This window comes from Streptomyces sp. NPDC056738 (genome assembly GCF_042790435.1).
In the GTDB taxonomy this organism is placed as follows: domain Bacteria; phylum Actinomycetota; class Actinomycetes; order Streptomycetales; family Streptomycetaceae; genus Streptomyces.
The window spans coordinates 1-56920 of record NZ_JBHTZF010000027.1 but is presented as its reverse complement, the minus strand read 5'-3'; the positions used below and the strand labels follow the sequence as shown (position 1 = coordinate 56920).

Here is a 56920-nt window from a genome sequence, read left to right as displayed (position 1 = left end):
AGGCTGGCGGGCAGGTCATGGAGCCGTTGTCGCAGGTAGATGATCGGCACGCCAGCGGAGCGAGCCTGCGCGGTGAGGTGGGCGACCCTGCGCAGGCAAGTCTCGACGTCATGAGCTTCGCTCAACAAGGCACTCTGCATGTCGATGATGAGCAGTGCGGTGTCCGGCATCCCGCGAGCCTATCCGGCCCGGTCCGCACGTTGGACAGGCCAGTGCTGGCCTACGACCAGCGAGCCCGACGAGATCAGTAAGCGAAATCGCCTCGGCCCTGTCCCCGCGTCATGCTCGGAGCCAGAGTCGGATTGCTGCGGTGGTGACGGTGCCGTGGAAGACATTGCGCGCTTATCGAACCTGGTGGCCACGGCGCGGGAGTTCTTGAGCGCCAAAATGGTCCGTTCCACTTCGTTCCTGCGCTTGTAGATCGTCGTGTCGAAGCTGGCAGGCCGTCCGCCCTTGCTGCCGCGGCGTTGGCGGTTGGCTCGCTGGTTCTTCGGCTCAGGGATGGTGTGCTTGATCTGCCGTCTGCGCAGGTAGCGGCGGTTAAGGCGGGAGGAGTACGCCTTGTCGCCGCCGAGGTGGTCCGGGCGGGTGCGGGAGCGTCCGCCGCCCAGGCGGCCAACGCGGATGCGTTCCATGACGGGGATGAGCTGCGGGGCGTCGCCCCACTGGCCCGGAGTGATCAGCAGGGCCAGTGGGCGGCGGCCGCCCTCCCCGGCAAGGTGGATCTTGCTGGTGAAGCCGCCCCGGGAGCGCCCGAGTCCTTCGCCGGGACGGTGCTGCCGGGGCGTGCGTCTTTTCCCGGTATCCGAGGGGACCTCTTGCGTGCGCCAGCCGCGTGCTGATGGGCCCGGCAGGTGGTGGAGTCCACGGATGCCATCGACCAATCGATGCGGCTCTCGGCATCTGCGTCGGCCAGGACGGCCGCGAAGATCTTGTCCCACGTGCCGTCCGCCGACCAGCGTCTGTGCCGTTCGTACACGGTCTTCCACTTCCCGAACCGCACAGGCAGATCCCGCCAGGGCACCCCCGTCCGGTTCCGGTACAGGATCCCGTTGATGATCCTGGGTGCCTGGCCCAACGCCCACCGCGCTGCCCAGACTTGGGCAGATGCGGCCGCAACCGCACCCATTCCTCGTTCGTGAGATCTCCCCGCCTCATGGACATGCCGACGAGCCGGAATGCGAGAAGTCACATGATCCGCCGGACAGGCCCTAGTAGTGCTTCGTTAGGTTCGTGGTCTGGATCTGCTGGCGGTGAGGGGGCGGCCGCAGGTGGTGCAGGTGCCGGTCCAGCACCTCAGCAGGTCTTGGAGTGCGTCCAGGGTCTGGTAGAGGCTCGGGTCGTTTCCTCGGCTTTTGGGTCGAGCCTGCGGAGAGTGAGGAAGGCTTGGGCGGCGGTGACGAGGGTGACGTGGTGGTGCCAGCCGCGCCAGGTGCGGCCTTCGAAGTGGTCGAGTCCCAGGCCGTGCTTGAGCTCCCGGTAGTCGTGTTCGATCCGCCAGCGCATCTTCGCCCACCGCACCAGGTCGGCGGCCGGTGTGGCGGCGGGCAGGTTCGATATCCAGTAGTTGGTGGGTGCGTCCTGGCCGTTTGGCCATTCGACCAGGAGGGTCTGGACGGGCAGGACGCCGTCCCACCGGTTGCGGCCGCCGCCCACTTCTTGAGCTGCGGCCAGGGACTGCTTGCCCGCGGGCCGCACGGTCAGCACCGCGAACCGTGAGGTCATCGCGCCTTTGCTGCCCTGCCGCCAGGTCACCTCGGTAAATTGCTCCGCACCCGCCTCCGCCGCGAGGACGGAGACGGCTCGCGGTGGGGTGCGGTAACGGGGAAGGGTGGGCGGCCCGAGCCCGCCATAAGCGGGCTGGTGCGGCTCGACATCCTCCGGATGAGCGACTTCCTTCCCGTTCAGAGCCAGTACATAGGACAGTCCCCGCTCCTCGAGCCCGAGCCGGAACGGGGTGCTGACGCCGTAGCCGGCATCGGCGACCACGACCGGCGCCGTCAACTGCCACCGGGCGAGGGTGTCCAGAAGGCCGAGCGCAAGACGCCACTTCTCCTGGTGCACCACGCCGTCGGGGACTCCTGCCCTGCGGCAGCGGTCCGGCTCGTCCGTCCACTCCCGCGGCAGATACAACTGCCACTGAAGCGGGCACGAGGCGGTGTCGGTGGCGGCATGGACACTGACCGCGACCTGGCAGTTCGCCCGTTTGCCGACCGCTCCGCAGTACTGGCGGGCCACCCCGACCGACGCCTTGCCGCACTTGGGGAACGACACGTCGTCGACCACCCACACCTCGGGCCGGACAACTTGGGACAGCCGCTCGGCGATCCGCTGCCTGACCGGCAGCGGATCCCACGGCGACTGGTTCACGAACTGCTGCAGGGCCTGCATGTTCCCGTCCGGCAGCCGCTCGGCCATCGGCTGGATCGACTTGCGCCGGCCGTCCAGCATCAGGCCTCGCAAATAGGACTCACCTCTGGCCCTCTGGTCTTTACGCGGCACCGAGGCAAAGACATCCGCCACGAACATCGCCAACGCCGCCCGTAACCGGCTCACTTCATACGCATCCACACACCCCAACATGCTCTTGATCAGGGTCGATGGAAAGACCTAACGAAGCACTACTAGCTAGGGGCCCGCTGTGCAGCAGCGAAGTACGACCACCGCACCCGCGCCCGACCGTCGCCGGCCCCGAGCGAGCGTCTGACGTCCCCAAACCTCGGCGACCACCATGCCCATAGTTCGCATCGAGAGGGTTTGCGGCAGTCTTGGGTCATTGCCTATGGCCCCTGTGACCTGCGATGATCCAGTCCTGATCATGATCGCGAAAGAGTCCAGGCATGCAACCTTCGAGACCAGGCAGTCCCAGCACTGCGTCCACCGGAGAGTGAAGCGACCGCGTATTTCGTTGCTGGTCGCGCTCGGCATCGTTGCCGTCTCCGTTGCGGGGTGCGGCAGTTCCGACGATGAAGGACTGCCAGTGCGAGTGGTCAACGAGTCGGCCTGGGATGCCCACGTGTTCGGTTGTCCGCAGTGCGGAAGGCTCGGCCTTGTGGTCGTAGGAGATCCCGACCGAAAGCCGGGCGAGGGCGGCGGTGCCTACTTTGGGTGGACCGAGGGACGCGCGTGGCCTGTGACGTACAAGGTTGTTGTCCGCGGAGTGGAGTCGGTCTGCCCGTTCATCGACCCCGAGCCCGGTAAGGCGGAGGGCGCAGTGGGCACCCGTGACGTCATCTACGTGGTGGACGAGAGCGGGAAATGCGGCGTAGGCCCAGCGAGCATGGACGAGATCTGACATCAGCGGCTGACACCGACGAGCGCGAACAAGGCGGTCGGCACCAGATCCTGACGGACTCTCGGCCGAAGCGCCGGACTGGTCGAGCAGCGTCGACAGCTTCCTGTGATTGACCTGATAAAAGGATGAGGCAGCGAGGCCAAAACTGATCGCCGGGCGGAACTCTCAGTCGGTAAGTCCCTGCTTGTGCAGGGCGGCACGGGCCCGAAAGCGGATACGGCCGCAACGATCACGATCTTCATCCGAGGTCTCTGGACTGCAGCAACAATGCTCTGCCAGCCTGCGGAGGTCACTGGGAGCGAGCCAGAGGGCGACCCGCCCCATCTCGTGCTCTCGCTGCGGGTCAGTTGGATCAACAGCAGTCATGGCAGCAGAGGCTATCCGTGCCGCTAGCGTGCCCGTTCGCTCGGGGAGCCAAGGGGTGCGGCGCGCCGATCCACGAAGACCAGCCGGGCACGCCCCGAAGTCAGGGGTGGATCACCAGGCCATCTCACCGTGACGGTCGCGGAAGGTTCCCGTCGGTCCGTCCGACCCGATGGAGGCGAGTTCGACGATCGCGTCGGTCCCCTCGGTCACTGTCTGCGGGCCGCTGTGCCCGTTGAAGTCGGTCGCGGTGTAGCCCGGGTCGGCCGCGTTCACCTTCACGTCCGGCCAGGACTTCGCGTACTGCGTGGTCAGCATGGTCACGGCCGCCTTCGAGGCCGTGTAGAGCGGCGCGAGGTTCTTCGACTCGACGCGCTCTGCGTCGTGGGTGGCCGCGAACGATCCCATACCGCTGGACACATTGACGATGACTGGGCTCGCGGACTTGCGCAGCAGAGGCAGGAACGCGTGCGTCACCCGGATGATCCCGACGACATTGACCTCGAACACCTCACTGGCGTCAGCGGCTGTGATCTGGTCGGCGGGGCTGTGCGTCCCGAAGACGCCTGCGTTGTTGATCAGGACGTCGATGCCGCCCTCGCGAGCCTCGATATCGGCGGCGGCCGCAGCCACCGACGCGTCATCTGCCACATCGATCTGGACGAAACGGGCACCGAGTTCCTCGGCGGCCGCCCGGCCGCGCTCCGGATCACGCGCACCGATGAGGACGGTGTGGCCGGCCTCGATCAAGCGGCGGGCGGTCTCATACCCGAGGGACTTGTTGGCTCCGGTGATGAATGTTGTAGTCATGTGTCCACTCTCGGGCCGTGCCGAGAGGACAACCAGTGCTCTCCGTGACGGTAGGACAGCCAGTACCAGGCACGACGACGGTCCGGCAGACACAATGGCCGAGTGGACGAGACCCTGGGCACGGCACTGCACCGCTGGCGTGACCGCCTTTCGCCCGCCGACGTCGGACTGACCTTGCGGCCCGGACGACGCGCGGTGGGGCTGCGACGCGAGGAGCTGGCAGAACTCGCCGGGCTGTCGGTCGACTACGTGGTCCGCCTGGAACAGGGCCGCGCCACAAGCCCATCGGCGCAGGTCGTCGCGAGCCTGGTCAGGGCACTGCAACTGCAGCCCATGGAGCGCGATCACGCCTTCCGGCTGGCCGGCCTCCTGCCTCCCCAGGAGGGAACGGTCTCCACGCATGTTCCGGCCGGGGTCCAACGGATGCTGGCCCGCCTCGGGGAGTTCCCCGTGGGCGTGTTCAGCGCCGACTGGACCTTGCTGTACTGGACCCCCGCATGGTCTGTACTGATGGGCGACCCCAGCGCACGGACACACGACGAGCGCAACCTGGCACGAGCGGTCTTCGCCACGGGGCCCAGCCGGCTCGCGTCCTGGCCCGTGCTCCAAGACGACGATGCCCTGAAACCTGCCCTCGTCGCCGACCTGCGCACAGCTCTCATCGACTACCCCCGGGACCGGGGCCTGACCGACCTCGTTGAGGAACTGCGGTTCACCAGCGCGGAGTTCGCCCGTCTGTGGGACGAGGGCACGGTCGGCCCGCACGTCTCGGCCCGCAAGACCGTGGTACACCCCCAGGTGGGTGAGGTGATCTGCGACTGCGACGTGCTCACCGTCCCAGGCTGCGACATCCGACTCGTCGTCTACACGGTGGCCGCGGGTTCCGCCGATGCGGAAAAGCTGGAGTTCCTGCGGGTCACCCATGGCGTCCGCGCCGAGGGCTCCTCGCCTCCGGGGCCCGGTCTGTTCCCTACGTCGTAACGATCGGGCCGGCCGGATACGGGCGTACGGAAGACACGCCGAGGCCAAGGTGTACGAGCGGCCACACAGCAGGCTCGAATTCCTCCCGCGCGGCAGCCTCCCGCCGGTCGAGCTTCTCCAGCCACGACACCATAGCCGCCTCCAGAACACGACGATCCGCCGTCCGCGCACGCACGGCAACGGCGCACGGCATCACCTGCTCGCTGAGGAAGAGCCGCACCCAAGTAGCCGTTGCCCAGGGTGCACAGACTCCCGCAGGCGTTCCTCCGCGGGGTCGTAGCCCTCGCTCCCACAGCAGTCCCGGCACTCGGGCGGTTCCCCTTCCGGTGTCCCTCGTCGCGGTCGTCACCGTTCGGCCAGCAGGCCGGTGAGGACGCGGTCCGGGGTGAGGGGGAGTTCGCGGAACCGGATGCCGGTGGCGTGGTGGACGGCGTTGCCGAGGGCGGCGGCGGTCCCGACGATGCCGATCTCGCCGATGCCCTTGCTGCCCATGGGGTTGAGGTGCGGGTCGTCCTCCTCGATCCAGTCGGCCTCGATGCCGGGGACGTCGGCGTGGGCGGGCACGTGGTAGGAGGCGAGGTCGGCCTCGGTGAAGTCGCCGAACGGGCCGTCCATGGTGCTGCCCTCGGTCAGGGCCATGCCCAGGCCCATGATCATGCCGCCGACGAACTGGGAGCGCGCGGTGCGGGCGTTGAGGATCCGCCCGGCGGCGAAGACGCCGAGCATCCTGCGGGCCCGTACCTCGCCGGTGACGGTGTCGACGGCGACCTCGGCGAAGTGGGCGCCGAAGGCGTGCCGGGCGTACGGGGAGTCGGCGTCCGCCCGGCCGGCGGTGTCGGAACGGACCAGGAGACCCTCGGCGGGCAGCGGACCCGGATGCTCGGCGAGCCGGGCCGCCAGGGCGGCGCACGCCTCGTACACGGCCCAGCCCCATGAGGCGGTGCCGGAGGAGTCGCCGGCCAGCGACGCCGGGGGCAGGTCGCTGCGGCCCACCTCGGTGCGCACCCGGTCCAGGGACGTGCCGAGGGCGTCGGCGGCGACCTGGGCGAGGACGGTGCGCGCGCCGGTGCCGATGTCGGCCGCGTTCACCCTGATGAGGAAGGTGCCGTCGGGCAGGGCCTGGGCGGTGGCGGTTGAGGGCCGGATCAGGACCGGGTAGGTCGCCGCGGCCACTCCGGTGCCGATGAGCAGGGGGCCTTCGGTCCGGGAGCGCGGGCGCGGGTCGCGCCGGTCCCAGCCGAAGCGGCGGGCGCCCTCGCGCAGGCACTCGGCGAGGTGCCGGCTGCTGAACGGCTTGCCGCTGCCGGGTTCCCTCTCCGGCTCGTTGCGGATCCGCAGCTCGACGGGGTCCACACCGAGGGCCCCGGCGAGTTCGTCGACCGCCGACTCCAGGGCGTACATGCCGGGGGCCTCGCCGGGGGCGCGCATCCAGGACGGGCTGGGGACGTCCAGCGGCACCACCCGGTGGGAGCTGAGCAGGTGCTGTGCGGTGTACATGACGCGGGACGGCACCGCGGCCTGCTCCACGAATTCCCTGACGTGCGAGGTGTGCGTGGTGACCTCGTGCAGCACCGCGGTGAGGTGTCCGTCGGCGGTGGCGCCGAGGCGCAGCCGGTGCAGGGTGGGGGCCCGGTGGCCGACGACGGTGGGCATGTACCGGCGGGGGTAGGCCACCGTGACCGGCCGGCCGGTGTGCCGTGCGGCCATGGCGGCGAGGACGACGTCGGGGCGCGGGGTGCCCTTGGAGCCGAAGCCGCCGCCGACGTGCTCGGCCACCACGGTGACGTGCTCCTCGGGCAGGTCGAAGAGACCGGCGAGCACGGACTGGACGGTCGTGCTGCCCTGGCTGGAGGTGTACACGGTCAGCCGGTCGCCGTCCCAGTGCGCGGTGCTCGCGTGCGGTTCCATGGGGTGGTTGTGCAGGGGCGGCACCCGGTACTCGGTGTCCAGGCGGACGTCGGCGGCGGCGAAGGCGCCGTACGGGTCGCCGTGTTCGAGGCGGCCCGGCCGAGCGCCCCCTTGGGGCTCGTAGGCGTCCGGGTGGTCGGGGCGCAGTACGACGTCGTGGTGCTCGGTGGCGTAGCCGACGCGGACGGCCCGGGCGGCGGCGCGGGCCGCCTCCAGGGTCTCGGCGACAGCCAGGGCGACGCACCAGCCCCGGTGCGGCACGTGGCGGTTCTGCAGGACGGCGAGGGTGGCGTCGTCCGTCTCGCCGAGGCGCGGGGCGTCGCCGGGGGTCAGCACGGCGAGGACGCCGGGCAGCGCGAGCGCGGCCGAGGTGTCCACGCCGGTGACCCGGCCCCGGGCCACGGCCGCCGGCACGGGCCAGGCGTGGACGCGGCCGGGCACCGGGTACTCGGCGGCGTAACGGGCGGTACCGGTGACCTTCTCCCGCCCTTCCCGCCGCCCGGCGGGCGCCCCGAGGGCGGTGCCGGGGCGCGGGGTGGGGTGGGGGTCCTGCTCCAGGGCGCCGGTAGGGGGCTGCCGGCCCTCGCCGGATTCACCCGAGGCGGCGGAGGCGGCGCGGGTGAGGAGGTCGTCGTGCGGCAGAGCGGCGCCGGCCCGCGGATCGTCCCGGGCCGGTCCGGTGGCGGCCATCGGATCGTCGTGCGGCAGACCGGACCCGGGCAGCGGGCCGCCGTGCTCCAGTGGGTCGTTCGCCATCGGTTCTCCTGGGGTCGGGCGGGTCCGGAAGAAGTCAGGCCGTCGCGGGTGCGGGGGCGAGGCGGTTCAGGACGTCCAGGGCGAGGTTGCGGGCGAGGGGCACCTTGTAGGCGTTGTCGCGCAACGGCTCGGCGTGGTCCAGTTCCAGGGCCACGGCGCCCTCGAAGGCCTCGGGGGTCGCCGCCGCGCCCAGCAGCGCCGTCTCCGCGTGGTGGGCTCGCCAGGGCCGGGGGGCGAGGCCGCCGAAGGCGAGCCCCACCTGGTCCACGACGCCGTCCGCGACCCGCAGGACGACGGCCACGGAGGCCAGGGCGAAGGCGTACGAGGCTCGGTCGCGGGCCTTGCGGTAGGCGCAGGGCACACCGGCCCGGGCGGCCGGCAGCAGGACGCCGGTGATCAGCTCACCGGGGCGGATCTCGGTGTCCCGCTCCGGACGGACCCCGGGCAGCCGGTGGAAGTCGGCCACCGGGATGCTGCGCCCGCCCTCGGCGCCGTACAGCTCGACCCGGGCGTCGAGGGCCGCCAGGGCGACGGCCATGTCGGAGGGGTGGGTGGCGATGCAGTGCGGGGAGTGGCCCAGCACGGCGTGATCGCGGTGCACGCCGTCGCGGGCACCACAGCCGCTGCCCGGCTGCCGCTTGTTGCAGGGTTTGTCGAGGTCCTGGAAGTAGGGGCAGCGGGTGCGCTGGAGCAGGTTGCCGCCGGTCGTGGCGGCGTTGCGGAGCTGTCCGGAGGCGCCCGCGAGGAGCGCCTGGGACAGCACCGGGTAGCGGTCGCGGACCAGCGGGTGGGCGGCGAGATCGCTGTTGGGGACGGTGGCGCCTACGCGCAGCGCGCCGTCCGGCAGTTCCTCGACCGAGTCCAGCGGCAGCCGGCCGACGTCGATGAGGACGCCAGGGGTCTCCACGCCGAGTTTCATGAGGTCGACGAGGTTGGTGCCGCCGGCGAGGTAGTGGGCGCCAGGGTGGGCCGCGTAGGCCTCGACGGCCTCCTCGACGCCGGTGGGCCTGAGGTATCCGAAGCCTTTCACCCGATCACGTCCTCCACCGCCTCGACGATGCGCGGATAGGCGCCGCACCGGCACAGGTTGCCGCTGAGCCGCTCGCGGATCTCTGTCCCGTCCAGCGGCACGGGCCGGCCGGAGGGCTCCGCCGGGTCGGTGACGTGGGACGGGTGACCGGCAGCGGCCTCGGCGATCATGCCCACGGCGGAGCAGATCTGCCCGGGCGTGCAGTAGCCGCACTGGAAGGCGTCGCGTTCCAGGAAAGCCCGCTGGAGGGGGTGCGGTTCCTCGCCGTCGCCGCCGAGGCCCTCGATGGTGGTGACCTCGCTGCCGTCGAGGGTGACGGCGAGCAGCAGACAGCCGTTGACGCGGCGCCCGTCCACCAGGACGGTGCAGGCGCCGCACTGGCCGTGGTCGCAGCCCTTCTTGGACCCGGTGAGGCTCAGGTCCTCGCGGAGCAGGTCCAGCAGGACCCGCCGGTGGTCGACGAGCAGGGTATGGGGTTTGCCGTTGACCCGGAGGGTGATCTTCGAGTGCGGGTCGAGCGGCTTTTCGCTGGTCATGGCAAGGAGGGTCTTCCGGACGGGGTGGGGTGTCCGTGCGCACCGCGTATCCAGGCTGCGACGCCTCACGCGTCCCGGCCACTCCAGGGCACCCCCGCGGCCCCCGTCGCCGGGCCGGTCGGCCGGTCGGCGCCGGGGGAAGGGCTCGGCCGTCGTCCAGCAGCGACGCGGCGGACTCCGCCTCGTCCCCCGGCCCGATCTCCGTCTCCCGCGCCCGCCGCATCGCCGCCGCGTCCAGGTCGGCGCCGTGCTCGGTGACGAGGTTCAGGCGTCGGCCGTGACCCATGGCCTGGTAGACCGCCTCTGCCAGGACCTCGATGTAGCCACGGAGAATCCGGCCTAGATCGACGAGATCGTCGCCGTGGTCAGCGACGGCCTTGCCGCCCGCGGCCGGGGCATCCGCCGGATCGAGACGGGCGCGCTCTCTCTCCGGTCAGGCTGTTGCCAGAGCGGGGTAGCAGCAAGTAGCTACGACGGCGACCCGGTGACGCCGGGTCAACCAGATGCCGAGCCACGCGGGCCCCGTTGGGGCACGACCTCGCTGGCCCCGGTCCCGGTCCCGGTCAGAGGGGTGCCGGCTGGGACCGGTCGCCCGTGGGTTCCAGGCGGACGACGATGCCCTTGGAGGTGGGCTGGTTGCTCGTGTCGGCAACGCTGTCGAGCGGCACCAGGACGTTCGTCTCCGGGTAGTAGGCGGCGGCCGACCCCTTGGCCGCCGGGTAGGACACGACCTCGAAGTTCTCGGCCCGGCGCTCGGTGCCGTCCTCCCAGACGCTCACCAGGTCCACCCGGTTGCCCTGGGCGAGGCCGAGCGCAGACAGGTCGGCCGGGTTGACCAGGACGACGTGACGGCTGCCGTAGATGCCGCGGTAGCGGTCGTTGTTGGTGTACGGGACGGTGTTCCACTGGTCGTGCGAGCGCAGGGTCTGCAGCAGCAGGTGTCCCTCGGGGGCCAGGGGGACTACCGGCTCGTTACAGGTGAAGCGGGCCTTGCCGGTCTCGGTCCGGAACACGCCCTCGTTGACCGGGTTGGGTAGATGGAAGCCTCCCGGGCGGGTCACCCGGGCGTTGAAGTCGTGGAAGCCCGGCACGATCCGGGAGATGCTGTCGCGGATGGTGTTGTAGTCGCCCTCGAACTTCGCCCAGGGGATGTCCCCCGTGCCGTCGACGCTGAGCCGGGCGAGCCGGCACAGAATGGCGACCTCGCTGAGCAGCATGCGCGAGGCCGGTTCGATCCGTCCCCGGGAGGTGTGCACCTCGCTCATGGAGTCCTCGACGGTGACGAACTGCTCGCCGTCGGCCTGGACGTCACGCTCGGTGCGCCCCAGCGTCGGCAGGATCAGGGCGGTGTCGCCGCAGACGGTGTGCGAGCGGTTGAGCTTGGTGGAGATGTGGGCGGTCAGCCGGCACGTACGCATCGCCTTCTCGGTGACCTCGCTGTCGGGCGCTGCGCGCACGAAGTTCCCGGCCAGGGCGAGGAAGACCTTGACGCGGCCCTCCAGCATCGCCTTGATCGAGTTCACCGAGTCCAGGCCGTGCGGGCGCGGCGGGTCGAAGCCGAACTCCTCTCGCAGGGCGTCCAGGAAGCTGTCCGGCATCTGCTCCCAGATGCCCATGGTGCGGTCGCCCTGGACGTTGCTGTGGCCGCGCACCGGGCAGACGCCTGTGCCGGCACGTCCCAGGTTGCCGCGCAGCATCAGGAAGTTGACGATCTCCCGGATGGTGGGCACGCCGTGCTTGTGCTGGGTGATGCCCATCGCCCAGCACACGACGACGCGTTCGCTGGCGAGGACCTCGTCGCGGACCTTCTCGATCTCCTGGCGGGTCAGTCCCGTCGCCGCGCGCACGTCGTCCCAGTCGACGGTGCGGGCGTGCCGGGCGAACTCCTCGAAGCCGGAGGTGTGGGCGTCGATGAAGTCGTGGTCCAGGACGGTGCCGGGGCGCGCGTCCTCCGCCTCCAGCACCAGCCGGTTCAGTGCCTGGAACAGGGCGAGGTCCCCGCCGGGCTTGATGTGCAGGAAGCGGTCGGCGATCTGAGTGCCCCGCCCCACGACCCCGCGCGGCTTCTGCGGGTTCTTGAAGCGCCGCAACCCCGCTTCCGGCAGCGGGTTGACCGCCACGATGCGGCCACCGTTGCGCTTGGCCTCCTCCAGGGCGGAGAGCTGGCGCGGGTGGTTGCTGCCGGGGTTCTGCCCCACCAGGAAGATCAGGTCCGCGTGGTGGAGGTCGTCCAGGCTCACGGTGCCCTTGCCGACGCCGAGGGTCTCGCTCAGGGCGAAGCCACTGGACTCGTGGCACATGTTGCTGCAGTCGGGCAGGTTGTTGGTGCCCAGGGCGCGGGCGAAGAGCTGGAAGACGAAGGCGGCTTCGTTGCTGGCCCGGCCGGAGGTGTAGAAGACCGCCTCGTCGGGCGAGTCCAAGCCTTTGAGTTCCTGCGCGAGGACGCCCAGGGCATCGTTCCAGCCGATGGGCTCGTAGTGGTCCGATCCGGGCCGTTTGATCATCGGCTCGGTGAGCCGGCCCTGCTGGTTGAGCCACATGTCGGAACGGGCGGCCAGGTCCGACACGCTGTGCTCGCGGAAGAAGTCGGCGGTGATCCGGCGCGTGGTGGCCTCGTCGTTGATGTGCTTGGCGCCGTTCTCGCAATACTCGTTGCGGTGGCGCCGGCCCGGGGCGGGGTCCGCCCACGCGCAGCCGGGGCAGTCGATCCCGCCCACCTGGTTCATGGTGAGCAGGTCGACCCCGGTCTTGCGCGGGGAGGTCTGCTCCAGGGAGTACTCCAGCGCGTGCACGACGGCGGGGACCCCGGCCGCCCACTTCTTCGGCGGTGTCACGGAGAGGGAGCTCTCCGGCTCCTTACCGGGCGGGTTCTGCATCGCTTGGCCTTTCTCTTGCCGTGTCGGGCGGGCAGGTCAGCCGACGGGCCACTGGGCGACACGGCTCCTGGGTGGTTCCGGGGTGTCGTGCTGGACACGGCCGTTGCGGATGGTGCCGCGCCATGCGCCGCCCTCCTGGCCGAGCCCTTCGATGAAGTGCTTGAAGCTGACAAGTTCTCCGCGCACCAGTCGAGCGGCCAGCTCCGTGACCCTGGGGGAACGGGTGAGGACCTTCATGGCGCCGTGCGGCCGCAGGAGCATCCGGATGGTGATCGCGGTGCCCCCGGACTCCGTGGGCTGGAACTCGACCTCGCCCTCATGGGTGGGATGCTGCTCCAAGCCGCGCCAAGCCAGGTAGGCGTCGGGGTCCTGTTCCACGATTTCGACCGGGAAACGGAGGCGCACAGGGCCGTAGCCGATGGTCCACGCGGTGACGGCGGGCCTGAGCTGCTCGACGTCGCGCACCACGGCTGAGAAACGTGGGAACGTCTTGAACTGCGTCCACTGGTTGTAGGCCGTACGGACCGGCACCGCGACCTGGACCGTCTCCTCCACGTGCCGCTCGCGCAGCGGACGGCGGCGTGTGACGCCGTCGCCGCCGGTGCGCCCGTCGTCCTCTTCGTGCGCCATCATGGTCCTTCTTCCGGTGAGAAAGCCGGGCATCTGGACGGCCGGCCTCCCTTGTGGATCAGGGCACCACCTCCGGTTCCCCGATCCCGGGCTTCAAGTCATCCGACCGCGCCCCCGACCCCTGTGTACGGGCCCGAAGGCGCGTCCACCGGGCTTCTCCCGGCGCCTGGCGGCCACCTCCAGCTTCACCCCTGGCCCCGGCCACCCGCCACTCACCGCACCCCGGCAGGCGGCCTCCCTCGATTCCGTTTCCCGAGATCCTCGCCACGCGAACTCGGTTGCGAGTCCGCGTCTACCGTGAGGTCAGGGCCCGCCTGGCAGCCCGCAGGAAGGTCCTCCGGTCCTGAGGCCCGGATTTGGGTCGGGGCGGTATCCGGGCAGTCGCGCGGGACGAGGCTCCGCAAGGGCGTGGACGAGGTGGAGGCAGGCGAGGAGTGGCTTGCTCGGCCGCGCATCTGTCGGATGATCCTTTCTGGGCGGGTATGACACCTTCGTGCGGCCGTTGTGGTGGAGCAGGGCGAGCCTGATGGCACGGTGTGCTGATAGGTCTGTTCCGCAACGACGGTACGGTGTGCGGCAGTCGATCGCTTGTTCCGCGATCAGTGACCCACGAGGGGTTCCATGAGGCACCGCCGCCCGCGTCGTCGTCAGCAAGTGATCGCCAGAGCGGTCAGCACGGCCAGTGCGATCGCAGTCGCCCTGGGCGCCGGGATGACGCCGGCGATGGCCGCCGGGGCACCGCACGGCGGGCCCACGCTCAGCACGGCCACGCCCGACGCGACGGCTCCCTGGGCGCCCGAGAACGACGAGAAGACGGGCCACTACAGGACGCCCCTGAGCGCGACCGTCTCGCCCAGGACCGCGGGCACGTCGCCGCTCAAGCTCACCATTCCCGCGCCGACCGGGCGCCACAGCGTGGGCATGGTAGGACTGCACCTGGTCGACAACTCGCGTACGGACCCGTACGTTCCGGGCCGGAAGCGCGAGCTGATGGTGTCGCTCTTCTACCCGACCAACTCGCCCTCCGGGCACTACCAGGCCCCGTGGATGCCCTCGCTGTCCGGTGCCTCCTTCCTCGCCTCGCGCGGCCTGTCGCCGCAGAAGGTGACGCTGCCCCCGACCGCGGGCCACGTCCTCGCCCCGGTGGACACCTCGCTCGGCAAGCTGCCCGTCCTGCTGTACTCGTCCGGGCTGCACTCGGACCGCGCGATGGGCACCGCGCTCGTGCAGGACCTCGCCAGCCGTGGCTACCTCGTCGTCACCGTCGATCACACCCACGACGCCAACGAGGTGCAGTTCCCGGCGAACCGGGTCGAGCACAACGCCATGCCGGCGGGCTCACACTCCTCGGACACGCTCAAGGTGCGCGCGGCCGACATGAAGTTCGTCATCGACAAGCTGAACACGCTCAGCACCGGCGGCAACCCCGACTACGGTCACGCCACCCTCCCCGCCGGACTGACGAAGCATGTGGACATGTCCCGTATCGGCATGTTCGGCTGGTCGCTGGGCGGCGGGGCCGTCGCCACCTCCATGCAGCTCGACAAGCGCATCGCAGCCGGTGCCAACCTGGACGGACAGTTCTTCGGCACGGCGCAGAGCAAGGACCTGAACCGTCCCTTCATGCTGTTCAGTTCCGGTACCCACAACCGGAACACCGACGGCTCGTGGCGCACCATGTGGTCGCACCTCAAGGGCTACCGGGTCGACATCCAGCTCCACGGCGCGGCGCACCTGTCGTTCAGCGACAACGAGTGGATGGTGCACCAGGAGGCAGGTCTGCTCGGGCTCTCCCAGAGCCAGCTCCAGCAGCAGTACGGAACGATCGACCCGAACCGCGCGATCGCGATCCAGCGCACGTACCTCGCCGCGTTCTTCGACCAGGAACTTCTCAAGAAGCACAACACCCTGCTCGACGGGCCCAGCACGAAGTACCCGGAGATTTCCTTCGTCCGCTGACCGAGCGCTCCCATGGCGGGCCCGTCGCCTGGGGCCGCCCTTCGTGTGACATCTCGTGCGCGCGAAACGGTGCTGTCATGTTGCCCAGGGCTGGGCTGACGCAAGGAGTTGGGGATCCCGGCCGATTCGGTCCGCGAGGGGAGTCGCCGGTGCGTCCGGTCGCTCGTACGGGCTGATCGTCGAGCCCCGCCGGGCCGACGGTCCGCCAGCGACCCCGCCGTTCGGTGCTGTTGACGATGTCCGGTTTGCCCGATAGTGCCGCACCCGTTACGCCGTCCGCATCACCCTGTGGAGGCCTTTTCAGGGCCATCCCGGCCCAGGCGAACAGTTGCACGAGAAATCGACTTGATCGCCTGGGGTGCGGCGTCGAGGAGATCCTCGATTCACTCGCGTGCTTGTGTCGACGGATCCTCGGCGCGGGACATTAGAGTGACAGTTCGACCTATCGAACTTTTGCGTTAGGCGCCCGTCGAGAGAGGATCGCTGTCCTGCCCACCGAGTCCCGGGTGCCGCGCCGACACCGAGTCCGCCGCCGCGCCGACATGCCGCTGCTGGGCGGTGTTCGCCCGCCGATCGTCCTGCTCCTGGTGTTGCTGCTCCTGGTCGCCGCCGTGACCGTCGGCGGCCTCGGTGCCGTCCACTCCGACCGTGTGCCGGCGGCTGTGCTCAACTCGGAGCAGCAGATCGCTTCGGACACCGCGCTGTCGGTGCGTACCGCGATCGATGCCGAGGCGAGCACCGTACGTCGTACGGCTGACGCCTACCCGGCGACGAGCGCGTCGACACCTACCGCCACGCTCAAGGCGCTGACCGCCGCCGGCACGGCGGATCTCGGCAGTGCTCTCCTCGACGCGCACACCGGCAAACTGCTGGCGTCCGGTGGCGCTCCGGTGGCGCTGGCCGAGGCGGAGGCCGCCAGGAAGGCGTCGGAGCAGGGAACGATCGCGCCCCGGCTGGTGACCTCGGACGCGACGCGGCTGCTGTACTTCGCCAGGATCACGCTGCCCGCCCAGCAGGTGGACGCCGACCAGGATCAGAACCAGGTCCCGACCGGGGCCCAGCGGCAGTGGCTGCTGGTGGTCTCCGAGGCGCTCCCCACCGTCACGACGTTCGGCGACGGGCGCATCGCCAAGGTGCTGAACGCCCATGGCAAGGCGCTCGTCACCACGTCCCGCGGCGCGACTTCACCGACCCCGGCCGACAGCGCTCTGCCCGCCTCGGCGTCCCGCGCGGTGAGCGCGTCGGGGCGCGACACCGACGCTTCCGGAAGCCTGGTGGGGGCGGCCACGAGTTCCCGGCCCACGGTGGCGGGCTGGGCCCAGGTCGCCTCGGCGACCGGGCCGGGTGACACCGACGACCTCGGCCTGGTGGTGCTCACCTCCCGGGCCGTGCCCGCCACGATCGCCGCCACCGACTACTCGGGCATCGCGATCGAGGCCGCCGCCGCACTCGCCGTCATCGCGGCGCTGCTCGGGCTGGCGCTGAACTTCCTCGTGCAGCGACCGCTGTTGCGGCTGTACCTGTCCGCCGGCCGCCTGGCCCGCGGCGCGACGGAGGACGGTTCGGCCGAAAAGGCCGAGCTGGGCCGGCCCGTCCCGGTTCACGGCATCGGAGAACTCGCCCGGATCGGAAGGGCGCTGGAGTCGCTGCGCCGGCAACTGCTGGGGGAGAGCGGCCCGCAGGAGTTCCCGGCCGGCCGCGGACCCGGCTACCGGGCGCTGGCCGCGTTCAGTCTGGTGCTGGTGGCCTGCTGGGCGCTGCCGATGATCTTCGTGCTGAACCGGGCGGACGCGGGCTCGGTTCCGGCGCCGGTCATCGCCAACCAGCAGGCGCGCGCCGAGCTCGCCGCGAACCGTGTCCGGCAGTCGCTCGACCAGTCGTACGTCGAGCTGAACGACGTGGCCGCGAGCCTGCCGGGCAAGAGCCGGGCCGCCCAGAGAGGGGAGCTGCGACACGCCCTGTCCCAGCACGGGCAGTACCGTTCCCTCTACCTCCTGGACCGCTCCGGCGCCATCACCCTGCGGGTCGGGGACACCCCGCTGCGCACCCTCGTTCACGTGCCGCGCGGCGGCGGGGTCACCACCGTCAACACCTCGGGCCGGATACCCGCTATCGCCTCCTACGCGCAGGTCCGGCCGGTCAAAGGCCAGGGCGCGGCGGACGGAGTGGTCCTCTTCGGCGAGATCGATGTGACCACGCTCAACTCCACCCTCGCCAGGCCCCAGCTGGGCACCGTCTGGGTGACAGACGCCGACTGCAAGGTGCTGGCGGCGAGCGAGGGCTACCGCGCCTTCCAGGACCTGCCCGAGGCCGGCCTGACCCGCCTCGCCCGCGCCGCCCAGAGTGCCCCCGGCACCGCGGGCACCGCCACCTCGAGGGTGCTCTCCACGTCCACCGGCCCCTCGGTCGACGCCGCCGCGCCGCTGGCGCAGAACGGCCCGACGGCCCACCTCGGCTGGCGCGTGGTGACCGCGGAGCCCGCGGCGGCGCTCCGGCTCCCGGCGACACAGGCCCAGCAGCGCACGATGCTCGTCGGAATCCTGGCTCTCGCCTTCGGTGCGGCCTGCCTGGGCTGGCTGCACGTCGTGGTGATCCGGCCGCTGCGAGCGGTCGCCGCGCTCATCGAGAAGCTCGCGGGCGGTGACCGCCGTACCGTGCTGCACCCGGTGAACCACGACGAGATCGGCTCGGTCACCCGCAGCCTGGAGCTGATACGCCAGGCCCTCGCGGACCGCAGTCGGGCAGCCAGAGCCGAACCGGTCGACGCCCCCTTCGGGTTGTGGCGCGAGAACACACTGCAGCGGTAGGAGTAAGGATTCAGCGTGCTTTTCCTCTATGTCATCGTCCTGCTGTGCTGCGCCGCGCTGTGGATCGCCGGAATCGTGGAGCAGCGGCGGCACTTCGACTCGCTGAACCAGATACCCACGCGGGTCCTGGTCAACGGGATCCGCGGCAAAAGTTCGATCACCCGGCTGTGCGCGGGCGCGCTGCGCGGCGGCGGCCTGATCACGGTGGCCAAGACCACCGGTACCGCGGCCCGGTTCATCCACCCGGATGCCACCGAGGAGCCGATCTACCGCAAGTTCGGGCTGTCCAACATCGTCGAGCAGATCGGCATCGTACGGCGGGCGGCGACCTACCGGCCGCACGCGCTGGTGATCGAGTGCATGGCGGTGATGCCCGCGCTGCAGGAGATCAACCAGGAGAAGCTGATCCGCTCCACCATCGGCGTCCTGTGCAACGTCCGTGAGGACCATCTGGAGGAGATGGGGCCGACGTTGGACGACGTGGCCCGCTCGCTCTCCCGCTCCATGCCGGTCGGCGGAGTGTGCGTGACGGCGGAGAAGGACCGTCTGCACATCCTCCAGGAGGAGGCCGACAAGCGGAACTGCCGTCTGGTCTCGGTCGATCCGGAGTCGGTGAGCGACGCCGAACTGCGCGGCTTCAGCTGGTTCACCTTCAAGGAGAACGTGGCGATCGCGCTCGCGGTCGCCGAACTGCTCGGTGTGGAGCGGCAGACGGCGTTGCAGGGCATGTGGGACGCACCCCCCGACCCGGGTGTGCTGTCTGTGGAGCGCTACATCACGCCCGAGGGCAAGCGGCTCCGCTTCGCCAACATCTTCGCCGCCAACGACCCCGAGTCGACGCTGATGAACGTCAAGCAGCTGCAGGACCTGGGCGCGATCCGGCAGCCGCTCAACGTCATCATCAACTGCCGCCCGGACCGGGTGGAGCGCAACGGCCAGATGGGCACGATCATCCCCGACCTCGCCCCGCAGACCGTCTTCCTGATCGGCCACCCGACCAAGAGCGCCCGCGACGCCATTCCGGCCGGCTTCACCGGACAGGTGGTGGATCTCGGCGGGGACCGCCGCGACCCCCAGGAGCTGACCACGGCGATCCTCGCGGAACTCGGCCCCGCCTCCTCACTGGTCGCGATCGGCAACATCCACGGCCAGGGCGAGCTGTTCCTGGAATGCCTCGCCGAACTGCCGCTGGACGAGTCCGAGGACGAGCTCGCCTCCGTGCCCGCGGGCGACGGCCTGGACCAGGAGACCATGCAGATCGCCCTTCCCCGCCAGCAGATGGCACTGTCCCGGCCGCCCACCCCCGAGCCGTACAGCTGGGTGGCACCGCTGGAGACACCGACATACACACTCCACATCCCGGGGCAGCGCGAACTCGCCCGCCGGTTCGCCGCCCGCAACGACCGGCCCGACGCCGAGCGAACACAAGACGACCAGCACCACTCCTACGATCCGCACCAGTCCCCGAGGAACCGTTAGTGATCCCCGCCAATCTCACCGCACAGACCGCCGCGCTCGGGATCGCCCTCGGGCTGGTCTTCTCGCTCATCTGTTACCTGACCACCAACCTCTCGCCCGGGGGAATGATCACCCCGGGCTGGATCGCCCTGACGCTCATCACCGACGTCAAGCTGGCGGCGCTCATGGTCGGCGTCTCGGCGCTGACCTACTTCATGACCAGGCTGCTCCAGCGCACAGTGATCCTCTACGGCAAGCGGCTGTTCGCCGCCGTGGTGCTGTGCGCGGTGCTCATGCAGACCACGGTGATGCTCGCCCTCAGCCACGAGTACCCGCTGCTCTACACGTCCCAGACGCTCGGCTTCATCGTCCCGGGACTTGTCTCCTACCAGATGGTCCGCCAGCCGCTGGGGGCCACGCTCATCTCGACCACGGCGGTGACGCTGGCCACCTACGTGGTCCTGGTCGTCGGACTGCTGCTCGGCGCCCTGCCCACCATCTGACCTGACCACCCCCGCACCCCACACCCACAAGGAGTACCGGCCATGCACGCTGAACCCGTCGGCAGGCGCAACCGCCCGACCCGCCGTGCCGTGCTCGGGACGGTCGCGGGTGTGGCGGCCGCAGGGGTGGCGGGCGGTTACGTCTGGAACCGCCACCGCAAGGACAGTGACGACGCAGGCGGCGGCAGCGGCGCGAGCAGCCGGCCCGGGAGCCGCAGCTACGAGCGGCTGTCCGACCCCGGCCGCACCGTCGTCCGCGGCGCCGACGGCGACACGCTCGCCACCTTCACCGACGGTGCCCGCACCGCCGTACTTGCCGGGCCCAGCCGCACCTTCAGCGAGCCGCGGACCACCGACGCCACCGTGACCACCAACGCCTGGGTGCGGGTCCTGCCGCACGCCTGGCAGGAGGGCATGGAGAAGTCCGCCTGGTTCAAGGCATGGTTCACCAAGACGCTCACCGATCAAGGACCGGACGTCTTCGCGGCCGCGTTCCAGTACAGCAGCGCCGGCGCCCCCGACAAGCACAACAGCGCCGGCGTGCGCTACGCGGGCACCGCCCACTTCGGCCCGCGCAACCAGGCGGTCGACAGCCCCCTGGACTTCGCCTACCACGACGAGCAGTCCGACTTCTACGACTACCTGGGCATTCCCTGGACCTTCTCGGACGGCACGCGCGCGCAGCCCGAGCAGGCCCGCTACGGCGACGTCGACTGCTCCGGCTTCCAGCGCCTGGTGTGGGGCTACCGCATGGGCCTGCCCCTGCACAACACCAACACGAAGGGCGCAGGCCTGCCGCGCCGGGCCTTCGCCATCGCCGCCTACGGACCCGGCCGCATGGTGATCCCGCACACCAACACCCAGCCCACCGAACTCGACGTTCTGCAGCCCGGGGACCTGGTCTTCTTCGCCATCATCAAGAACCGGCCGAACTTCATCGACCACTGCGGCATGTACATGGGCCTCGACGACCAGGGCCGGCACCGCTTCTACTCCAGTCGCTCCGCCGCCAACGGCCCGACCCTGGGCGACCTGTCCGGCCACTCGCTGCTGGACGGCACCGACTTCTACGCCCGCGGGTTCAGGGCGGCCCGCCGCCTGTGAACACACCGCCCCACCAGCCCGCTGATCCAAGGACCCCTGCCATGGCCACCATCCCCGCCGCCCCGCCCACCGGCGCGCGCCGAAGCCGACGGGCGAAGCCCTCTCGCCCCGGCCGACCGGAAGCCCTCCAGAGCTGGGAGCGCGGCGCGCTCGCCGCGGTGCTGGTCACCGCCGTGGGGCTGTACTCCTGGGGCATCGGGCACGCCGCCCTCCACCCCTTCTACGGCGCGGCGACACGCTCGATGGCCAGCAGCTGGCGCGCCTTCTTCTACGGCGGGCTCGACACCAGCGGTTCGATCACCATCGACAAGCTCCCCGGCGCGTTCTGGCCCGAGGCCGTTTCCGTCTGGCTCTTCGGCCCGCACACCTGGGCGGCCGCGCTGCCCCAGGTCGTCGAGGGTGTGCTCACGGTGTGGCTGCTGCACCGGATCGTACGGGCCTGGGCCGGGCCGCTCGCGGCACTGACCGCCGCGCTGGTCCTCACACTCACCCCGGTCACCGTGGTCCTCACCCGGGCCACCATCCCGGACACCGCGCTCACTCTGCTGCTGGTGACGGCCGCCGGAGCGCTGCAGAAAGCCGTGCGCACCGAGCGGCTGCTGCCGCTGATCACCTGCGGAGTCTGGGTCGGGCTCGCCTTCCAGGCCAAGATGCTGCAGGCGTGGCTGGTGCTTCCGGTCTTCGCCCTGGTCTATCAACTGGTGGCGCCCGGAACGCCGTTGAACCGGGCCCTGCGGTCGCTGGCGGCCGGCGCCATCGCCCTGGCGGTCTCCTGCTCCTGGGTGCTGCTCGCCTGGGCCACACCGGCCGCCGACCGCCCCTACCTCGACGGAACGTCCAACAACAGCGCGTTCGCCATGGTCTTCGGCTACAACGGCCTGAGCCGCTTCAGCAGCGATCCCACGGCCTTCGGCGCCGTCGCGGGAACCGCCGCCAGCCGCACGCACGGCAACACCGGCCTGACCATGCTGATCAACCACAACGTCGGTCCCCAGGTCGCCTGGTTCCTGCCGCTCGCTATCGCCGCCGCCGTCCTGGGCATCCTCTGGCGCTCCGGTCAGCCGCGGACCGATCCGCTGCGCGCCGGATTCGTGCTCTGGGGCGGCTGGCTGGCCGTGCACGCGCTGGTGTTCAGCGTGTCCAACGGCAACCACGCCTACTACACCGCCGTCATCGCCCCGGCACTCGCCGCGCTGGCCGGCGGCGGCCTCGAACTCTTCCGCTCGGAGTACGAGGCGGGTGGTCAGCGGCGTGTGGCGCTGCCGGCCGCCATCGCGCTGACGACGCTGTGGGCCCTGGTCCTCGACTGGCCCACCCGCTTCCTGCCCTGGCTGCTGCCGATCGCCGCGATGCTCGCGCTGTGCGGCGCGGCGGGCCTGTGGATCCGAGGGCCCCGCACCTCCCCGCGCCTGGTCCACAGCGCCCTCGCCGCCGGAATCGCGGCCATGCTGGTCGTCCCGGCCGGCTGGTCCTTCGCCTGCCTCGACCCGATGTACGCGGGCGCCTCCACCTCACCCACGGCCGGCCCAGTCGGCCTCGGGTACGAAGCCGCCCTCCGCAACCACCGGCCCGTGCCCAGGGTGGGGCTCGACGAGCCGGGCGCCCGCGACACCGCCATCCTCCGGTACGTCACCGCACACCGACACGGCGAGAAATACCTGCTCGCCACCCAGGCCGCCTACGCCGCCGAGCCTCTGCTCCGCGCGAAGTCCGAGCCCACGCTCGTCATGGGCGGCTTCACCGGCCTCACCCCCTACCCGAGCACCCGGCAACTCGGCACGCTCGTCACCACCCACCAACTGCGCTATGCACTGCTCACCACCAAGCGCCCCACCACTGCGGCCACCACCTGGGTGAAGTCCCACTGCACCCGGGTCCGGCCCACCGCGTACGGTCGTCGTACCGGCGGAACCCTCTCCCTCTACGACTGCAACCCGAAGCGGTGAAGGGATGGGCTTTTAAGTCCTGGTCAGTGGCTGTGCCTGGCAGCCGCGCTGCCGCCCTGCTTCGGCATATCGAAGTCAACCGCCCATCGCCGCTTCCTGATCCGGTCGAGAGCCGGCGTCCGGGGCCGCCTGCATGAGGCCGTGCTGCACCTGCCGGCCCACCCGCTCCACCAGCCGCGTATCGACCAGAGCTGCCCCCACGGCCACGACCTCCCCGAACACCACCGCGTCCCGCAGCGGCAGCCGCCACTGCGCCTGCCCCCAGCCCGGCACACCCCCGCACCGCCGCCGCGCCGCCGGGCGTGTCCTGGGCTTGCAGTACCTCCACGCCCCAGCCCCCATCGGCCAGGAGGTTGGCTGCGACCAAACCGTTGGGGCCCGCTCCGATCACTACGGCGCCGAGATGAGCGAGTCGGTAAGTGGTGTGGGCCGAACCGACGGGGTCAGAACTTCAGAGCACCGCTGTCATCAATCTCCGCATTCATATTGGTCTGCATCATCTGCAGTGCCGCCTCGGCCAGGTCGGGGTGAATGTGCGCGACGGCGTCCCTGGCGACGGTCACCTGCAGGTGACGGATGTGGGCGTCGAGAGCGGAGTAGAGAACACACTGCTCTGTGACCTGTCCGCACAAGACCACGCGATTCACGCCCAGTTGGTTCAGCAGGTAGGCCAGTGGCGTCTCATAGAAGATCGAGTGCCGTGCCTTGACGACGAACAGGGACTCCTCGTCGGGGCGGATAGGCTCGATCAGATCGGACCGGGGCCCGGACAGTGCCGTCTCGAGGATCTCGCCGTGGTGCGAGCGCCACTGCCCGAAGTTGTCGTTGACGTAGATGACTGGTACTCGATGTTTCCGGGTCCGCTCCAGGAGATTCGCTATCCGGGGGACGGCTTTCTCCACCGATGGGAGTAGCAGGTTGGCATCGGGGTGATCGTATGTAGTGATCATGTCGATCACGACGACCGCGCTCTGCTGGTCCATGCGTCCATGCTGCCGCTGTCTCGCCCTCCCCGCATGCGCGAGTTGCCGAGGGCACCGAGCTGGTCTGGGAGCACGCGGCCTGGATGGTCGACGGGTACGGCGAGCCGAGCATGATTACGCCGAGGGGGCGGTGATAGGGCTCAGTCGGAGGTGCGGGGCGAGGTCTGGGAGAGGAGATCAGCCTGGGCGGCGCGGACCTTGGGCGGAAGCCTCGGGGCCGGCGCCGAGCATGCGGCGGGTGGTCACGGCGGTCATCGTACGGGCGACCTGGGCCTGGTTTCGGCCCGGTGCCTCGATCTCAGTATCCCAGGGCGCAGCCACGCAGGCGGGCATGCCCGCGACGTTCACCGCGATGCAGAGCGGGACGGTGGCGGTGAGGGCCGCAGGCGGTGTCGCAATGGTGGTGGGGATCTTCCTCGGCTGGGCCATCGCCAAGGACTGACAATCCTCCCGACCACCGGGAGCTGCCGAGTATGTACCGCCCCCCCGCCCCGGCCTCTTGGTCGGGCAGGGGGCGGCTTGCTGTGAGGCGGCCGTGGCCCGGCATCTGTGGCAGTTTCCCCCTCGCCTGGTGCCGGTCTTTCCCCGGCAGAGCGGGGAAAGACCGTGGGAGTCCGAGGATCACCCGGCCTCGTGGCAGCCATCGCCCGGCACCGGGTCAACACCCCCCAGATGGACTCTGGCGAGCCCGACGCCTACTGGCGGGCCGCCGCCCTGCTGGAACAACTGGTCCTGCTGCGCCCGCTGCCAGCCCGCAACGCGTACTTCGCGTACGGCGTCGCGGTGGCCTACATCCGGGCCTCGGGGCAGGAAGTCGACGACTCCTTCGAACCATGGCGAGACCTGATCACCGACATCCGCGCCCTACGACTCACCGTCTACGACATCGCCGACCGGCTGCGCTCCTGGCACAGCCCCGCGTGAACCGTAGGGGTCCCTGAAAACGGTTCCGGCCGCGATGGGATTCGCCCCTGGCCTGTCAGTGCTGCCTCCTACAGTGCTTCCATCTCGGACAACGAACGGCCGCCGAACCACAGGTTCGTGGAGGTCGTGCATCCCGTCGGCACTCACCTCGACTCCTCCCGCGCCTCCACCAACGCGATGCGCGGCACCGTGCGCGACGACCGGGGCAACTCGCTCATCGGCCAAGCCGAACCGTTCGACGCCTCCGACCGGTACGCCGACGGCTATGCACGTCCCCGCTGCCCTGCCTACCAGCGACCCAACCTGCGCCGACATCCGCTGAACTCGCCTTGTTTGGGCATAGCCGCTCCCGCAGCGCGACGTCCTTGTCCCGGGGGTGATTCGGGCCGGGGCTGTCATGCCCGGCTGGTCCAGTCCACCGTGCGCCCGTTCCTGGCCCGGGCGAGGCTGGCCATATGACCACGTTGCCGATCATCGTGTACCCGCCGGACGAGCAGGGTGGCCGGCGGGTGCGGCTCGATGGGGAGATCCTTGGGCTCGCGTACAGCTTGCAGGACATCGCGGAGTTCCTGCGGCGGGCCGGCCTGGACGATCCGGATCCGGCATGGGTGGAAGCGACGGCACTGATCGACTGGCGCGGGGGCGGACCAGACGTCTGGGAGTTCTGACCGGTCAGTCGCCACATGGACCCTGTGGGGGTCGCTTGCTACCGACCACCCCTAGACGCCCCTGAACGGCTGAACCCCTCCATGCGTGAGCATGCCCGTATCTCCTTCGCGGGCTTATTCGGTGCCTGGGTGCGCCTGGCCGACGGACAAGAACGCAGCGTGCGCCCCGTCGGAGCGCCGTGGGGGAGCGACCAGGGGACCTGGTCGTGGCGTTCCGTGGCGAGGGAACAAGCCCCGACCTGATCATGCTGCCGACAGCCGTGCCCGGTGAGAGAGACGCTGGGGCTGTCATGCCGTGGCGAGTATGACGGTGGCGATGATGCGTTTGCCGGGCGGCGTCGCCTCGATGCTGATGCTTTGGGCGAGGGCGGTGACAATCTCCAGGCCGTGTTGTCCGATCCGCCCGGGGTTGGGGGCTTTCACGGAGGGAGGCAGGTGGTTGCTGTCCCACAGTTCTATGCGCAGGGTGTTGCCGGTGACGTGCAGTTGCAGGAGGGCTGGGCCGGGCGCGTATTTGCGGGCGTTGGTGACCAGTTCGCTCACGATCAGCTGGACGATCTCTACGGTGGAGTCTGTCACCGCGATGCCGTGTGCGTCGCGCACCGTGGAGAGGAAGGACACGGCGAGGTGGCGGGCCTGCGCGATAGGGGAGCCGTCCACGTCCACGGACAGGTAGGCCTTCATTGACGAAGGCGCCTCCACTTGTTTGCCTGTGATGTCCGTAGATGATTGATCCATCTCTGCCCGCTTCCACGTTCTCGCCGTGTACCCCGCCCGGTAGCGCCCACGCACCGTCCGGGACGTTACCTGGGGCACAGCCACCGAGCCGCATTGTCCGTAGGATGCGGTTCTTGAGGGGTCTTCACCTCGAAGGCGATGACCCGGCACGACGAGACTTGTTGAAGGGCACGTGGCAGACATTCACCATAGGGCCGGACCGCCTGCGCGCCTGTCGATCACGCAGACCACCGTTGACGGGATCCATGTCCTGGCCGTGGCCGGCGAACTCGATGCCGACACCACCGGCACATTGCGCCAGGCACTGCGAATGGAGGAGGGCAGTACCCCGGCGCTGACGGTACTGGACCTGGGCGCGGTCACCTTCATGGACTCCAGCGCTATCAACGTCCTGGTCGCCGCGAACCGTGACGCCACCGCGGCGGGCGGCCAGCTCCGGATGGCGGCCCTGAGCGAACCGGTCCAACGGGTCGTCGAAATCGTCGGCCTCGACACGATCATCGCCTGCTATACGACCCTCGCCCAGGCCCTCGCGACCTGATCGGGCCTACGGCCGGGCAAGTTTAGCGACAGCGCTGCTGAGTCGGCCGCCGGACGGCCCGCCCATGATGCCGGTTCTGTCTCCCGCGGGCAGATCTCCACCTGTAGAACGTGACCTTCCTGTACGGGATGGCTCGCTCACGCGCCGTACCATTGCCCCAGCCGTCGCAGACGACGCTGCCGACGCTTCTCGTACAGCCCCGTGAGCCCGAAGATCCCGCCGAGCAGAAGGCTGCCGATCGGCGCGATGACGTAGTCCGACGGCTGCACCTCTGGGAGCAACAGGAATTGACATCCTCCCGGGCCTAAAGGCCCGGGATTCCAATCCGCTCCCACTGCGGCGACGCGGTGGGCAGCTCCGGGCGGGTTCCTGCTTCGCTGCGCGGTGCGGGCACGGGTGCCCGTCTTACCTGCGCTCCACAGGCTGATGCCGCCAGTCCGGCGGCCTTGGCGACGTTGACCGCCGCGTTGATGTCCCGGTCCAGGACGGCCCCGCACGCCCCGCAGGTCCACACACGGACGTGCGCAACGTCTGCGAGGACTTCGGAGCGGAGCTGAAGGAGTTCAACGGCGAGGCCGACCACGTCCACCTGCTCGTGCACTACCCGCCGAAGGTCGCGCTCGCCGGCCTGGTCAACAGCCTCAAGGGCGTCTCGTCCCGCCGCCTGCGCGCGGAGTTCCCCGGCCGGGTCAACCGGGCGATCATGCACGGCCGGTTCTGGTCGCCCTCGTACTTCGCGGGCTCATGCGGCGGTGCGCCGCTCCAGGTGGTCAAGGACTACATCGCGCAGCAAAAGCGCCCGGACTAAGCGCGGTCGGCCGTGGGCCCCGGGTAGACAGTGCGGACCCGTGCCCACAGCTGAGGTCAGAACAGCCCTGAGATGCGATTCACCCCCGGCCTGAACTTGTTCTTTATCTAATTCGGGCGGAGGTCAGGCTCAGGGGGCCCAGGGCAGTCGTACCGCCTCGATATCGCTGTCATTCAGGAGAGCCTCGATGAGCGGTGCGGGGCCTGCCACCTTGGTGGCCCACAGGTCGTAGTCGGTGCAGACGACCCACGAGTGGTCCTCGACCCAGAGGTTGGACGGGCTGAAGTCGACCTCGGGGTTGTCATACAAGATTCCGGCGTCGCTGAGTCGGCCGGCTTGGACATGCAGGTTCTCGAAGTCGGTGGCGCCGAGCATCAACGGGCTGTAGTACGCCAGGCAGCGGGTGTCTGTGCCCTCCGGGCTGTGCTCGGTAAGGGTCTATACAGAGGAGCTGGCAAAGGCGATCGAGTCGATCCGGTCCCAGGCCGTGCTGCCGGCAGGTCGGAGCCGCCCACCGCCCCGTGCGATTCCAGTAGCGAGATCAGCGGTCAACGACACGCTGCCATGCACGACTCGACGCACCGCCCGGCCCGCAAGCCTACGAGTGAGCTCTCGAGGGTGAGCCTTTGATGGCGCGTCGTCGCGAGGTTTAGAGGCCCGCCGCAGGCAGGTCTCGCAGCTGGCCACGCCGGCCCACTTGGCGGGAGTCCTCAGCCGCGCGGTCGGGGAACTCCCGCCTTTGCTGCTCCCCCTCCTGGCCCGTCGGCCGGCTCTGCCGACGCCCACGCGGTGAGTCGACCAGCGGATCGGTACGGCACGGCGCGCCAGCAGGGTTTCCGTCTTTACGAGAACGACAAGAGGGCCCAAGCGCCAGCTAATCCGGAACAGATGACGAGGGTCCAAGCCAGGCAGCGCGTACGAAGCTGTCGGTACCGGTGTTCGTATTCGGCACGAAGCGAAACACATCGGGCAGCGAGTCGTTCGACATCCTTGCGTGCCGAGGAAAGCCTCTCCCTGGTGTAGTGCTGCGCAATCTCTTCGCGTTGTGCTGTAGTGAGCCAGTCCATGGCCTGTACAAAGTTCTGTGCACGCCGCTCTGCGTCCGAGATCTCGGCCTCCCAGAGTAGATAGCCCTCCAAAGCGTTAGCCATTTCGCTTTCGGGTGGGGGAGAGGACGGCCCGCTCACGAGAAGTCTCGCTCGATCATGTATGGGCCTCCGAGGAGGAGGCGAGCTCAGCGATGGCAATGTCGGGGTGGTGCAGGTCGAACGCCGGGGATTCACTGCGGATCCGCGGCAGGGTGAGGAAGTTGTGCCGCGGCGGCGGGCAGGACGTCGCCCATTCGAGCGAACGGCCATAGCCCCACGGGTCGTCGACCTCGACCTTCTTGCCGTACTTGGCCGTCTTCCACACGTTGTAGAGGAACGGCAGGATCGACAGGCCGAGCAGGAACGAGCTGATCGTCGAGACCGTGTTCAGCGCGGTGAAGCCGTCGGCGGCGAGGTAGTCCGCGTAACGGCGCGGCATGCCCTCGGCACCCAGCCAGTGCTGCACCAGGAACGTGCCGTGGAAGCCCACGAACAGCGTCCAGAAGGTGATCTTGCCCAGACGCTCGTCGAGCATCTTGCCGGTGAATTTGGGCCACCAGAAGTGGAAGCCGGAGAACATCGCGAACACCACGGTGCCGAAGACGACGTAGTGGAAGTGCGCCACCACGAAGTAGGAGTCGGAGACGTGGAAGTCCATCGGCGGCGAGGCCAGGATGACGCCGGTCAGACCACCGAAAAGGAACGTCACCAAGAAGCCTGCAGTCCACAGCATAGGCGTTTCGAAGGACAGTGCGCCCTTCCACATCGTTCCGATCCAGTTGAAGAACTTCACGCCGGTCGGTACGGCGATGAGGAACGTCATGAAGGAGAAGAACGGGAGGAGGACGCCACCGGTGACGTACATGTGGTGCGCCCACACGGTCACGGAGAGACCCGAGATCGCGATGGTCGCGCCGATCAGGCCCATGTAACCGAACATCGGCTTGCGCGAGAACACCGGGATGACCTCGGAGACGATGCCGAAGAACGGCAGGGCGATGATGTACACCTCTGGATGGCCGAAGAACCAGAAGAGGTGTTGCCAGAGCAAGGCTCCGCCGTTTGTCGCGTCGAAGACGTGCGCACCGAATTTACGGTCCGCCTCCAGGGCGAACAGCGCCGCCGCGAGGACGGGGAAGGCCAGCAGCACCAGAACCGCGGTGAGCAGGACGTTCCAGGTGAAGATCGGCATACGGAACATCGTCATGCCGGGAGCGCGCATGCAGATGATCGTGGTGATGAAGTTGACCGCGCCGAGGATGGTGCCGAAGCCGGAGAAGGCCAGACCCATGATCCACATGTCGGCGCCGACGCCAGGCGAGCGGACCGCGTCCGACAGCGGGCTGTAGGCGAACCAGCCGAAATCGGCCGCGCCCTGCGGGGTAAGGAAGCCGCCGACCGCGATCGTCGAGCCGAAGAGGTACAGCCAGTAGGCGAACATGTTCAGCCGCGGGAACGCCACGTCGGGCGCGCCGATCTGCAGCGGCATGATCCAGTTCGTGAAACCGGCGAACAGGGGCGTCGCGAACATCAGCAGCATCACTGTGCCGTGCATGGTAAATGCTTGGTTGTACTGTTCGTTGGAGATGAACTGGATACCTGGCCGTGCCAGTTCGGCGCGCATGATCAATGCCATGATGCCGCCGATGAGAAAGAACCCGAACGACGTAGTCAGATAAAGTGTGCCGATCGTCTTGTGGTCAGTGGTGGTGAGCCACTTGACCACGACGCTGCCGGGCCGTTTGCGGCGCACCGGAATTTCATTTGCGTATTCTTCGGGTGCGTTGACGCCGTGGGGCTCGTTAATAGTACTCAAGCCGTTTGCTCCATGCCGGCGAAACAGGATATTGATCTCCATGGTCGCCTGCGGCGCAGGATGAAGCATCCTCGATACCCGTGAATCCTCTGATCGCGTGAAAAAATCCCCCAAACGGCGCATACTCGGGGCGCCCTCGCAAGATTAGGGGTAGAGGGCTGCGCTTCGACTATCGGCTCCATCCTCGGTGACCGTGATCAAGGATCCGTCGGGCCGGTACTTCGGGAGTTTCGTCGTCCAGGTCGAGCCCGAGCCGCTCGCGCCCGTAACAGCCGAGGCCGGCATCGACCTCGGCCTGACCCTCCCCCAGACTTCGTCCGGGGGGACCCCCATCGCCGTTCTCTCCGACGGCAAGGTGATCGACAACCCCCGCTTCCTGCGGCGTGCCGAGCGGAGACTGAGGAAGGCGCAGCAGGCGTTGAGCCGCAAGGCGAAGGGGTCGAGGAACCGGGCCAAGGCACGGCTGAAGGTCGCCCGTGCGCACGCCCGGGTGGCCGACGCGCGCAGAAACTGGTGTCACCAGAACGCTTCGAGGCTGGTCCGCGACAACCAAGCGGTCTACCTCGAAGACCTGGCGGTCTCCGGCCTGGCCCGCACCCGCCTCGCCAAGTCTGTGCACGATGCTGCGTGGGGCATGTTCCGCCGCGTGCTGGAGGACAAGGCGGCCCGGGCCGGCCGTCACGTCGGCGTCGTCTCCCGCTGGCTGCCCTCCTCCCAGACGTGCTCGGTGTGCTGGGTCGTGGACGGGAAGAAGCCGCTGCACGTACGCACCTGGCGGTGCAGCGGCTGCGGTACCGAACATGACCGTGACCTCAACGCGTCGCGAGTGATCCTCGCCGCCGGGCAGGCGGAGAGGCTAAACGCCCCCGGAGGGCCGGTCAGCCCTGGAGTGGAAACCCCACGCCAGGCACCGCCCGTTGAACGGGGAACCCACCCGAAGGCCCAGCCAGTCACCACCGGCAGCCAGGCGAGAATCCCCGCCTTTAGGGCGGGGAGGATGTCAATGGCCACGCTCCCTGTAGAAGTCGGCGTGGCCCCTGGTCTGGCTGGGCGTGGAGGGCGGCCTGGGACTTCCGGGGGGTGGAGTCGGTCCAGGCCGCCCGCCGCCGCCATCATGGTCAGCGGACCGGGAAGCTCACCACCTCGGCGGGGCACAGGAATGAAAGCCCCGCGCACCCTGCCCGGCGATGCCCGCAGGTCCCGGCTCGAGCGGGGTGGCAGATTCCCCCCCGCGAGGTCGGTGTTCACGTGGGACTGAGAGCCCACGGCACCCGTGGCACTTTGATGGCTGACGTGTGCTCACGTCTCACGCGAAGTTGAGCAAGTACCCCTGCCCCCATGAGTACTTGTACTCACGTCGCGGCGGCGGGCGACCCGGAGACTGTGCCCATGAGACGAAACCCCGCCCCGACCAGCACGTTCACCCGCACCCCGCACGGCCTGCGCCCCCTGCTCGCCATGGCGGCCCTCACCGCGCTGACCCTCACAGCCTGCGGCACCGAGAAGACAGACGCCGGCGCACCGCAGGGCAGCTCCGCCGACACCGTCGGGGCCCGCTCCAGCGCCGCCTTTGCGAAGATGCTGAGCGAGATCGCGCAGCAGTGCCCGCCGAGCGCTGCGCCCGAGGCGCCGCCGACCGGTCCGACGAGGGTGTTGCCGTCCGGGCAGACACCACCGGATGACGCGATCGAGCCCGCCGCCCCCACGGCGGGGCCGGAGGTAGAGCTGAACGCTCGCGACTGGTGCGCGGGCAGCCTCCATGAAGAGCGCATCACGCAGGCGCTGTGGGATGTGGAGAATCCCACCCCGGACAAGGTCAGGGCGATCCTGAACGGCCTCGGTTATGTCGACGAGCGTATCCACGGCCTCAAGCGGTTCGGCACGGCTACGCGATTCTTCCTCGATCTGCGCGACCAGGGCGGACGGCTCTGCCTGTCCGGCTCGGCGGCCGGCGAGGAGACCGTCGTGGACATGTGCGTAGCACCCGCGACCGGCCCCTTCACGGCCCCAGAGCAGCACGTGTAAGGCAGCGCGCCGGCCGCGGGCGGGCGACGGCCGACGCGCATGGTGTCACGACGCGGCCTGCACGGGTCGGCACGGCCCGCTGCGATTCAAAGGACCACCACGGAAACCTGAAGGCTGACGTGATGTCGCGTCAGCCCATTCAGGCGGCAGCAAGCGAGTCGGACTTCTGTCGAGCACACAGACGTGGATGCTTCTGAGTGGTGGATCGGTCGCGAGGCTACTTCTGGGGGGTACGGGTAGCGCGATCAGGTGCTGACAGAGGAAGGCGCCATGTGACTCCAGATAAGGCAGTCGTGCCACACGTCGTCCTCTGGATCCTCACGCACCCACGAGCGGCAATGACGGTGCAGCCGCTTCTCCAGGCGATAACCAGCTCGAGACGCGAGTCGCTGCGAGCCGACGTTTTCCGGATCGATCTCGAGCCACAGACGCGGCACACCGACGTCCTGGTGGGCCCACTCCGTGAGCACCTGAATAGCGCGCAGGGCGATCCCGCGCCGACGATGCTCGGGCCGCACCCAGTACGCCAGCTCGAAACCCTGCTCCTCGTCCATCATGAGCCCGAGCGCCGCCAAGAGATGTCCGTCATCGACGACCCCGTAGGACACTTGTCGCTCGCTGGCAGGATCCCAATCGCGCAACGCGCCTTGCGCCTGCGCCAACGAGTACGGTCCCGCCGGATGCGGCCCCCACAGGGCACTGTTGGTCTCCCTAGCCGTTGCTTCGACCAGCAGGGGGGCATCGTCCGGGGTCAAGGTGCGCAGCCGTCGCCCATCAAGGTGTAGGTCCGCAGTCAGATTCACCGTTGGAGTATGCCCGACGACCGTTAGGACAGCCCTTGTCAAGATCGCGTGCGGCGGCTGACACCAGCGGCTGACACCAACAAGCGCGAACGACCGCGGTCGGCGCCGGACCTCAGTGGACGATCGACCTACGCCAGGGGCCGTTGGCTGACGTTGGCAGACCCCCGTGATCGATCTGATAAGGAAGCGGACCAAGTGCAAAGCGGGGCGCGGGAATCAACGATTGTTGAGTGGCGTGGGGCAGGTCTGGACGTCCAGAACCATGGTGTCCGAGTTGCCGCTACGCCCGACCCGGGTGAAGCCGAGGGCAGCGTAGAGGTGCACGGCGGGGTTGCCGTCCTCGACGCTCAGGCTGAGCCGAGCGACTGGGGCCGGTCCTGCGGCGGCGGCCCGGATCAGCGCCTCCATCAAAGCCCGGCCGTGCCCGCGGCGGCGGTGTTCGGGCAACAGGCCGAGGGTCAGCTCGGGAACGTCCGCAGCGACGAAACCGTACCCGGGTTCACTCTCGGGGAGGTGCCGCGCCCAGACCGCACCGATCGGTTCGCCGGCGTCGGTCTCTGCAACAACCCCGAAGTCGTCCCTGCGCTGCCAGCCGACGAGGTAGCGCGCGGCGTGCGGCTCAGCGGCGAGCTGCTCGGCAGTGAACCGCTGATCGCCGTTCCAGTTGTATGCCTCGAGCAGGATGCGCCAGAGGAAGTCGGCGTCACCGGCGACGGCGGGGCGGAAAGACATCTACGTCCTTCGGGTCTGGAGCGGTGTGGGCCGACCGACGGTAGGTCGCCATCCCACCGCTCAGCAAGGAGTTTTGTCGCAGGGGCACCTGTCCCACCGGTCGACCCTCACAGAGTTACCGGGAACCTCCGGGCCGACACCCCAGTCGACGATCACCCGCTACTGGTCTTCACCCGAGGAGTGAAGGTCCCCTCACTGCCCAGCAGGACCCAGGAATGCCCTATCGCCCCAGGTCAAAGAACTCCTGGACATGTTGGCCACCCTCAGCTGGCTCATGAAAGCCCGGGGCTAGTGGATCGTGAAACGAGCGGTTGATCCCAACGGCCACCAGCGTCCCGGTGGCCCGTCAGACCGCCGACTATGACGCGAAGCTCACGCCCGGAATCTGGCAGCGAAGCAAGCCGTACAGCAGCGCGGTACCGCAGCCCCAGCGACTGCCACCGCCCATTGGCGTCCCTCAGAGTCCTCGGAGCGACCGGAATGACCGTCGCTGACCGAACTGGCTAGAGCTACGGATCAGAAGGCTTCTGACATCCACGGCTGACATCAACGACGCCGGACGGGGGCGTACACCAGCATCCCTGCCGGGCCGTCGCACCCCTCGACGACGGCTTCCGGAGTGGGCTCAGATCGAACTCCTAAAGCGGGGCTTTCTGGAACCCTCGTCCACAGACTGGCCGACAGGTGTCCACTCGGTCTCGCCACGCCCCCAGCCCGAAGGCCCAGGCACCGAGCGACCGTGATAACCACACAGCCACATCAGACCGGGCGCTCACCCCAGGCCCGGCAGGCTCCGAAGCTCGTTGACCTTCAAGATTCGTGCGAGCAGCACGAACACCAGGAGCATCGTGAGACCGCCCGCAGCGAGGCCAAGAGTGGGTGCCCAGGTGGTCGAGGTGACGGTGCTGGAGCATGAGCGCGCCACGAGCCATCCCAGCGCTCCCGCCGCGAGCGCAGAAGCCGTCAGCTTGCTGTAGGTGCGGCACAGGTTTTTGCCGTCTAGCCGACCGTCGAGTCGTCGTCGCAACAGCATCGCAGTGATAAGCAGGCCGATGGCGTACGAGGCGGCGTAGGCGCCCGCCAGGCCGGTGACGGCCCATCGCGGGGGCGTCAGCAGATGGCAGACGGTGGCCAGGGCAATGTTCGCCGTACTGATCCACACGGCCATCCAGAACGGGGTCCGGGTGTCCTCGAAGGCATAGAAGCCGCGCAGCAGCATGTACTGCGCAGAGAAGGGGATCAGGCCGAGTCCGAAAGCCTGGAGCATCTGGCCCAGCGGCACGATGGACGCTGAATCGGCTGCCCCGTGAGCGAAGTTAGCCTGCGCCAATTGCGGGCCGAGGGCCACGAAGAAGAAGGCGGCGGGAACGATAACGACGCCGCTGATCCGCAGGGCCCGGGAGAGGTCATCGCGCATGTCATCCAGACGGTGTTCGGCGACGGCCCGGCTCATCCGCGGCAGCAGGGCGGTGACCAGCGAGACAGTGATGACCGACTGCGGCAGCGACCAGATGGTCTGCGCATAGGTGTAGGCGGAAAACCCCACGCCGCCATTGGGCAGTGCTGCGTCTGCGGCGGAGGCATAGCGGGTCACCACCGTACTGGCCACGAGGTTGGTCAGGACGAACAGCAGCGTCCAGCGGGCCGCGCTGATGCTCTTGCCCAGGCCCGTGCCGCGCCAGTCGAACCGCGGGCGGAACCGAAAGCCGGCGGCCCTGGCGAAAGGGATCAGAGCAAGAGCCTGGATCGCCAGAGCGCCGGTGGTGCCCGCGCCCAGCAGCGTGACCTGAGTCTGGGTGATGTCCTGGACGGAATCCGGGACGGTCATCATGCCGAGGTATACGCCGAACATGGAGATCAGAACGACGTTGTTGAGGACCGGGGTCCACATCATCGCGCCGAACTTGTTCCGGGCGTTGAGCACTTGGCCCAGGATGCTGAACAGCCCGTAGAAGAAGATCTGCGGGAGTAGGAACCGCGCGAAGACCACCGTCAGCTGAAACGCTTCGTGGTTGGCCGGTGAGTCGCTCTGATAGAGGCTGATGATCTGCGGAGCCGCCCAAACGGCCAGCAGCGTGCCGACTCCCAGCACGGACATCGTAAGGGTGACCAGGCGCTGCTCGAAGGCCCGTCCGGCATCCGGCTGCTCCATTCTGGCCCTCACCAGCTGCGGTACCAGTACCGAGTTCAGCGCACCTCCGATGAGCAGGAAGTACAGGCTCGCCGGCACCACGTTGGCCTGGTTGTAGGTTGTAGCGAGCAGTCCCGTCCCGAGTGCCCCGGCCTGTAGGACTGTTCTCAGCAGGCCCGTTGCCCGGGACACCACCGTCCCCGCTGCCATCAGCATGGACGAGTGCATCAGCCCGCCCTCTGCCACGCCAGACTTCGTAGCGGCGTGCCGCCCACGCTTCTGTCTCTGCGGTAGCTGTGTTCTCGCCGCGCCCTGCGTCCCCTCCACCATGCACCTAATCTACGGCGTAGAGATCATCATCATGGGCACTGCCCCCGGAGTCTTCGGTCGGCCCACAGCCAAGTCCCCAGCCGATGCATTGCGGCAAATGAAAACTCCGGGCCGTGGGTGTTTGCGGCACCCTTCTTGCATCGGTTGACACCCCACAGGGTGTCGTTGCCGATCGCGTAGCAGCCGTGGAAGTACCGCACCCCGTGGGTGCGGTGGTAGGTCGCGGGATGCCGTTCAGGGCGACCAACAGGCGCCCAGCACGACCCGCCCATGGGCCGGATGCCGAGCGGCCCGAACTCGTCGAACGCAAACACCCGGTCCGGGGAACCGCTCCAGGACCTCCTCGATACGGTCGAGCTCGGCGTCCCGGTCGGGGTCCGGCGACTCTTTCCAGGTCTTGGTGCGCTGGAATGTGACGCCGCGGCGGGCCAGCAGGCACCGTACCGCCTCGCGGCCGATCCGGATCACGCGGCCGTGAACTTTCCGCAGGTAGGCGGCTAGTTTGCGGATCGACCAGCGCGTGAAGGGGTGGCCGATCTTGGTCGGGTGGGGCGGCGCCCTCGGCGTAAGCCGACGGTCTGGACGGCATCCCCTTCACCCGCGGCAGGGTGATACGCACGGGCATCCCCTCAGGACCCGGAAACGGGGCTGAACGCAGCAGGATCTCGCGGCCTCGGTGACGTAAAGGGCCGTAGGCTCCGACGACCCTCCCCGTCGAAGGCCACCGGCACTGCGAACCGTCCCTTGACGGCCGCACCTCCAACCACAGCCTCGACGTCGGCCGACCCTGACGGCATGTACACCACTTCATGTTGAAATACCAAGACATTTCAGCAGCTCTCCCCGGTAAGTACTGAACTAACGGAAAGGAAGGCTGTCTTGGAGTGTTGTGCGGGGCGCGCGCTCAGGCGGCTGGCGGGGCGTCCCCGCTGGCAAAAGATGAGGGGCTTGTGGGCCGTGGCGTCCTTGTGTCCTGCGTCTTGTGTCCGGCGGCGGTGGGCTGGCGCCCGCCCGTTGTGATCTTGGTCATGCGCACGCAGAATCTTCATTCTTTGTGCAACGATCTGCGCTGTGTCGCCGCCTGGATCACCTGGGCCGGCAGACTTCGCGATCATCTGGGCCGCCTGTGTGGTGTCGACGAACCGTCAGACCAACCTCCTGCCTGGCCCCTTTCTCCACCTGGAAAAACGCATGCGCATTCGTGCCACCGTGGCCGCCGTCTCCGGTGCCCTGGCTCTCTCCTCCCTCGCTGTTCCCGGCGCGCAGGCTGACGGTTCCGCCGGCCGTCGTGCGGATATCGCCACCGTCCGCGAGGCCGTCCACCCCGCGTCGGGCAAGACGGCGTTCACCGGTTCCACGGGCGACGCCGAAGAGCCCTACAAGCTCGACCTGACCTTCTCCAACGTGAAGGTCAACAACGGCAAGCCGATCGTCGTCGGCACCACCCACTGGGTCTCCGTCCCGGTCACCTTCAGCGTCAAGCACGCCGCGTCCGTGGACATCACCGCAGACGACTTCCTGCTGGATCTCGAGCTCTACCACGGAGACTTCTACGAGACGGTGGACTACCTGTACGGCGACGACGCTCCTTCCTGCACCGTGACCTCGTCGACCGCCGCCACCTGCAAGGCCACCATCGACGTCTACCCGCAGTACGGCGACCTGCGCAACGACGAGGCGGGGACCTGGAGGGCCGCAGGCGTCGCGATCGCGCTGAAGGGCATCGACCCGGTGGACAAGAACGCCGACTGGAGCAAGGTCGGCTACACCGACCAGGGCGCGCTCGCCACCACCAAGCTCCAGCGCTACTCCAAGCTGACGGCCAACGCCGCCCCGGAGCCGGTCACGAAGGGCACGCCCGTCACCGTCACCGGTCTGCTGTCGCGCGCCAACTGGGACACCGGCACGTACACGGGCTACACCGCCCAGCCGGTCCAGCTCCAGTTCCGCAAGAAGACCAGCAACACGTACACCACCCTCAAGACGGGCACGTCGTACTCGAAGGGCCTCCTGAAGACGACCACGACGGCCACCGTCGACGGCTACTTCCGCTACAGCTTCGCCGGCACCTCGACCACCCCGGCCGTCAACGCCGCGGGCGACTACGTCGACGTGAAGTAGCGGGCACGATCCACGGCGGCCGGAACAAGCACGAGGGTCCTCCGGAGCAGCCCTTCCAGCACTACCTCGACCAGCGCGAGATACCCCGGCTGAAGTCCTGGCGAACCCTGGGAACCTGACCGGCCTCTCCAAGATCCCCGCCAAAGTCAAGCTAGCCGGAGTGCCGGTCGTCTGAGGTTCGTGGTGGTGCTCGAGCGCGGTACGGGCCGCGCGGACTCGGCGGCGGTGAACCGGCTCCAGCAGGCGTGCGGGACAATTGTCGGGGCGAGTTCGAACGTCTGTGTCCGCAGTCAGAGTTGCGGTCCTTGCCGGGCCGTAGACACCTGGAACCTCACGTCGAAGTCTTCAGGTGTCCACGATCAACGGGAAGCTTCAGTGCGGGGCTCAGCCGGCGGGCAGGACATGGCGGAGTGACTTGTCCAGATCCTTTGCCAGTTCGCTGTCGCTCGGCGGGTCGTTGGTGAAGAGCTTGCCGAGCTCGGTGGCGAAGGTCTGGGTGAACGCTCCGTAGAGCGGGGTGCGCGGTCGGGACACGGAGTCGGTGAGTGCCGGGAGAAGGATGTCAGGGGCGTACCGGGGCCGTCCGCGGGTGTCGCGTGGCATCCGGTCGGTGCTCTCGCCCGCCAGCGAGGGGGATGCGGTGGCGCTCGCGGCCGCGGAGGGCGTCTCGGAGCGGCAGGTGACGTCGTCGTTCAGGTAGGCAGACGTGCGTGTGGCGGCGAACCCCGCGTCGAGCAGACACCGTTCGCTCTCTGCGCCGGTCAGGAACCCGATCAGGTCACGCGCCCCGGGCTGCTGCCCGGACGACCGGGTCAGCGCGAGGTTCTGCCCGCCGAGTACCGCCTTGCCGGGCAGCGGCGCCACGCCCAGCTGCGTGCCGTCCAGGGACTGATGCAGGGTGCGGTAGGCGTACGGCCAGTGGCGCAGGAACGCCGTCCGGCCGTTCGTGAAGTCGGTGAGCGACTCGTCCTCGTCGGAGTGGAGGGCGTCCTTGAGGAGGTACGGACCTTGGGTGCGGCCGCGTAGTTCGGCGAGGCCGTTCTCCAGGCCCTGCACCGAGGCGGTGTAGCGGCCCTGGTCGTCGGTGAGGGTGACGGCGTCCTGGGCGGACGCGAATGCTTCCATACCGTTGACCGTGCGGCCCTCGTACGCGCCGAACTGTGCGGTCCAGCCCTTCTCGTAGCCTCTCGGCCTGTCGTTGCCGCTCGACTCGTCGAGCGTGTCGATCAGCTCCTTCAGCTTCGCCCAGTCCAGGCCCTTGCTCAGGTCGGTGTTCTGGACTCCCGCCTTCTTCAGGTAGTCGGTGCGGTAGTAGAGCAGCCCGACATCGCTGTTGAACGGGATCGCGTAGACCTCGTCGTTCCACCGGGCGGTGGCGGCCACCGACGGGATGACGTCCGCGTCCACCATGCCCGTGGGCAGCGGGCGGATCAGCCCCGCCTCGGCGAACTCCGGTACCCATGTGACGTCGAGGTTGATGACGTCGTACTGCGCGCTGTCGGACTGCAGCGCCCCGAGGAGCTGGCTGCGCTGTTGGTCCGCCGAGCCCGGAAGTTCCACGAGGCGGGCGTGGCGGCCCGTGCGCAGCCGGTCCTGTCGCGCGTTCCACGTATCGATGAGCTGTTGGCGGACGCCGCCCTTGCCCGTGACGTCCCGCCCGCTGGCCACGACGATGTCCCCGGAGCTGTCGGGAACGGCCGTGGTACCGGACGACGCGGGGGTGCTGTCGCCGGTGCAGGCGGTGCACGCCGTGAGCAGCACGGCCAGTACCCACCGCAGGGCCGGTGTCCGCGATCGCATCACTCGTCCCCCGTTCCGGTTCGGGCAACCTCGTCCCGCAGGCCCGCTATGAGGTCGCCCTTGGTGTCCAGGCAGCGTCCGCCGCTCGCTTCGGAGATGCGCGCGTCCGGCTTGCCTCGGTCGCAACCGCCGCTGTCCAGGGCTGCCATGAGCACCGGAATCCCCGTTCTCTTCACCGAGTCGGAGAGAACATCCAGTCCCTTGCCGGTGAAATGATTGTTGTCCTCGTCGTCGGTGATGTACACGATCAGCTGAGGGTGCTCGTCGTCCTTGCCCCGCCCGGCCATGAACTTCAGGGCGGCCCTCAGCGCGCCGTCCGGGTCGGATTCGGCGTCGCGGACCGCTGCCTTCTTGTCGATCGTCTTCTCGGCGTCCGCCCGCCGGTGGCGGCCGAAGGGCAGCAGCACGCCCGACGTTCGGCCGTCGCCTGAGGTCACGGACCAGACGCCGTACTCGTCCTGGTCGCCGAGGCCTGCGAGCGACTGTTTGAGGATGCCGGGGGCACCTCCCGGCCCCTCCCAGAGATCACCCATCGAACCGGAGCTGTCGAGCAGGAACAGAACCTGGCCGGGGCCGTTGGCGTTCCGGTAGTTCCGCAGGGCTGAGGCCATCGTGTGGGCATCGGAGGGGCCGGGCAGCCGTCCGGGGTGGGCGAGGGTCCCGGTGTCCGTTTCGGGCGTGGCAAGGAAGTCATGAGCGCCTGAAACCCTGCGGAAGCCGTCTTCGCCGAAGATGTCCAGACCGCCGGCGGGCTTCCCGGTCGTGCCGCCGCCTCGAGTGAGCCAGACCTGGAAGCGATGGACGGCCTCGTCGCGAGCCGCCCGGTCGCGGTCGGCGTCCTGCCAGCGCACCCGGACGAAGGTGGGGTCGAGGGCCGGCACGTCCGTGGGGTACTCGGCCATCCGCCGGCTGCGCGTCGTCCGGTCGCAGTCGACACCGCTGACCATCAGGAACTCGGGGACGAGAGCGGCGGTGCGGCTGTCGGTCCTGCTGTCGTCCGGCAGCGTGCACAGCAGATCGGAGCCCGTGAGCGAGGGCGGTCCCGACTGCGCCACGCTTGCTTCGGCTTCACTCACCCCGCCCGTACCGGTGCCGTAGAGGCCGATGGTCGCCAGCAGCGCGGAATCGGTGTACTCGGGGTCCGGGCGCCGCACGTCGGCGCCTTTTTGCTGTCGGGTGAGAAGCTCCCTGAGTGTGGTGAGCGGATGTCCCGTCCGGTCGACCACCGAGGCCTCGGCGATGTTCTGCGGCACGGACAGCACCATCGGGGAGTAGGCGAACGGGCTGCCAGGTTCCAGCGCCAGGTACTTGCGGGGCGGCTCCACCGGTTGTGCCCGGGCCACGCTCCCGGAGGAGGCCGGGATCCAGATGTCCGGCTGCGGGCCGATGTCGCGCTGGGGGTCGAGGTCGTCGCTGACAGGGCGCTGCCAGGGGTCGGACTGGTCGTGGAAGCCCGCCACGGCCTGTGCCGATCCCGCGCTGTACACCGTGATGCCGCTGCGCCGGCAGCCAAAGGGTGTGGTGTTCGGTGTGGACGTCAGGTAAGCGTCCGCGGCCTTGCGCACGGTGGATTCGATGTCAGGATCGGTGAGCAGCCGCAGTTCGAGGGGCGGGCCGCAGGGCGACTGGTCGGAGCCGGTGCCGGCCAGGGCCAGGTAGCCGCCGATGCCCGCGGCTGTGACGAGGGCCGCGGCGACCGCCGCGTGGCCGGGCCTGCACCGCAGCCACATCAGCACCCGGGCGGCGGCCGCCGGCACGGCCAGGGCCCAGGAACGAAGCCGGGTGAACAGGTTGTGCCACCAGGGCAGTCCACCGGTGCCTCCGCTCACCTCCGCCGGTTGGTCTGGTTGCCGAGGCCGCCCGGGCTGTGGCGAACCGGACCACTGATCCCGGTCGCCGCCGGACTCCGCAGACCTGTCGGCTGCCGTCTTCGAGGCATCCCGGGGCGGTGTCACGCGAGCCGGCGCAGGCTGCGGGACCGTAGCCGAGGGAGGGGTCGGTTCCCCGCGGGAGGGGCCGGCGAGGAGGAGGTCGGTGTCGCCCCAACGCTGCGGCTCCCACGGCTCGTTGCGCAGGGTCCGGTGGTGGGTGCGCATGTGCGCTTTGAGAGCCTCCGACAGATCGTGGAACGAGAAGTCGGTGTCCCGCTTGTCGATGCCCTCTTCCAGCAGCTGCGCAAACCGGGCCGTGAACGGCGTGGGCGTCCTGTCGTTGCCCGTGTCGATCCGGTTGTTCGCCTGCACGCTCATCAGCACGGAGAAGCGACGCCGGTCGGCGAGCGCCTCGCACACCTGGGCGGCGTTGCCCGCGTTGCAGCAGTCGAGGACGATGACCACGTGCCGGGCCCGGCTGGTGGCGAGCACGGTCAGCACGCTGGAAAAGGGGTCGGCGCCCGGGAAGACGGCTCGGCTGCCCGGTACGACGCGCGCGTTTCGCATCTGCAGCCAAAGTTCGTCGCCCGCGCTGGGCACGGCCCCGTGACCCGCGAAATAGAAGAGGAGCAGTCCTTCGGCCTCGTCGGCGGCAGTGCGCAGCGACTCGCTGAACGAGTCCAGGTACGGCGACCGGGAGACGACGATCTCTCCCTTGCGGAAGACGCCGCTGTGCAGCAACGCCTCTTCCAGGACGGGGAGGTTGTATGCCACGGCAGCGAGGGCGCCGGGGACGCCGTGCGGGTCGTTCGGCCGCGTGGAGTCGTACGCGGACACGCCGATCAGCAGTGCCCGGTTCACCTCTCCACGCGGGTCGAAGCGAAGCACCGGTCTACGTCTCGTCGAGGTTCACCGGGTCGACGTCGTAGTCGGGCGGATCGCCGCTCTCCACGGAACGGCGGTTTTCGTACCAGGCTTTGACGCCTCTTCCCACCTGCCTCAGCACAGTGTCGAACAAGGTCTGCGCGGCCGCCCCGGAGAGCAGCATGAGGATCTCGATGCCGGCGCCCATGGGCGTGCCGTGTTCGTCTGCGCCCTGCTCGTCGGTTCCGGCGCTCTCCTGGATCCGCAGATCCCCGTTTCGGACCAGGTCCTCCAGCGGCTTCTCTCGCTCCAGCCACTTCTTCAGAGCGCCGATGTCGCTCTGATTCGCGGTGGCATCCAGCCGGACCCGGATCGCACGGTTGGGCACATCCTCCCCCTCAGTCATAACTCATCATCATGGCACGGCTGTTGGAGCCGAGGGAGGGGTGCGCGGGGAACGTGCCAGTCCGGACGGCGGCGTGTGACGCCGTCGCCGCCGGTGCGCCCGGCTCCTCTTCGTGCGCCATCATGGTCCTTCTTCCAGTGAGAAAGCCGGGCATCCGGCCACCCGCCACTCACCGCACCCCGGCAGGCGGCCTCCCTCGATCCCGTTCCCCGAGATCCTCGCCACGCGAACTCGGTTGCGAGTCCGCTGGCGCCGCCGAGGTCCCCGGCGGCGCAAGCCGGCTGATCGACGGCGACCGCTTACGAGAGTCTCTTGCCGATGGCTGCGGTGGCGATCTCGTGGTCCTTGCGGCGCCACCACTCGTCGATGTTCGCCGAGATGATCAGCGCCGCGGTTCGGAGATCCGCCTCCTGCGCGCCTTCGTCCAAGAGGTTGCTGGCGTCCTCGTCGAAGTCCAGGCTCAGCAGCCAGCGCTGTGGCTCGTTGTTCGGCTGAGCCACCGATACCTCGACTTCGAGGAAGGTCCGTTCGGTCTCAACCGCCCCTGCGGCGAGCCTGCGCTGCGTCGACTGCAAGTGCTCGACACGGATCGGGACGGCGTACGTCGGCTCGTACTCGCGAAGCAGATCACCCAGCCGGGCCAGCGTGTCAGGCGTGAGGATCATGGAGCTCCATCAGCGGGCAGGACGGCGCGGTCCGGCGGACGACGCGAGGCTGGAGCCGGGCGCGTCATCCATAGAGTAGGCCGTGATGATGCCCTGTTGCCGAGCTGTTCGGCCTGTACATCGCCGACCTCCAACGCGCGATCCCGGCTACCCCGCTCGCCCCGTTACCGACAGCCCCCTTGAGACAGACCCAGACCGTGTGCCCCGTTCGACGCGTCCGTCCTGGTCATCTGGCTCGCAGACCGGCTCCCCCACATGCGCACCATCTCGTTCCTGTCCCTGGCCATCCGCCGACGCGAGGCCCGCGAAACCGTCGAAGTCTTCGCTCCATTGGCGAAGGTGGCGGGCCTGAACCAGGTGAGCCGAGAGCGTCATGACCTGGCCTCCGCAGAGCTTTGCGGTCCGGCTGCCTCCTTCACGGTCACCGGAAAAGTGCTGGCTGCGCTGGAACGGCTGTTGCCCGCCGACCAGCGCTCCAGGTGACACGAGGAATGGGCGGCCGAGTTGGCGGCCCACCGCACCCGGCGGACCCGTACCAGCTGTACCTGCCACGTCCTGTGGCACAGGCCGCGCCTGTGGCTGACGCTGCGGCGCCCACGGGGACGCCACCACCTGCAGTTCGCCCTGCCCGTTCTCGCACGCCTCGCTGCGGCAGGCGTGGACGACCTCACCCACGTCAGTGCCGTCCGACTCCGCCAGAACCTGGACGCCTGCCGCCTGAGGGGCAACGACTACACCGACACCGCCTCCGCCCTGCGCACCGTCTTCACCTTCCTGCACACCCACCACGGCGCACCGGGCAACCCCGCAGTCCACCTGCGCGTCGGCACCCTGAACCGCGGCATCCCGCTGCCGGCCGACCCTGGCCCGATCCGCGAGGCCCTCACGTCCCCCGATGCGGCCCGCGCCGCCGTGACCGCGCTGCTTGCCTTCCATGCCCTGCGCACCACCGAGATCCGCACCCTCACCCTCGAGAGCCTGCGCGACCTCGACCAGAGCCGGCTCCACCTGCCGGATCGCACCGTCCTGCTCGCCGACCCGGTCACAGCCCGCCTGAGCGCCTACCTCGCCCACCGAACCGCGACCTGGCCCCGCACCGCCAACCCCCACCTCTTCCTCACCCGCAAGACCGCGATCTCCACCACACCTGTCAGCCGTCCCTGGCTCTACCGCCGCTACCCCGCCTCCAGCCACCTCCTGCACGCCGATCGTCTCGTCGACGAAGCCCGCGCCGCAGGGGATGCCCGCATGATCTGCGAACTGTTCGGCCTCACCTTCAGCACCGCCGCCCGCTACACCCGCCCGTACCAGGACGCCGCCGCGCTCCACCGGGGAGCACACGTGAAGGGCGCAGGTGGAACGCCGGGGTCATGAAAGCGGCCCGAATTTCCGGCCTGAGGGGACGGCCGGTGCCGGACGCTGGAGGCGCCCCGGACGCGCCGTGCGGACTGCCGTACTGGCATGCGCGGCTACCCGGCCTCGGGTGAGACGCCCTTCGAGCGGCGCCGCGACGCGGCAGCCCAACTCGCCATGGTGATACCGGGGTCGGGCCGGAACCAGAGCGCGGGGGTCGCCCGCACGGAACGCGTGGCGCGCTTGGGGAGCCATGGTGCTGTGCTGCACCCGCGTGACCAGCCCAATGTCACAACTGGCCCGGAAATCAGCACTGTTGTGGTGCACGCGGCAGAGCCGGGTGGTCATTCGCAAGGGGAAGAGTGCGGCATGGAGCCTGTGATCGTGGGAGCGGTGGTAAGCGTGGCAGTGAGTGTCGTCAACGGCATAGTGGGAATCGCGCAGGGGAGGGCGAAGGCGTCCGTGGAGAGGACGCTCATCACGGAGGCCGCCCGCACCGACCGGTTCCGCTGCCTGATCTCACCGGCCCCGTCGGCTTCCCACCCCGTCCCCCGCTGTTCTGACGCGGTTCCGGACGGCTGTGTCGGGGGTGATGAGCGTGGAGGACGCCCTCAGTACTGACCTCCATCTGGCCGAGCCCCTCGAGAGGACTGCCACCCCGCAGCCGGGCATTCATCTCGCCGGCGTCCTGCATGACGAGCAGTACCCGGCGCTCGTTCGCTTCTTGCTCCTGCACGGGGCGTCGTGGGCCGAAGCCCAGGACGCCGCCCAGGACGCCTTCACCCAGATGTGCGCCCCCGGCGTCTCCATCAGCTACCCCCGCGCCTGGCTGCGCACCGTGGCCTGGCGGTCCTGGGTGAGCCAGCAGGTGAAACTCGAGGAAACCTGCGCGGATCTGCCGGAACCGCCCACCAGCCTGCGCTGGGACACCCCGACCTGCGCCGCCGAACTCGGTGAAGAACAACGCCGAGTGATCTCCTTGCTGCTGCAGCTGCCGGCCAAGCAGCGCGCCGCGATGGCCTGGCATCTGGACGGCTTCACCACGCAGGAGAGCGCGCGGGCCATGGGCACCACGCAGGCGGCCGTCCGCCAAAACCTTGCGCGCGCCCGGGCGGCCCTGAAGCAGGGCCTGCACCTGGAAGGACGCTTCGTCAACGAGAGGGGGAAGGCATGACCGGCAATGAGCCCCGCAGCCCCGTCGGGGCTGGACGTCGCCACACCGACGACCTCGACACCCTGCTGGCAGCAGTGCACGACCAGCTCGGCATCGCCGTGAACGACCGTCTCAACGCGCTCGGGGGGCCGCCCGAACTGCGCTCTTCGGATCTCGCTTTGGACCGTCTCCTGGCCGCGACGCACCGCACTCTGGGAAACAGTGTCAACCGCCGCCTGTCCCGGGATGTCTGCGACGCGCTGGCCCGGCACAACACCACGGCTCAAGCCCATCTGAGCGAGCGGGGAGCCTTGTCGCACCGTCCCGCCGCCATCCGCGTCAAGCACCGTGAGGAAGCCCTGCGGCTGGTACGCCTCTACTGGCCCCGGGATTTGGCCGAAGCCATGCGGGCCGCAGTCCGCATCGTCCAGGACTTGTGTGATCTTCTGAGTGAGGCCGCACAGCCGATGGGCCGTGTCGAGAGCGTGCTGGATGACCTGCGGTGCCATCTCGTGGGCATGTCTCAACTGCCCGAGTCCAACCGGTGCTTGCAAGCCCCGGTCCGCCCGGATTATCTCGGTGCGGTGGAGGAGACACTCGCCCACCCTGCCGAGCGGCTCGTCGGTGAACTCCACAGCATTCGGGAACTGCTGGACGAAGAATTCGCCCCCACCATCGAGGCACTGGAAACGGCGGGCCGCTCATACCTGTTCGGAGTCAACGCCATCGCCCAGGACCTGATCGACGATCTGGCCCGCGGCTGTGAAGAGGCAACTGCGCTGGCGAAGGCTGTCGTCGAAGTTGAGCAGGCCAGCAACGATTTCGTCGGCGCGGATCTCACGAACGCCCAACTGGACGGGCTGCTGCTGGACGGAATCCTCTGGGACGACACGACCCGCTGGCCGCCGGAGTGGGAGATGCGGGTGCGCCGCGCGTCACTGCTCTGCGACGAGGAGGAAGGGATCCGTGTTGTGGCCGCGGAAGGTTCTCACACCGTCGTCCACGCCGAGGCGTAGCGGGCCTCGCCACAGAATCGGAGGGAACCGGTTCGTCGCTACGGTGATCGTCGCGGCAACCATTGATCGGCACCAGCGTGTGCCGGCAGGTTACCCGGCCCCTGCCAGAGCGTGCAGGGGCCGGGCTGCGGCTGAGGACTCTTGACCGGGCGCGGAAGCAAGAGCCCTCAGCTCTCGCGCATCAGGTTCGGGCCCGTGTACGCGATCATTAGTGAAACGATCTTCAGGGCTGGCGGACACGGCGCGATCGGAGGGGTTCTCTCCGATTCGGCGCTGCGATTTTGGGATGTTCAGGAACGCGGCGCGGGCCGCGGCCCGGTTCGCCTCGGTCCGGTCGGCGAGGAAGATGTCGACGGCGGCCAGGCAGCGGCCGGTCGAGTCGGGCCGCCCGTTCAGTTGGTCGATGGTGTCGCGGACCTCGGCGACCAACAGCTCGGGCGTGAGCCAGCTCTTCGGTTCGCAGAACTTCCAGTCCGCCAGCTCGTGTGCGGAGGCCTCGCCGCCTTCCGGGAAGCCGGGTATGCGGACACCGTCTGCCGTGCGATAGGTGATCCGGTTGCTGATCATCCTGGGATTGTGCCGGAGCGGCCGCTGGTCAGGCCGTGAATCTTCTCCCAGGATCCCAACGGCACTGGGTGAGCCAACAACACCCACGAGAGAAGGGACGGTTCCCGGGGAGTTCGGGGCCCGGAACCGCACGATCACGGTGCGACGCGGACCAACGGAACCCGGTTTGTACCCGGCCCCGCGCGGCCGGGCCCACCGCCCGCCGAGTTGGTCTGCCGCCACCACAGACGTCTGCCCTCGGCGGCCTCCCTTGGCAGGGGAGGAGTTGGATCCAGCGGCTGCCACGAGAGATGAGACCGCTGATTCTGGCGAGCAGGGAGGCAGGTGGCATCCAGCGTGGACACATAGCCCATGGCAGCGCAGGCAGATGCCAGGGCGACAGCTCTCAGCACGCTCCTCTCACTGGGAGGGCAAGCTCAAGTCGTTGGCGGCGTATGTCCGGAGTGGGACGTGAAAGCGACCGTCAACTGGCAGTCCAGTGCCGAGGCGATACGGTCCAGAAGTACCAGGGTGGGCAGATCGCGTCCGGATTCTATGCGTGAGATTGCGGCCTGCCCGGTACCGGCGAGCTCGGCCAGGCGCGCCTGGGACATGCCCCGTTGGTGGCGCCAGCGTCGTACCAGGTCTGCGGTGTCGTTCACTGTCCGTCCCGGCTGTAGCGGGGCAGGCCGGCAGTGTCGATCTTCCAGCCGGCGACCGTGATGGTGTCCGAGAACGCGTAGTGCTGTCTGTTGTCATACGTCGGCACGCCGCTTCGGTTTACCGGTGCCCAGTGATGGACCGCGCTCCCGTCGCGGGGATCGACGATCAGGTAGTGCGGCACTCCCATGGCCGGGTAGTCACGCAGCTTGCCTTCGTAGTCGTTGCTGGGATTCGACGGGGAAACAATCTCGATCACCAGATGGCAACGCCGGGGGTCGATGGCGTCGCTGTCGGCCACGGCCTCCTCCTCGTCGATCACGACGAGGTCCGGCACGCGCAGGATGCCGAGTCCGGCATCCTCCATGTCGGTTTCGAGCATGAGGACCAGGTCCGCGCCCAATTGCGGCTCCAGTTGGGTGCGCAGGCGATGAGCAACCAGCTGATGCTGCTTCTTCGGGCTCATCATCATCAGCAACTGGCCATGACTGATCTCCGGCCAGGCCAGTGACTCCGGGCGGTCGAACGTTTCACGGAACTCATGGAGATGCCGGTAGATGCTCTGTTCCGTCATGCACCCACCGTACATGACGAAATCGTCATGCCTTCCGCCGTCACGGCGTCCCGACGCGGACCGCCAACGACTGATTCGCCAGGCCTCCGCCTCATCCGATCCGGCCCGCTCCGAACGTCACCGCCCAGCTCGCCTCCCACCCCTGAATGCGATATTGAGCCGAGCTGTGTGGAGGCCTCCGACGAGGCCGCCGGTCTCGGAGGTTGCCCGGGCTAGCGGGTGGCGTGTGCTCCCGTGCTCAGTACTTTCACCTGGGCCGTCACGATGTCGGCGGGCACCTTCGGATAGATGCCTGCGCGAGGGATGGTTTCCATGGCGTTGAAGATGGCGAGTGTGGAGCCCGAGCGGATGACGATGACGCTCTCGGGGATCTGGATCGGGTTCTTCCCCGGCGTCTTCATCAATCCGGTGATCCGGAAGGACACTCCCTCGTCCCCGGTGGTCGGGTCGTCGGTGGGCGATACCTTCTCGGCACCGCCGGTAAGCGTTGGCGAGGTGAAGGCCCTGCAGGTCCGCAGGGCCGTGCGGAGTTCGTCGACAACCCGGACCGCGTCTTGGTGCCGGTAGGAGACCAGGTAGAACGTGGCCAGGCCGCTCTTGCTCTGGGCCATGCGCATCACGCTGGCGACCGGCGTGAACCGACTGCTGCCGACGAGAGCGCTGCCGACCGGTCCGCATGCCGAGGGCTGTGTGGCACTGTGAGGGATGGCGTGGACGACACCGTCGCCCACGCCATCCGTGCCCACCCCGATCGTGTTGACGCTGACCCCGGGAAGGTCCCGCTCATCGAGGACCGCCTCTTCCAGCCGGTCCTGAATCAGCACCGGAACGCGGGCGGTCGACTTCTTCGTCTTCGAGGCCTCGGAACCGTCCGCTTGCTTGCCGTTTCCGCCGGCCGGCGCGTGCGCTGCCGCGGAGTCCTTGGCACCACACCCCATCGCCCCGAGAACCAGAGCCAGGGCCGCAGCACCGGCTGCGCATCTTCGATAAACGGCGTTGTTCACTGCCCACTCCCGGATCATGTGTGTGGAGAGGCAGGGTACGGCCTTGACCAGGCCATTTGATCAGGAGGTCGGAGACTTCGGTGACGACCATCCTGGGACCGCCGCCACTTCCGCCACCGACCCGAACTGCCATCGCTTGGCCCCCGCTCCACAGGCGGTCCGAGGGGATGAACCGGGGTCTGGCAGGCTGCGACCGTCCTCTGCCGCCGTGGCGCGGATGGCTATTGGTCGGGGTGGACGGCTTGAACGCCGGTGCCCGCGTACGCCTTGGGGGTCAGGGTGAGCAGGTAGCGCCCGGCAGGGTGAGCGGCGGAGGGCCGTGCGGCGTGGATGGCGTGGACGGCGGCCCAGGAGTGGCCGAAGCGGAGCAGTTCGGTGGCGGTGACCGCGGCGTCGGTGTCGAACGCCTCGATCCGGATGAACCGCAGTCCCTTGATGTAGCCGAGCAGTCCGGGCCGTTCGGTGTCGCCGGCCGTCAGTGACAGCACCGGCGCGGACAGATCACCGAGTCCGCCGGAAGCCTGGACGTAGAACGCGGCGACCGCCTCGTTGAACGGGCCCTTCGGGTCGTACAGAGCGGTAGCGGTGGTGTGGTCCAAAACGACCGAGACCGCCGCCACTACGCGGCCGTCTGCGAGCCGTGCTGCGCCCCGCCCAAGCGCTCCAGCAGAGCCCGGGCCTTCGCTTCCGCTTCCGGACTCGGCGCGCTGCCGAGGGCGGAGATGAGCTCGGCGCGGGCCAACTCGGCGCGCTCGGCGTATTCGGCCTGCGTCGGCGTGCTCTGCGCCAGCTCCTCGACCAGGCTGCGGATGGTCGTACCGTGCTCGGCCGCCAACCGCGCCAGCCGGTCCCGCGCAGCCGCACTCACCTTGATGCTCGTCTCGTCCGTTGCCATATCCCCACTCTACCGCGTTCCTCTACTGACGGTAGAGGAACGATGCCGGTGCACCAGCACCGCTACCCCCGGGTCGCCACCGCCGCGGCCTACCGCCCTGCTGCTCCCCGCCGGCCCGTCGAGAGCCCGAACCCGCTGAGGCACGCCCGCGCACCGTCAGCGCCTTGCCGACGGGGTCCGGCGCACGGACGACCGACGCACGCCCCTCGAAGATCGCGCGTTCTTCGCCTGTTTGAATGCGAGAGTGATCGAATTAGTGATTGGTGTGGTCCGGGACGCGCCGGCGGGTCCGGCCGCAAGTCACCTCAGATCATCCTCAGATCCGGGATGCGGGTTGCTGTCGCGTGCGATGGTCTGGGCATGTCGGTCCCGTCCCGGTTCGGGGCCGTTGCCGAAGGGGTTGGCGCCGTGTTCGCACTCATGGATCTCACCAGCAGGGTTGCCGTGGGCGTCGCCGTGATGGTGGGAGTGGTGGCGGTGGTGGTAGTGGTGCGCGGGTTGAGGGCGCGGTAGAGACGTCTGCTGATCGGTGCCGGTCCCCTCGTCTGCAAGCCTTCCTTGTCGACGCACGGTTTCCCTAGATGATCGCAAAGAGAGCCGATGGTATCTCCAGAGTTCCGACCGGGCCGTAGGGCTTCCTGGAGGCCGCCGGAGGCCGGCCATCGCTGCTCGAACACGGTGGTCACCTCGCCTCAGCGGTGACCTGGCCGATGATCGAGTGCCGCACACCCTCGGCGTAAGCCGATGGACGGCATCCCCCTGGCAGCGGCAGCCCGGCCAGCACCGTCTGGAGCCGTCCAACGTCGATCCGGCCGTGGTTCAGGCCGCCGTACATCGCTCCGTGCCCGCGACGATGCTCGGGCAGCAGCGTCAGATCCACCGGGGACTTCACCGCCCCGTCCGCACACAGCACCGCGTCCACGAGCTCGAACAACTCATCGCGCCGGGCCGTCAGACACTCGTAGAACTCACCCCGGAAGCGTGCCGCTTCAGCGAACGCTTCCCTCCGAACAGCATCAAGCAGCAGACTCACCCTCACGGCCTTCGTCTCGGTCACGTGCACCTTGGCCAGAGCACATGATCAGACGAAGGCCGCCCCCACGTCAGCTGAACCGCATAGCCAGAGATCAAGTTCGAGCGGCGTTCGGACGCCTTTTGTACAGTTCAGGCGGCAACCAGTGAGGCATGGATCCGGCTGACGGCACGCAAGACCTCGTCTCGATTCTTCGCGCGCTTGATCCATACCGGGAGGCGGGCCGCCAACGTCATCTTCTGTCCGGTGTCGTACCAGGGGGCTCGTTCGCGCAGCGATGCTTGGACGAATCGGCGGATCAGGTCGAGATGTTCGAGGTTGTAGGCCCACAACCACCCATGCCGGGTCTCAATCTGGAGCCACAGCGGCACACCGAAATACGGATCCGTCGCGGGTTGAGCGGTGCCACGGGAGAGCGTGACATGACGACCGCTCCACACCCGTGACAGTCCGCAGCTACCGCAGACCAGACGTCGCGGCCTGAAAAGCATCCGCCCGCTGGGCCCGCAGTCTTCAGACGCTAGAACGACCCGAGCGGCCTTCTCGCAACTTGGGCAACGCACCATGATCGAGCTGATGAAGTCGTACTCGGTGCTGCGCGGATCGCGGAACCGACCAGGGAACAAGGCCATCTGGTGAGTATGCAACTGCACCGCAGACCATCGCATCCCGATTCGAATGATCACGCCTAGGGCCGCTGGCCACCCTGCCAGGAGCAGGACGAAGTTAAAGAACAAGCTAAAAGAGCGTTTTGTCCCGGCGAGGTTGTTTGGTTCGAGGTTCAGGTGTCGCGCCAATTCGGCGTGGATTCGCGGGTGAGTCGTCGGCTCATGAGGTCGATCATTGCGACGTGGATTATGGCTTCGGAGCGGTGGGGGTGGGTTTCGTAGTCGCGGGCCAGTCGGCGGTGATGCTTGAGCCAGCCGAACGTTCGCTCGACGACCCAGCGCCGCGGGATCACCTTGAAGCCTTTGACTCCCGGCTCGCGGTGGACGACTTCGACGTCGATACCGAGGCGGGCGCCATGGTCGATGGCTTTGGTGCGGTAGCCGGTGTCGGCCCATGCTTTGGTCACGCGAGGGTGAGTGGCGGCGATGCGGGACATCAGGTGCATGCCGCCGACGTTGTCGGAAACGCTCGCCGCGGTGACCCAGACGGCCAGGAGCAGGCCGAGGGTATCGACCCCGATGTGGCGCTTGCGACCTGCGATTTTCTTGCCGGCGTCGATGCCCTGTCCGGCCGCGGGCACGTTCGCGGAGGTCTTCACGCTCTGCGCGTCCAGCACACAGGCGGTTGGCTCGCCGTCGCGGCCCTCGGCCTCCCGCGCCAGTCGGCGGAGGAGGCCGTTGAGTTGGCTGAAGACGCCTTCTCTTTGCCAGGCGGCGAAGTAGCCGTAGACCGTCTCCCACGGTGGGAAATCGTGTGGCAGGTAGCGCCAGGCAATGCCGGTGCGGTCGACATAGAGGATGGCGTCCATGATGCGGCGCAGGTCGTGCTCGGGCGGCCGGCCGATGTGGAGGCCCTTGCTCCTGCGCTCGGTCCGCCAGGCTGTGAGTGTGGGTCCGATCAGGTCCCAACGTGCATCGGAGAGGTCGCTGGGATACGGGCGTTGTCGCGTCATGTTTCGGTGGTACCGGCAGTCGACCCGTCCCTGCAGGGTGCAAACGGGGTTAAGCGGGGGCGCTCTGGGATCAGACAGGATCGAACTTATGGAAACGGGCGACCGAAGGACGACAGCGGGCCCCATCCATCACACGGGACACTCTTGCCCGAGAAGCCTTCTCAACTCGTCCCGATGAAGCGCCACCAAACAACCTCGCCGTGACAAAACGCTCTTTAAGCTTGTTCTTTATCTAATTCGGGCGGAGGTCAGGCTCAGGGGGCCCAGGGCAGTCGTACCGCCTCGATATCGCTGTCATTCAAGAGAGCCTCGATGAGCGGTGCGGGGCCTGCCACCTTGGTGGCCCACAGGTCGTAGTCGGTGCAGACGACCCACGAGTGGTCCTCGGCCCAGAGGTTGGACGGGCTGAAGTCGACCTCGGGGTTGTCATACAAGATTCCGGCGTCGCTGAGTCGGCCGGCTTGGACGTGCAGGTTCTCGAAGTCGGTGGCGCCGAGCATCAACGGGCTGTAGTACGCCAGGCAGCGGGTGTCTGTGCCCTCCGGGCTGTGCTCGGTGAGGATGCCGATCAGCCGGTTCCAGGTCTCGCGGTCCAAGCTGCCCTCGGTGGGCGGGCTGATATGAAGTGGCCAGCTGCCGTCCATCTTGGCCGAGGGAAAGCAGCGGTAGGAGGGCAGCAACCCGTTGGGCACCAGCGGATCACCGGTCCGCTGGGCGAGCTCGGCCCAGCGCAGGCGCCGCCAGCGGGGGCCGGGATGTTCTGCGCGGCCCAGACCGCCGCCCGTGACAGTCCCTACTTCTGTGAGGTCGATACCCCCGATGATCTCGGGTTGGATGTGCCCGGCCGCTACCTGGTCCTGGTGGTACTCGTCGTGCGACATGTCGGACGGACCTTGTTCGTGCTCGTGCATGGCGTTGAGCACCCAGGCCGCGTCGGGCAGTGGCGGCGGCATGAACCCGGTGAGGCCGTCATCATCGGCCAGCTCCAGCAGCCAGCCGGTCGCGCTTGACGGCGCGAGCGGCCAGCGGGCGGTGACCAGGTCGGCTATCTCGGACATCCTGCCATGATCGCACTCGGGGTCGAGCTCGGGCCGCAGGGGGAGCACCTCGAACGCCATCCCGAACGGGGTCGCTCGTCTGGGCGTTCGCCGGACGTGCGGGCGGCCTTCGCTTGATCCTGTGCTCCGTCACAGAGATACGGGATCAACCGAAGGCCGTTGTCATGAGTGTGGTGTGCCGCGATGTCCGGCGCGAAGTGTTCGCGGAAGCGTCACGCTTCCGGGGCCAGTTCTACGCGTGCTTGTCCGCCCGGCGGGATGAGCTGTTCGAGCTCACCGACGCGGTGCTCTGTGTGGACGGCCCGGTCCTCTCGCCGGTGGATCTGACGCTGGTGCCCGAACACCGCCGTGGGCACGGAGCGTTGTACGGAGCCCTCAACCGCGGCCGGATCGACGTCCACAGGTTGCGGGCCCTGCTGGCCGACATGCCCCTGCCGCGCTTCGAGGGCAGGCGCCTGGTGCTCGCGGTCGACGTGTCACCGTGGCTGCGCTCGGACGCGCCGTGCTCGGCGGACCGGCTGTTCTGCCATGTCTACGGGCGGGCGAAGTCCGCCTCGCAGTTCATCCCGGGCTGGCCGTACTCCTTCGTCGCCGTCCTGGAGCCCGGGGCCACCTCGTGGACATCGATCCTGGAGTGCTCCGGCTCGGACCCGAGGACGACGCGACCGCGGTCACCGCCGCCCAGCTGAGGACGGTGGTCGAGCGGCTCGTCGCGGCCGGCCAGTGGACGCCCGGGGACCCGGACATCACGATCGTCATGGACGCCGGCTACGACGTCACCCGCCTGGCCTGGGTACTGCGGGATCTGCCCGTCGAGCTGGTTGGCCGGATCCGCTCGGACCGGGTGATGCGCTGTCCTGCACCCTCGCGCGAGGAGTTCCACCGGGCCCACCCCCGCGGCGGCCATCCGCCCAAGCACGGGCCGGAGTTCCGCTTCGCCAAACCCGAGACCTGGCCCGAAGCGGGGGTCACCACGACCACCGACACAGTGAACTACGGCAAGGCCGAAGCCCGTGCATGGAACCGGGTCCATCCCAGGCTGACCCACCGCTCGGCCTGGCTGGAGCACGACGGTGAACTTCCCATCATCGAGGGCACCTTGGTCCGCCTCGAAGTCGAGCACCTCTCCAAGGACCGAGAGGCCCCGCCGGTCTGGCTGTGGTCCTCGAAGACCGGCGCCGCCCCGGCGGACGTGGACCTGTGGTGGCAGGTGTTCCTCAGGAGATTCGATCTTGAGCACACCTTCCGTTTCGGAAAGCAGACGCTCGGCTGGACCACTCCGAAGATCCGTACCCCCGAGGCGGCGGACCGCTGGACCTGGCTCCTGGTCGTCGCCCACACCCAGCTCCGCCTCGCCCGACCGCTGGCCGCCGATCTCCGCCGCCCCTGGGAGAAACCGGTCAAGCCCGAACGCCTCACCCCGGCCCGGGTCCGCCGCGGGTTCAGGAACATCCGTCCTCACCTCGCCTGTCCGGCCCGTGTTCCCCAACCTCGTGGCGCCGGTCCTGGACGGCCGCCCGGGACCAAGAACCGCCACCCCGCACCCCGCTACGACGTGGGCAAGACCGTCAAACGCCCCGAGACATTCAAGGCCATCGGCAAACCAGGCAGATCTTGGTAGATAAAGAACAAGCTAAGAGGTCGTTTTCTCCTGTTGTTTCATCCCGGAATCTGCCGTTTGGTGTGCGGTGTCGGGTCGCGCCAGGAGATGGTGTTCTCGCCGGTTAGGCG

The 56920-nt window shown here is 68.7% G+C and carries 47 protein-coding genes and 8 pseudogenes (1 of these 55 cut by a window edge); 21 read left to right on the top strand and 34 right to left on the bottom strand.

What is annotated here, in order from left to right; genetic code table 11:
* The 3 genes and pseudogenes from ACFRIC_RS40475 to ACFRIC_RS40465 all read right to left on the bottom strand — a co-directional run.
* Positions 1-170, bottom strand: the start of a protein-coding gene (locus ACFRIC_RS40475) for an isochorismatase family protein (protein ID WP_382796885.1). Its footprint begins 373 nt before the window's first position; only the first 170 of its 543 coding nucleotides appear in the window; the start codon lies at positions 168-170; its stop codon lies beyond the left edge, outside the window.
* 109 nt (positions 171-279) lie between these two features.
* Positions 280-1158: pseudogene (locus ACFRIC_RS40470) on the bottom strand (IS5 family transposase).
* A gap of 138 nt (positions 1159-1296) precedes the next feature.
* On the bottom strand, positions 1297-2571 hold the full coding sequence (locus ACFRIC_RS40465) for an IS701 family transposase (RefSeq protein WP_382796883.1): 1275 nt from the start codon (positions 2569-2571) through the stop codon (positions 1297-1299).
* A 247-nt stretch (positions 2572-2818) separates the two neighbouring features.
* On the opposite strand from ACFRIC_RS40465, the gene ACFRIC_RS40460 reads away from it, so the two are divergent.
* A complete protein-coding gene (locus tag ACFRIC_RS40460) occupies positions 2819-3295 on the top strand; it encodes a hypothetical protein (protein WP_382796881.1) in 477 nt (158 codons plus the stop codon).
* 477 nt (positions 3296-3772) lie between these two features.
* On the opposite strand, the gene ACFRIC_RS40455 is transcribed toward ACFRIC_RS40460, so the two are convergent.
* Positions 3773-4468: an SDR family NAD(P)-dependent oxidoreductase gene (locus ACFRIC_RS40455; protein ID WP_382796880.1), complete on the bottom strand. Its 696-nt coding sequence runs from the start codon at positions 4466-4468 to the stop codon at positions 3773-3775.
* Positions 4469-4570: 102 nt separating this feature from the next.
* Between ACFRIC_RS40455 and ACFRIC_RS40450 the strand changes: the two genes are divergently transcribed.
* Complete coding sequence (locus tag ACFRIC_RS40450) at positions 4571-5449, top strand: helix-turn-helix transcriptional regulator (protein ID WP_382796878.1); 879 nt, start codon at positions 4571-4573, stop codon at positions 5447-5449.
* A gap of 345 nt (positions 5450-5794) precedes the next feature.
* Here the strand turns inward: ACFRIC_RS40450 and ACFRIC_RS40445 are convergent, their stop codons facing one another.
* From ACFRIC_RS40445 to ACFRIC_RS40425, 5 genes are all read right to left on the bottom strand, one after another.
* Positions 5795-8113 carry a xanthine dehydrogenase family protein molybdopterin-binding subunit gene (locus tag ACFRIC_RS40445; RefSeq protein ID WP_382796877.1) on the bottom strand — a complete coding sequence of 773 codons (2319 nt, stop codon included), beginning with the start codon at positions 8111-8113 and terminating at the stop codon, positions 5795-5797.
* A gap of 34 nt (positions 8114-8147) precedes the next feature.
* Complete coding sequence (locus ACFRIC_RS40440; protein WP_382796875.1) at positions 8148-9143, bottom strand: FAD binding domain-containing protein; 996 nt, start codon at positions 9141-9143, stop codon at positions 8148-8150.
* Positions 9140-9679, bottom strand: coding sequence for a 2Fe-2S iron-sulfur cluster-binding protein (locus tag ACFRIC_RS40435; RefSeq protein ID WP_355846153.1), 540 nt, complete (start codon positions 9677-9679; stop codon positions 9140-9142). Before ACFRIC_RS40435 ends, ACFRIC_RS40440 begins: the two co-directional genes overlap by 4 nt.
* 563 nt (positions 9680-10242) lie before the next feature.
* On the bottom strand, positions 10243-12555 hold the full coding sequence (locus tag ACFRIC_RS40430) for an FdhF/YdeP family oxidoreductase (protein ID WP_382796873.1): 2313 nt from the start codon (positions 12553-12555) through the stop codon (positions 10243-10245).
* 36 nt (positions 12556-12591) lie between these two features.
* Positions 12592-13188, bottom strand: coding sequence for an SRPBCC family protein (locus ACFRIC_RS40425; RefSeq protein ID WP_382796872.1), 597 nt, complete (start codon positions 13186-13188; stop codon positions 12592-12594).
* A 651-nt stretch (positions 13189-13839) separates the two neighbouring features.
* On the opposite strand from ACFRIC_RS40425, the gene ACFRIC_RS40420 reads away from it, so the two are divergent.
* From ACFRIC_RS40420 to ACFRIC_RS40390, 7 genes and pseudogenes are all read left to right on the top strand, one after another.
* Positions 13840-15144 (top strand): alpha/beta hydrolase family protein, encoded by a 1305-nt coding sequence (locus ACFRIC_RS40420; RefSeq protein WP_382796871.1) that lies wholly within the window; start codon positions 13840-13842, stop codon positions 15142-15144.
* A 506-nt stretch (positions 15145-15650) separates the two neighbouring features.
* Positions 15651-17951: a HAMP domain-containing protein gene (locus ACFRIC_RS40415; RefSeq protein ID WP_382796869.1), complete on the top strand. Its 2301-nt coding sequence runs from the start codon at positions 15651-15653 to the stop codon at positions 17949-17951.
* A 15-nt stretch (positions 17952-17966) separates the two neighbouring features.
* Positions 17967-19430: a poly-gamma-glutamate synthase PgsB gene (gene pgsB, locus ACFRIC_RS40410; RefSeq protein WP_382796867.1), complete on the top strand. Its 1464-nt coding sequence runs from the start codon at positions 17967-17969 to the stop codon at positions 19428-19430.
* A complete protein-coding gene (locus ACFRIC_RS40405; RefSeq protein ID WP_382796865.1) occupies positions 19430-19912 on the top strand; it encodes a poly-gamma-glutamate biosynthesis protein PgsC/CapC in 483 nt (160 codons plus the stop codon). The genes pgsB and ACFRIC_RS40405 overlap by 1 nt, the downstream gene beginning before the upstream one ends.
* A 42-nt stretch (positions 19913-19954) precedes the next feature.
* The gene (locus tag ACFRIC_RS40400; protein ID WP_382796863.1) at positions 19955-21016 is read left to right on the top strand and encodes an NlpC/P60 family protein; all 1062 of its coding nucleotides are present in this window, start codon (positions 19955-19957) and stop codon (positions 21014-21016) included.
* Between the two features lie 41 nt (positions 21017-21057).
* On the top strand, positions 21058-22962 hold the full coding sequence (locus ACFRIC_RS40395; RefSeq protein WP_382796861.1) for an ArnT family glycosyltransferase: 1905 nt from the start codon (positions 21058-21060) through the stop codon (positions 22960-22962).
* A gap of 16 nt (positions 22963-22978) precedes the next feature.
* Positions 22979-23112, top strand: a pseudogene (locus ACFRIC_RS40390) (IS5/IS1182 family transposase); the annotation flags it as partial.
* A gap of 139 nt (positions 23113-23251) precedes the next feature.
* Here ACFRIC_RS40390 and ACFRIC_RS40385 read toward each other — a convergent pair.
* Together ACFRIC_RS40385 and ACFRIC_RS40380 are read right to left on the bottom strand one after the other, a co-directional pair.
* Positions 23252-23353: pseudogene (locus ACFRIC_RS40385) on the bottom strand (NAD(P)-binding protein); the annotation flags it as partial.
* A gap of 52 nt (positions 23354-23405) precedes the next feature.
* Positions 23406-23945 carry an isochorismatase family cysteine hydrolase gene (locus tag ACFRIC_RS40380; RefSeq protein WP_382796860.1) on the bottom strand — a complete coding sequence of 180 codons (540 nt, stop codon included), beginning with the start codon at positions 23943-23945 and terminating at the stop codon, positions 23406-23408.
* A 633-nt stretch (positions 23946-24578) separates the two neighbouring features.
* Here ACFRIC_RS40380 and ACFRIC_RS40375 point away from each other — a divergent pair.
* Both ACFRIC_RS40375 and ACFRIC_RS40370 read left to right on the top strand, forming a co-directional pair.
* Positions 24579-24869 (top strand): toxin Doc, encoded by a 291-nt coding sequence (locus ACFRIC_RS40375; RefSeq protein ID WP_382796858.1) that lies wholly within the window; start codon positions 24579-24581, stop codon positions 24867-24869.
* 455 nt (positions 24870-25324) lie between these two features.
* Positions 25325-25537 carry a hypothetical protein gene (locus ACFRIC_RS40370; protein WP_382796857.1) on the top strand — a complete coding sequence of 71 codons (213 nt, stop codon included), beginning with the start codon at positions 25325-25327 and terminating at the stop codon, positions 25535-25537.
* Positions 25538-25825: 288 nt separating this feature from the next.
* On the opposite strand, the gene ACFRIC_RS40365 is transcribed toward ACFRIC_RS40370, so the two are convergent.
* On the bottom strand, positions 25826-26221 hold the full coding sequence (locus ACFRIC_RS40365) for an ATP-binding protein (RefSeq protein WP_382796855.1): 396 nt from the start codon (positions 26219-26221) through the stop codon (positions 25826-25828).
* Positions 26222-26447: 226 nt separating this feature from the next.
* Between ACFRIC_RS40365 and ACFRIC_RS40360 the strand changes: the two genes are divergently transcribed.
* Positions 26448-26816: an STAS domain-containing protein gene (locus ACFRIC_RS40360; RefSeq protein WP_382796854.1), complete on the top strand. Its 369-nt coding sequence runs from the start codon at positions 26448-26450 to the stop codon at positions 26814-26816.
* 137 nt (positions 26817-26953) lie between these two features.
* On the opposite strand, the gene ACFRIC_RS40355 is transcribed toward ACFRIC_RS40360, so the two are convergent.
* Both ACFRIC_RS40355 and ACFRIC_RS40350 read right to left on the bottom strand, forming a co-directional pair.
* The gene (locus ACFRIC_RS40355; RefSeq protein ID WP_382796852.1) at positions 26954-27097 is read right to left on the bottom strand and encodes a hypothetical protein; all 144 of its coding nucleotides are present in this window, start codon (positions 27095-27097) and stop codon (positions 26954-26956) included.
* Positions 27098-27120: 23 nt separating this feature from the next.
* A pseudogene (locus tag ACFRIC_RS40350) lies at positions 27121-27339 on the bottom strand (zinc ribbon domain-containing protein); the annotation flags it as partial.
* On the opposite strand from ACFRIC_RS40350, the pseudogene tnpA reads away from it, so the two are divergent.
* A pseudogene (gene tnpA / locus ACFRIC_RS40345) lies at positions 27337-27624 on the top strand (IS200/IS605 family transposase); the annotation flags it as partial. The pseudogenes ACFRIC_RS40350 and tnpA overlap by 3 nt on opposite strands.
* A 129-nt stretch (positions 27625-27753) precedes the next feature.
* Here tnpA and ACFRIC_RS40340 read toward each other — a convergent pair.
* Both ACFRIC_RS40340 and ctaD read right to left on the bottom strand, forming a co-directional pair.
* Entirely contained in the window at positions 27754-27933 is a 180-nt protein-coding gene (locus tag ACFRIC_RS40340) for a hypothetical protein (protein ID WP_382796850.1), read from the bottom strand.
* Between the two features lie 894 nt (positions 27934-28827).
* Positions 28828-30528, bottom strand: a complete 1701-nt coding sequence (gene ctaD / locus ACFRIC_RS40335) for a cytochrome c oxidase subunit I (RefSeq protein WP_382796922.1) — start codon at positions 30526-30528, stop codon at positions 28828-28830.
* 187 nt (positions 30529-30715) lie between these two features.
* Here ctaD and ACFRIC_RS40330 point away from each other — a divergent pair, with 187 nt between their 5' ends.
* Complete coding sequence (locus ACFRIC_RS40330; RefSeq protein ID WP_382796849.1) at positions 30716-31786, top strand: RNA-guided endonuclease TnpB family protein; 1071 nt, start codon at positions 30716-30718, stop codon at positions 31784-31786.
* Positions 31787-31917: 131 nt separating this feature from the next.
* Complete coding sequence (locus ACFRIC_RS40325) at positions 31918-32553, top strand: hypothetical protein (protein ID WP_382796848.1); 636 nt, start codon at positions 31918-31920, stop codon at positions 32551-32553.
* Between the two features lie 245 nt (positions 32554-32798).
* Here ACFRIC_RS40325 and ACFRIC_RS40320 read toward each other — a convergent pair whose 3' ends face one another.
* The 4 genes and pseudogenes from ACFRIC_RS40320 to ACFRIC_RS40305 all read right to left on the bottom strand — a co-directional run.
* Positions 32799-33356, bottom strand: a complete 558-nt coding sequence (locus ACFRIC_RS40320; protein ID WP_382796846.1) for a GNAT family N-acetyltransferase — start codon at positions 33354-33356, stop codon at positions 32799-32801.
* Between the two features lie 216 nt (positions 33357-33572).
* Complete coding sequence (locus ACFRIC_RS40315) at positions 33573-34088, bottom strand: GNAT family N-acetyltransferase (protein ID WP_382796844.1); 516 nt, start codon at positions 34086-34088, stop codon at positions 33573-33575.
* 772 nt (positions 34089-34860) lie between these two features.
* On the bottom strand, positions 34861-36549 hold the full coding sequence (gene murJ, locus ACFRIC_RS40310; RefSeq protein WP_382796842.1) for a murein biosynthesis integral membrane protein MurJ: 1689 nt from the start codon (positions 36547-36549) through the stop codon (positions 34861-34863).
* A 116-nt stretch (positions 36550-36665) separates the two neighbouring features.
* Positions 36666-37086, bottom strand: a pseudogene (locus tag ACFRIC_RS40305) (IS630 family transposase); the annotation flags it as partial.
* Between the two features lie 654 nt (positions 37087-37740).
* Between ACFRIC_RS40305 and ACFRIC_RS40300 the strand changes: the two are divergent.
* The gene (locus tag ACFRIC_RS40300; RefSeq protein ID WP_382796840.1) at positions 37741-38670 is read left to right on the top strand and encodes a hypothetical protein; all 930 of its coding nucleotides are present in this window, start codon (positions 37741-37743) and stop codon (positions 38668-38670) included.
* 384 nt (positions 38671-39054) lie between these two features.
* Here the strand turns inward: ACFRIC_RS40300 and ACFRIC_RS40295 are convergent, their stop codons facing one another.
* The 4 genes from ACFRIC_RS40295 to ACFRIC_RS40280 all read right to left on the bottom strand — a co-directional run bounded on the left by ACFRIC_RS40295 (position 39055) and on the right by ACFRIC_RS40280 (position 44276).
* Complete coding sequence (locus ACFRIC_RS40295) at positions 39055-40470, bottom strand: extracellular solute-binding protein (RefSeq protein WP_382796838.1); 1416 nt, start codon at positions 40468-40470, stop codon at positions 39055-39057.
* A complete protein-coding gene (locus ACFRIC_RS40290) occupies positions 40470-43202 on the bottom strand; it encodes a VWA domain-containing protein (protein WP_382796837.1) in 2733 nt (910 codons plus the stop codon). Before ACFRIC_RS40290 ends, ACFRIC_RS40295 begins: the two co-directional genes overlap by 1 nt.
* A 31-nt stretch (positions 43203-43233) precedes the next feature.
* Entirely contained in the window at positions 43234-43611 is a 378-nt protein-coding gene (locus ACFRIC_RS40285) for a hypothetical protein (RefSeq protein ID WP_382796836.1), read from the bottom strand.
* Between the two features lie 299 nt (positions 43612-43910).
* The gene (locus tag ACFRIC_RS40280) at positions 43911-44276 is read right to left on the bottom strand and encodes a hypothetical protein (RefSeq protein ID WP_382796835.1); all 366 of its coding nucleotides are present in this window, start codon (positions 44274-44276) and stop codon (positions 43911-43913) included.
* A gap of 222 nt (positions 44277-44498) precedes the next feature.
* Here ACFRIC_RS40280 and ACFRIC_RS40275 point away from each other — a divergent pair, with 222 nt between their 5' ends.
* The 4 genes from ACFRIC_RS40275 to ACFRIC_RS40260 all read left to right on the top strand — a co-directional run bounded on the left by ACFRIC_RS40275 (position 44499) and on the right by ACFRIC_RS40260 (position 47798).
* Positions 44499-44759, top strand: a complete 261-nt coding sequence (locus ACFRIC_RS40275; RefSeq protein ID WP_382796920.1) for a hypothetical protein — start codon at positions 44499-44501, stop codon at positions 44757-44759.
* Positions 44760-44933: 174 nt separating this feature from the next.
* Positions 44934-45650 carry a hypothetical protein gene (locus ACFRIC_RS40270; RefSeq protein WP_382796833.1) on the top strand — a complete coding sequence of 239 codons (717 nt, stop codon included), beginning with the start codon at positions 44934-44936 and terminating at the stop codon, positions 45648-45650.
* A 571-nt stretch (positions 45651-46221) separates the two neighbouring features.
* Complete coding sequence (locus ACFRIC_RS40265; protein ID WP_382796832.1) at positions 46222-46803, top strand: RNA polymerase sigma factor; 582 nt, start codon at positions 46222-46224, stop codon at positions 46801-46803.
* Positions 46800-47798: a hypothetical protein gene (locus tag ACFRIC_RS40260; protein ID WP_382796830.1), complete on the top strand. Its 999-nt coding sequence runs from the start codon at positions 46800-46802 to the stop codon at positions 47796-47798. Before ACFRIC_RS40265 ends, ACFRIC_RS40260 begins: the two co-directional genes overlap by 4 nt.
* A 90-nt stretch (positions 47799-47888) precedes the next feature.
* Here the strand turns inward: ACFRIC_RS40260 and ACFRIC_RS40255 are convergent, their stop codons facing one another.
* The 10 genes and pseudogenes from ACFRIC_RS40255 to ACFRIC_RS40210 all read right to left on the bottom strand — a co-directional run bounded on the left by ACFRIC_RS40255 (position 47889) and on the right by ACFRIC_RS40210 (position 55189).
* Positions 47889-48365, bottom strand: a complete 477-nt coding sequence (locus ACFRIC_RS40255; RefSeq protein WP_382796828.1) for a hypothetical protein — start codon at positions 48363-48365, stop codon at positions 47889-47891.
* 416 nt (positions 48366-48781) lie between these two features.
* Entirely contained in the window at positions 48782-49006 is a 225-nt protein-coding gene (locus ACFRIC_RS40250; RefSeq protein ID WP_382796826.1) for a helix-turn-helix transcriptional regulator, read from the bottom strand.
* Positions 49003-49578, bottom strand: coding sequence for a Uma2 family endonuclease (locus tag ACFRIC_RS40245; RefSeq protein WP_382796824.1), 576 nt, complete (start codon positions 49576-49578; stop codon positions 49003-49005). Before ACFRIC_RS40245 ends, ACFRIC_RS40250 begins: the two co-directional genes overlap by 4 nt.
* 212 nt (positions 49579-49790) lie before the next feature.
* Entirely contained in the window at positions 49791-50582 is a 792-nt protein-coding gene (locus tag ACFRIC_RS40240) for a hypothetical protein (protein WP_382796822.1), read from the bottom strand.
* A gap of 221 nt (positions 50583-50803) precedes the next feature.
* Positions 50804-51202, bottom strand: a complete 399-nt coding sequence (locus tag ACFRIC_RS40235) for a hypothetical protein (protein ID WP_382796820.1) — start codon at positions 51200-51202, stop codon at positions 50804-50806.
* Positions 51202-51477: a hypothetical protein gene (locus ACFRIC_RS40230; protein WP_382796819.1), complete on the bottom strand. Its 276-nt coding sequence runs from the start codon at positions 51475-51477 to the stop codon at positions 51202-51204. Before ACFRIC_RS40230 ends, ACFRIC_RS40235 begins: the two co-directional genes overlap by 1 nt.
* 760 nt (positions 51478-52237) lie before the next feature.
* Positions 52238-52510, bottom strand: a pseudogene (locus ACFRIC_RS40225) (transposase); the annotation flags it as partial.
* Between the two features lie 131 nt (positions 52511-52641).
* Positions 52642-53142 carry a hypothetical protein gene (locus tag ACFRIC_RS40220; protein WP_382796817.1) on the bottom strand — a complete coding sequence of 167 codons (501 nt, stop codon included), beginning with the start codon at positions 53140-53142 and terminating at the stop codon, positions 52642-52644.
* Positions 53143-53291: 149 nt separating this feature from the next.
* A complete protein-coding gene (locus tag ACFRIC_RS40215) occupies positions 53292-54131 on the bottom strand; it encodes an IS5 family transposase (RefSeq protein WP_382796814.1) in 840 nt (279 codons plus the stop codon).
* A 254-nt stretch (positions 54132-54385) separates the two neighbouring features.
* The gene (locus tag ACFRIC_RS40210; protein ID WP_382796813.1) at positions 54386-55189 is read right to left on the bottom strand and encodes a hypothetical protein; all 804 of its coding nucleotides are present in this window, start codon (positions 55187-55189) and stop codon (positions 54386-54388) included.
* 164 nt (positions 55190-55353) lie between these two features.
* On the opposite strand from ACFRIC_RS40210, the pseudogene ACFRIC_RS40205 reads away from it, so the two are divergent.
* Positions 55354-56810: pseudogene (locus ACFRIC_RS40205) on the top strand (NF041680 family putative transposase).
* Positions 56811-56920: the final 110 nt, after the last annotated feature.

What these genes read in the sequence shown, in the direction of transcription:
- ACFRIC_RS40460 (WP_382796881.1), top strand. Translation starts at nt 2,819, where the DNA reads ATGATCGCGAAAGAGTCCAGGCATGCAACCTTCGAGACCAGGCAGTCC.
- ACFRIC_RS40455 (WP_382796880.1), bottom strand. Translation starts at nt 4,468, where the DNA reads ATGACTACAACATTCATCACCGGAGCCAACAAGTCCCTCGGGTATGAG.
- ACFRIC_RS40445 (WP_382796877.1), bottom strand. Translation starts at nt 8,113, where the DNA reads ATGGCGAACGACCCACTGGAGCACGGCGGCCCGCTGCCCGGGTCCGGT.
- ACFRIC_RS40435 (WP_355846153.1), bottom strand. Translation starts at nt 9,679, where the DNA reads ATGACCAGCGAAAAGCCGCTCGACCCGCACTCGAAGATCACCCTCCGG.
- ACFRIC_RS40430 (WP_382796873.1), bottom strand. Translation starts at nt 12,555, where the DNA reads ATGCAGAACCCGCCCGGTAAGGAGCCGGAGAGCTCCCTCTCCGTGACA.
- ACFRIC_RS40425 (WP_382796872.1), bottom strand. Translation starts at nt 13,188, where the DNA reads ATGATGGCGCACGAAGAGGACGACGGGCGCACCGGCGGCGACGGCGTC.
- ACFRIC_RS40400 (WP_382796863.1), top strand. Translation starts at nt 19,955, where the DNA reads ATGCACGCTGAACCCGTCGGCAGGCGCAACCGCCCGACCCGCCGTGCC.
- ACFRIC_RS40395 (WP_382796861.1), top strand. Translation starts at nt 21,058, where the DNA reads ATGGCCACCATCCCCGCCGCCCCGCCCACCGGCGCGCGCCGAAGCCGA.
- ACFRIC_RS40380 (WP_382796860.1), bottom strand. Translation starts at nt 23,945, where the DNA reads ATGGACCAGCAGAGCGCGGTCGTCGTGATCGACATGATCACTACATAC.
- ACFRIC_RS40370 (WP_382796857.1), top strand. Translation starts at nt 25,325, where the DNA reads ATGACCACGTTGCCGATCATCGTGTACCCGCCGGACGAGCAGGGTGGC.
- ACFRIC_RS40365 (WP_382796855.1), bottom strand. Translation starts at nt 26,221, where the DNA reads ATGAAGGCCTACCTGTCCGTGGACGTGGACGGCTCCCCTATCGCGCAG.
- ACFRIC_RS40325 (WP_382796848.1), top strand. Translation starts at nt 31,918, where the DNA reads ATGAGACGAAACCCCGCCCCGACCAGCACGTTCACCCGCACCCCGCAC.
- ACFRIC_RS40315 (WP_382796844.1), bottom strand. Translation starts at nt 34,088, where the DNA reads ATGTCTTTCCGCCCCGCCGTCGCCGGTGACGCCGACTTCCTCTGGCGC.
- murJ (WP_382796842.1), bottom strand. Translation starts at nt 36,549, where the DNA reads ATGGTGGAGGGGACGCAGGGCGCGGCGAGAACACAGCTACCGCAGAGA.
- ACFRIC_RS40300 (WP_382796840.1), top strand. Translation starts at nt 37,741, where the DNA reads ATGCGCATTCGTGCCACCGTGGCCGCCGTCTCCGGTGCCCTGGCTCTC.
- ACFRIC_RS40295 (WP_382796838.1), bottom strand. Translation starts at nt 40,470, where the DNA reads ATGCGATCGCGGACACCGGCCCTGCGGTGGGTACTGGCCGTGCTGCTC.
- ACFRIC_RS40285 (WP_382796836.1), bottom strand. Translation starts at nt 43,611, where the DNA reads ATGACTGAGGGGGAGGATGTGCCCAACCGTGCGATCCGGGTCCGGCTG.
- ACFRIC_RS40280 (WP_382796835.1), bottom strand. Translation starts at nt 44,276, where the DNA reads ATGATCCTCACGCCTGACACGCTGGCCCGGCTGGGTGATCTGCTTCGC.
- ACFRIC_RS40265 (WP_382796832.1), top strand. Translation starts at nt 46,222, where the DNA reads ATGAGCGTGGAGGACGCCCTCAGTACTGACCTCCATCTGGCCGAGCCC.
- ACFRIC_RS40260 (WP_382796830.1), top strand. Translation starts at nt 46,800, where the DNA reads ATGACCGGCAATGAGCCCCGCAGCCCCGTCGGGGCTGGACGTCGCCAC.
- ACFRIC_RS40255 (WP_382796828.1), bottom strand. Translation starts at nt 48,365, where the DNA reads ATGATCAGCAACCGGATCACCTATCGCACGGCAGACGGTGTCCGCATA.
- ACFRIC_RS40245 (WP_382796824.1), bottom strand. Translation starts at nt 49,578, where the DNA reads ATGACGGAACAGAGCATCTACCGGCATCTCCATGAGTTCCGTGAAACG.
- ACFRIC_RS40230 (WP_382796819.1), bottom strand. Translation starts at nt 51,477, where the DNA reads ATGGCAACGGACGAGACGAGCATCAAGGTGAGTGCGGCTGCGCGGGAC.
- ACFRIC_RS40220 (WP_382796817.1), bottom strand. Translation starts at nt 53,142, where the DNA reads ATGGCCTTGTTCCCTGGTCGGTTCCGCGATCCGCGCAGCACCGAGTAC.
- ACFRIC_RS40215 (WP_382796814.1), bottom strand. Translation starts at nt 54,131, where the DNA reads ATGACGCGACAACGCCCGTATCCCAGCGACCTCTCCGATGCACGTTGG.
- ACFRIC_RS40210 (WP_382796813.1), bottom strand. Translation starts at nt 55,189, where the DNA reads ATGTCCGAGATAGCCGACCTGGTCACCGCCCGCTGGCCGCTCGCGCCG.